At 70.4% G+C, this 55,600-nt stretch carries 58 protein-coding genes and 3 pseudogenes (2 of these 61 only partly in view); 16 read left to right on the forward strand and 45 right to left on the reverse strand.

Features of this window, described 5'->3' with window-relative positions:
• Both ACFHW1_RS16370 and ACFHW1_RS16375 read left to right on the forward strand, forming a co-directional pair.
• Positions 1-846, forward strand: partial view of a DEAD/DEAH box helicase gene (locus tag ACFHW1_RS16370; protein WP_416568551.1) — the end only. 1,605 nt of this gene lie to the left of the window's left edge; the window shows 846 of its 2,451 coding nt (coding positions 1,606-2,451); its start codon lies off the left edge, out of view; it ends in the stop codon at positions 844-846.
• Positions 847-946: 100 nt separating this feature from the next.
• Positions 947-1,159, forward strand: a complete 213-nt coding sequence (locus ACFHW1_RS16375) for a hypothetical protein (RefSeq protein WP_416568552.1) — start codon at positions 947-949, stop codon at positions 1,157-1,159.
• Between the two features lie 108 nt (positions 1,160-1,267).
• Here ACFHW1_RS16375 and ACFHW1_RS16380 read toward each other — a convergent pair.
• The 9 genes and pseudogenes from ACFHW1_RS16380 to ACFHW1_RS16420 form a co-directional block, all read right to left on the reverse strand.
• A pseudogene (locus ACFHW1_RS16380) lies at positions 1,268-1,606 on the reverse strand (Rv3654c family TadE-like protein); the annotation flags it as partial.
• Complete coding sequence (locus tag ACFHW1_RS16385; RefSeq protein ID WP_416556448.1) at positions 1,603-2,043, reverse strand: TadE family type IV pilus minor pilin; 441 nt, start codon at positions 2,041-2,043, stop codon at positions 1,603-1,605. The gene ACFHW1_RS16385 and the pseudogene ACFHW1_RS16380, both read right to left, overlap by 4 nt.
• Complete coding sequence (locus ACFHW1_RS16390) at positions 2,040-2,168, reverse strand: DUF4244 domain-containing protein (protein ID WP_233606454.1); 129 nt, start codon at positions 2,166-2,168, stop codon at positions 2,040-2,042. The genes ACFHW1_RS16385 and ACFHW1_RS16390 overlap by 4 nt, the downstream gene beginning before the upstream one ends.
• A gap of 131 nt (positions 2,169-2,299) precedes the next feature.
• A complete protein-coding gene (locus ACFHW1_RS16395) occupies positions 2,300-3,001 on the reverse strand; it encodes a type II secretion system F family protein (RefSeq protein WP_416556447.1) in 702 nt (233 codons plus the stop codon).
• A complete protein-coding gene (locus ACFHW1_RS16400) occupies positions 3,001-3,813 on the reverse strand; it encodes a type II secretion system F family protein (protein WP_416615688.1) in 813 nt (270 codons plus the stop codon). The genes ACFHW1_RS16395 and ACFHW1_RS16400 overlap by 1 nt, the downstream gene beginning before the upstream one ends.
• Positions 3,810-5,060 (reverse strand): TadA family conjugal transfer-associated ATPase, encoded by a 1,251-nt coding sequence (locus tag ACFHW1_RS16405; protein WP_416568554.1) that lies wholly within the window; start codon positions 5,058-5,060, stop codon positions 3,810-3,812. Before ACFHW1_RS16405 ends, ACFHW1_RS16400 begins: the two co-directional genes overlap by 4 nt.
• A gap of 280 nt (positions 5,061-5,340) precedes the next feature.
• Positions 5,341-5,523 (reverse strand): hypothetical protein, encoded by a 183-nt coding sequence (locus ACFHW1_RS16410; protein WP_281552073.1) that lies wholly within the window; start codon positions 5,521-5,523, stop codon positions 5,341-5,343.
• Between the two features lie 5 nt (positions 5,524-5,528).
• Positions 5,529-5,708, reverse strand: a complete 180-nt coding sequence (locus tag ACFHW1_RS16415) for a hypothetical protein (RefSeq protein WP_416568555.1) — start codon at positions 5,706-5,708, stop codon at positions 5,529-5,531.
• A gap of 25 nt (positions 5,709-5,733) precedes the next feature.
• Positions 5,734-5,919 (reverse strand): hypothetical protein, encoded by a 186-nt coding sequence (locus tag ACFHW1_RS16420; RefSeq protein ID WP_416568556.1) that lies wholly within the window; start codon positions 5,917-5,919, stop codon positions 5,734-5,736.
• 227 nt (positions 5,920-6,146) lie between these two features.
• Here ACFHW1_RS16420 and ACFHW1_RS16425 point away from each other — a divergent pair, with 227 nt between their 5' ends.
• Together ACFHW1_RS16425 and ACFHW1_RS16430 are read left to right on the forward strand one after the other, a co-directional pair.
• Complete coding sequence (locus ACFHW1_RS16425) at positions 6,147-7,001, forward strand: helix-turn-helix domain-containing protein (protein WP_416556442.1); 855 nt, start codon at positions 6,147-6,149, stop codon at positions 6,999-7,001.
• Positions 6,998-7,186 (forward strand): DUF397 domain-containing protein, encoded by a 189-nt coding sequence (locus ACFHW1_RS16430; RefSeq protein WP_416556441.1) that lies wholly within the window; start codon positions 6,998-7,000, stop codon positions 7,184-7,186. The genes ACFHW1_RS16425 and ACFHW1_RS16430 overlap by 4 nt, the downstream gene beginning before the upstream one ends.
• Before the next feature lie 69 nt (positions 7,187-7,255).
• Here the strand turns inward: ACFHW1_RS16430 and ACFHW1_RS16435 are convergent, their stop codons facing one another.
• Genes ACFHW1_RS16435 through ssd form a run of 3 tightly spaced genes read right to left on the reverse strand, consistent with a single transcriptional unit; the run spans position 7,256 to position 9,092 of the window.
• Positions 7,256-7,570 carry a helix-turn-helix domain-containing protein gene (locus tag ACFHW1_RS16435; protein ID WP_416556440.1) on the reverse strand — a complete coding sequence of 105 codons (315 nt, stop codon included), beginning with the start codon at positions 7,568-7,570 and terminating at the stop codon, positions 7,256-7,258.
• Positions 7,567-8,052 carry a type II toxin-antitoxin system RelE/ParE family toxin gene (locus ACFHW1_RS16440; protein WP_416615689.1) on the reverse strand — a complete coding sequence of 162 codons (486 nt, stop codon included), beginning with the start codon at positions 8,050-8,052 and terminating at the stop codon, positions 7,567-7,569. Before ACFHW1_RS16440 ends, ACFHW1_RS16435 begins: the two co-directional genes overlap by 4 nt.
• On the reverse strand, positions 8,001-9,092 hold the full coding sequence (ssd, locus tag ACFHW1_RS16445) for a septum site-determining protein Ssd (protein ID WP_416556438.1): 1,092 nt from the start codon (positions 9,090-9,092) through the stop codon (positions 8,001-8,003). The genes ACFHW1_RS16440 and ssd overlap by 52 nt, the downstream gene beginning before the upstream one ends.
• Positions 9,093-9,617: 525 nt before the next feature.
• Here ssd and ACFHW1_RS16450 point away from each other — a divergent pair.
• Positions 9,618-10,418, forward strand: a complete 801-nt coding sequence (locus ACFHW1_RS16450; protein ID WP_123604345.1) for an HAD family hydrolase — start codon at positions 9,618-9,620, stop codon at positions 10,416-10,418.
• A gap of 43 nt (positions 10,419-10,461) precedes the next feature.
• Here ACFHW1_RS16450 and ACFHW1_RS16455 read toward each other — a convergent pair whose 3' ends face one another.
• Positions 10,462-11,229, reverse strand: a complete 768-nt coding sequence (locus ACFHW1_RS16455) for an oxidoreductase (RefSeq protein WP_416568558.1) — start codon at positions 11,227-11,229, stop codon at positions 10,462-10,464.
• A 157-nt stretch (positions 11,230-11,386) separates the two neighbouring features.
• On the opposite strand from ACFHW1_RS16455, the gene acs reads away from it, so the two are divergent.
• The 3 genes from acs (at position 11,387) to ACFHW1_RS16470 (ending at position 16,585) form a co-directional block, all read left to right on the forward strand.
• A complete protein-coding gene (gene acs / locus ACFHW1_RS16460) occupies positions 11,387-13,351 on the forward strand; it encodes an acetate--CoA ligase (RefSeq protein ID WP_416556436.1) in 1,965 nt (654 codons plus the stop codon).
• 304 nt (positions 13,352-13,655) lie between these two features.
• Complete coding sequence (locus tag ACFHW1_RS16465; protein WP_416615702.1) at positions 13,656-16,034, forward strand: immune inhibitor A domain-containing protein; 2,379 nt, start codon at positions 13,656-13,658, stop codon at positions 16,032-16,034.
• A gap of 65 nt (positions 16,035-16,099) precedes the next feature.
• Entirely contained in the window at positions 16,100-16,585 is a 486-nt protein-coding gene (locus ACFHW1_RS16470; protein ID WP_416556435.1) for a hypothetical protein, read from the forward strand.
• Here the strand turns inward: ACFHW1_RS16470 and ACFHW1_RS16475 are convergent.
• The gene (locus ACFHW1_RS16475) at positions 16,575-17,813 is read right to left on the reverse strand and encodes a C45 family autoproteolytic acyltransferase/hydolase (RefSeq protein ID WP_416591532.1); all 1,239 of its coding nucleotides are present in this window, start codon (positions 17,811-17,813) and stop codon (positions 16,575-16,577) included. The genes ACFHW1_RS16470 and ACFHW1_RS16475 overlap by 11 nt on opposite strands.
• Before the next feature lie 160 nt (positions 17,814-17,973).
• Here ACFHW1_RS16475 and ACFHW1_RS16480 point away from each other — a divergent pair, with 160 nt between their 5' ends.
• Positions 17,974-18,912, forward strand: a complete 939-nt coding sequence (locus tag ACFHW1_RS16480) for an alpha/beta fold hydrolase (RefSeq protein WP_416556490.1) — start codon at positions 17,974-17,976, stop codon at positions 18,910-18,912.
• 13 nt (positions 18,913-18,925) lie between these two features.
• Here the strand turns inward: ACFHW1_RS16480 and ACFHW1_RS16485 are convergent, their stop codons facing one another.
• The 5 genes and pseudogenes from ACFHW1_RS16485 to ACFHW1_RS16505 all read right to left on the reverse strand — a co-directional run bounded on the left by ACFHW1_RS16485 (position 18,926) and on the right by ACFHW1_RS16505 (position 21,987).
• Positions 18,926-19,291, reverse strand: a complete 366-nt coding sequence (locus ACFHW1_RS16485) for a hypothetical protein (RefSeq protein ID WP_416556491.1) — start codon at positions 19,289-19,291, stop codon at positions 18,926-18,928.
• Positions 19,288-20,415: pseudogene (locus ACFHW1_RS16490) on the reverse strand (SseB family protein); the annotation flags it as partial. The gene ACFHW1_RS16485 and the pseudogene ACFHW1_RS16490, both read right to left, overlap by 4 nt.
• Before the next feature lie 414 nt (positions 20,416-20,829).
• A pseudogene (locus tag ACFHW1_RS16495) lies at positions 20,830-21,108 on the reverse strand (SseB family protein); the annotation flags it as partial.
• Positions 21,109-21,291: 183 nt separating this feature from the next.
• Entirely contained in the window at positions 21,292-21,585 is a 294-nt protein-coding gene (locus tag ACFHW1_RS16500; RefSeq protein WP_278174719.1) for a WXG100 family type VII secretion target, read from the reverse strand.
• Between the two features lie 84 nt (positions 21,586-21,669).
• The gene (locus tag ACFHW1_RS16505; protein WP_282233287.1) at positions 21,670-21,987 is read right to left on the reverse strand and encodes a WXG100 family type VII secretion target; all 318 of its coding nucleotides are present in this window, start codon (positions 21,985-21,987) and stop codon (positions 21,670-21,672) included.
• 381 nt (positions 21,988-22,368) lie between these two features.
• On the opposite strand from ACFHW1_RS16505, the gene ACFHW1_RS16510 reads away from it, so the two are divergent.
• On the forward strand, positions 22,369-22,755 hold the full coding sequence (locus ACFHW1_RS16510) for a phage holin family protein (protein WP_416556493.1): 387 nt from the start codon (positions 22,369-22,371) through the stop codon (positions 22,753-22,755).
• A 72-nt stretch (positions 22,756-22,827) separates the two neighbouring features.
• Here the strand turns inward: ACFHW1_RS16510 and ACFHW1_RS16515 are convergent, their stop codons facing one another.
• The 21 genes from ACFHW1_RS16515 to mqnC form a co-directional block, all read right to left on the reverse strand.
• Entirely contained in the window at positions 22,828-23,517 is a 690-nt protein-coding gene (locus tag ACFHW1_RS16515; RefSeq protein WP_416556494.1) for an anti-sigma factor family protein, read from the reverse strand.
• Positions 23,517-24,011, reverse strand: coding sequence for a sigma-70 family RNA polymerase sigma factor (locus ACFHW1_RS16520; RefSeq protein ID WP_233606748.1), 495 nt, complete (start codon positions 24,009-24,011; stop codon positions 23,517-23,519). Before ACFHW1_RS16520 ends, ACFHW1_RS16515 begins: the two co-directional genes overlap by 1 nt.
• A 92-nt stretch (positions 24,012-24,103) precedes the next feature.
• A complete protein-coding gene (locus ACFHW1_RS16525; protein ID WP_416556495.1) occupies positions 24,104-24,898 on the reverse strand; it encodes an IclR family transcriptional regulator in 795 nt (264 codons plus the stop codon).
• A 243-nt stretch (positions 24,899-25,141) separates the two neighbouring features.
• Complete coding sequence (locus ACFHW1_RS16530) at positions 25,142-26,200, reverse strand: polyprenyl synthetase family protein (protein WP_416556496.1); 1,059 nt, start codon at positions 26,198-26,200, stop codon at positions 25,142-25,144.
• 45 nt (positions 26,201-26,245) lie between these two features.
• On the reverse strand, positions 26,246-27,802 hold the full coding sequence (nuoN, locus tag ACFHW1_RS16535) for an NADH-quinone oxidoreductase subunit NuoN (RefSeq protein ID WP_416556497.1): 1,557 nt from the start codon (positions 27,800-27,802) through the stop codon (positions 26,246-26,248).
• Positions 27,799-29,334 carry an NADH-quinone oxidoreductase subunit M gene (locus tag ACFHW1_RS16540; protein WP_123607130.1) on the reverse strand — a complete coding sequence of 512 codons (1,536 nt, stop codon included), beginning with the start codon at positions 29,332-29,334 and terminating at the stop codon, positions 27,799-27,801. Before ACFHW1_RS16540 ends, nuoN begins: the two co-directional genes overlap by 4 nt.
• A complete protein-coding gene (gene nuoL / locus ACFHW1_RS16545) occupies positions 29,331-31,250 on the reverse strand; it encodes an NADH-quinone oxidoreductase subunit L (protein WP_416556499.1) in 1,920 nt (639 codons plus the stop codon). The genes ACFHW1_RS16540 and nuoL overlap by 4 nt, the downstream gene beginning before the upstream one ends.
• Positions 31,251-31,262: 12 nt before the next feature.
• Complete coding sequence (gene nuoK / locus ACFHW1_RS16550) at positions 31,263-31,562, reverse strand: NADH-quinone oxidoreductase subunit NuoK (RefSeq protein WP_123607128.1); 300 nt, start codon at positions 31,560-31,562, stop codon at positions 31,263-31,265.
• Positions 31,559-32,314, reverse strand: a complete 756-nt coding sequence (locus ACFHW1_RS16555) for an NADH-quinone oxidoreductase subunit J (protein ID WP_278173315.1) — start codon at positions 32,312-32,314, stop codon at positions 31,559-31,561. Before ACFHW1_RS16555 ends, nuoK begins: the two co-directional genes overlap by 4 nt.
• Positions 32,311-32,904, reverse strand: coding sequence for an NADH-quinone oxidoreductase subunit NuoI (gene nuoI / locus ACFHW1_RS16560; protein WP_123607126.1), 594 nt, complete (start codon positions 32,902-32,904; stop codon positions 32,311-32,313). Before nuoI ends, ACFHW1_RS16555 begins: the two co-directional genes overlap by 4 nt.
• Before the next feature lies 1 nt (position 32,905).
• A complete protein-coding gene (nuoH, locus tag ACFHW1_RS16565) occupies positions 32,906-34,255 on the reverse strand; it encodes an NADH-quinone oxidoreductase subunit NuoH (RefSeq protein ID WP_416556500.1) in 1,350 nt (449 codons plus the stop codon).
• The gene (locus ACFHW1_RS16570; protein WP_416615690.1) at positions 34,252-36,795 is read right to left on the reverse strand and encodes an NADH-quinone oxidoreductase subunit G; all 2,544 of its coding nucleotides are present in this window, start codon (positions 36,793-36,795) and stop codon (positions 34,252-34,254) included. The genes nuoH and ACFHW1_RS16570 overlap by 4 nt, the downstream gene beginning before the upstream one ends.
• Positions 36,795-38,147: an NADH-quinone oxidoreductase subunit NuoF gene (gene nuoF, locus ACFHW1_RS16575; RefSeq protein WP_278173310.1), complete on the reverse strand. Its 1,353-nt coding sequence runs from the start codon at positions 38,145-38,147 to the stop codon at positions 36,795-36,797. The genes ACFHW1_RS16570 and nuoF overlap by 1 nt, the downstream gene beginning before the upstream one ends.
• Positions 38,144-39,142: an NADH-quinone oxidoreductase subunit NuoE gene (gene nuoE / locus ACFHW1_RS16580; RefSeq protein WP_416615703.1), complete on the reverse strand. Its 999-nt coding sequence runs from the start codon at positions 39,140-39,142 to the stop codon at positions 38,144-38,146. The genes nuoF and nuoE overlap by 4 nt, the downstream gene beginning before the upstream one ends.
• Positions 39,139-40,461: an NADH-quinone oxidoreductase subunit D gene (locus ACFHW1_RS16585; RefSeq protein ID WP_282233277.1), complete on the reverse strand. Its 1,323-nt coding sequence runs from the start codon at positions 40,459-40,461 to the stop codon at positions 39,139-39,141. Before ACFHW1_RS16585 ends, nuoE begins: the two co-directional genes overlap by 4 nt.
• Entirely contained in the window at positions 40,458-41,204 is a 747-nt protein-coding gene (locus ACFHW1_RS16590) for an NADH-quinone oxidoreductase subunit C (protein WP_416556502.1), read from the reverse strand. The genes ACFHW1_RS16585 and ACFHW1_RS16590 overlap by 4 nt, the downstream gene beginning before the upstream one ends.
• Before the next feature lie 31 nt (positions 41,205-41,235).
• The gene (locus tag ACFHW1_RS16595) at positions 41,236-41,913 is read right to left on the reverse strand and encodes a NuoB/complex I 20 kDa subunit family protein (protein ID WP_123607119.1); all 678 of its coding nucleotides are present in this window, start codon (positions 41,911-41,913) and stop codon (positions 41,236-41,238) included.
• 10 nt (positions 41,914-41,923) lie between these two features.
• Positions 41,924-42,289 carry an NADH-quinone oxidoreductase subunit A gene (locus tag ACFHW1_RS16600; protein ID WP_123607118.1) on the reverse strand — a complete coding sequence of 122 codons (366 nt, stop codon included), beginning with the start codon at positions 42,287-42,289 and terminating at the stop codon, positions 41,924-41,926.
• Positions 42,290-42,425: 136 nt separating this feature from the next.
• Positions 42,426-43,697 (reverse strand): geranylgeranyl reductase family protein, encoded by a 1,272-nt coding sequence (locus ACFHW1_RS16605; RefSeq protein WP_416556503.1) that lies wholly within the window; start codon positions 43,695-43,697, stop codon positions 42,426-42,428.
• Between the two features lie 245 nt (positions 43,698-43,942).
• On the reverse strand, positions 43,943-44,656 hold the full coding sequence (locus ACFHW1_RS16610) for a demethylmenaquinone methyltransferase (protein WP_416556504.1): 714 nt from the start codon (positions 44,654-44,656) through the stop codon (positions 43,943-43,945).
• Positions 44,657-45,116: 460 nt separating this feature from the next.
• A complete protein-coding gene (gene mqnC, locus ACFHW1_RS16615; RefSeq protein WP_416556505.1) occupies positions 45,117-46,307 on the reverse strand; it encodes a cyclic dehypoxanthinyl futalosine synthase in 1,191 nt (396 codons plus the stop codon).
• A 17-nt stretch (positions 46,308-46,324) separates the two neighbouring features.
• Between mqnC and ACFHW1_RS16620 the strand changes: the two genes are divergently transcribed.
• The 4 genes from ACFHW1_RS16620 (at position 46,325) to ACFHW1_RS16635 (ending at position 49,920) form a co-directional block, all read left to right on the forward strand.
• Entirely contained in the window at positions 46,325-47,785 is a 1,461-nt protein-coding gene (locus tag ACFHW1_RS16620; RefSeq protein WP_416615692.1) for an ArnT family glycosyltransferase, read from the forward strand.
• 350 nt (positions 47,786-48,135) lie between these two features.
• The gene (locus ACFHW1_RS16625) at positions 48,136-48,324 is read left to right on the forward strand and encodes a hypothetical protein (protein WP_416556507.1); all 189 of its coding nucleotides are present in this window, start codon (positions 48,136-48,138) and stop codon (positions 48,322-48,324) included.
• 98 nt (positions 48,325-48,422) lie between these two features.
• On the forward strand, positions 48,423-49,742 hold the full coding sequence (locus ACFHW1_RS16630; protein WP_416556508.1) for a glycosyltransferase: 1,320 nt from the start codon (positions 48,423-48,425) through the stop codon (positions 49,740-49,742).
• A 16-nt stretch (positions 49,743-49,758) separates the two neighbouring features.
• Entirely contained in the window at positions 49,759-49,920 is a 162-nt protein-coding gene (locus ACFHW1_RS16635) for an AAA family ATPase (protein ID WP_416556509.1), read from the forward strand.
• Positions 49,921-49,946: 26 nt separating this feature from the next.
• Here the strand turns inward: ACFHW1_RS16635 and paaE are convergent, their stop codons facing one another.
• From paaE to paaA, 5 genes are read right to left on the reverse strand one after another with little or no spacing between them, the layout of a single operon-like run.
• On the reverse strand, positions 49,947-51,119 hold the full coding sequence (gene paaE, locus ACFHW1_RS16640; RefSeq protein ID WP_416615694.1) for a 1,2-phenylacetyl-CoA epoxidase subunit PaaE: 1,173 nt from the start codon (positions 51,117-51,119) through the stop codon (positions 49,947-49,949).
• The gene (gene paaD / locus ACFHW1_RS16645) at positions 51,119-51,625 is read right to left on the reverse strand and encodes a 1,2-phenylacetyl-CoA epoxidase subunit PaaD (protein ID WP_416556511.1); all 507 of its coding nucleotides are present in this window, start codon (positions 51,623-51,625) and stop codon (positions 51,119-51,121) included. Before paaD ends, paaE begins: the two co-directional genes overlap by 1 nt.
• A complete protein-coding gene (paaC, locus tag ACFHW1_RS16650; RefSeq protein WP_416556512.1) occupies positions 51,622-52,407 on the reverse strand; it encodes a 1,2-phenylacetyl-CoA epoxidase subunit PaaC in 786 nt (261 codons plus the stop codon). Before paaC ends, paaD begins: the two co-directional genes overlap by 4 nt.
• Positions 52,404-52,706 (reverse strand): 1,2-phenylacetyl-CoA epoxidase subunit PaaB, encoded by a 303-nt coding sequence (paaB, locus tag ACFHW1_RS16655; protein ID WP_416556513.1) that lies wholly within the window; start codon positions 52,704-52,706, stop codon positions 52,404-52,406. The genes paaC and paaB overlap by 4 nt, the downstream gene beginning before the upstream one ends.
• The gene (paaA, locus tag ACFHW1_RS16660; protein WP_416556514.1) at positions 52,703-53,836 is read right to left on the reverse strand and encodes a 1,2-phenylacetyl-CoA epoxidase subunit PaaA; all 1,134 of its coding nucleotides are present in this window, start codon (positions 53,834-53,836) and stop codon (positions 52,703-52,705) included. The genes paaB and paaA overlap by 4 nt, the downstream gene beginning before the upstream one ends.
• 368 nt (positions 53,837-54,204) lie before the next feature.
• On the opposite strand from paaA, the gene ACFHW1_RS16665 reads away from it, so the two are divergent.
• Together ACFHW1_RS16665 and ACFHW1_RS16670 are read left to right on the forward strand one after the other, a co-directional pair.
• On the forward strand, positions 54,205-55,191 hold the full coding sequence (locus ACFHW1_RS16665; protein WP_416556515.1) for a serine hydrolase: 987 nt from the start codon (positions 54,205-54,207) through the stop codon (positions 55,189-55,191).
• A 67-nt stretch (positions 55,192-55,258) separates the two neighbouring features.
• Positions 55,259-55,600: the 5' portion of a hypothetical protein gene (locus ACFHW1_RS16670; protein WP_416556516.1), read on the forward strand. Its footprint extends 594 nt past the window's final position; the window shows 342 of its 936 coding nt (coding positions 1-342); its start codon is at positions 55,259-55,261; its stop codon lies beyond the right edge, outside the window.

Consider the following 55,600-nt stretch of genomic DNA (forward strand, 5'->3'; position numbering starts at 1 on the left):
ACCGCCGCCGGCCGTCCCGAGGTCGACCTGCGCGGCGAGGGCGGCACCCCGGTCGACGTCGTGGAGACCTCGACCGGTCGGCTGCTCGGCACGGTCGACCCCGGCTCGTCACACTTCCTCATCCATCCGGGCGCGGTCTACCTGCACCAGGGCGGGTCGTACGTGGTGGACGACCTCGACCTGGACGGGGCGTGCGCGCTGGTGCACGCCGAGGAGCCGGACTGGTCCACCCACGCCCGGGAGGTCACCTCGCTGTCGGTGGCGGCGGTACGCGAGTACCGCGACGCCGGCCCGGTCGGCCTGTTCGTCGGCGACGTCGACGTGACCAGCCAGGTCGTCTCCTACCAGCGGCGCCGGATCGGGTCGGGCGAGGTGCTGGACACCCGACCACTGGACCTGCCGGCCCGACAGTTGCGCACCGTCGCCGTGTGGTTCACCGTCTCGCCGGCCGCGCTCGCCGCCGCCGGGGTCGAGCCGGCGGACGTGCCCGGCGCGCTGCACGCCGCCGAGCACGCGGCGATCGGCCTGCTGCCGCTGATCGCCACCTGCGACCGGTGGGACATCGGCGGACTCTCCACCGCCGGGCACGCTGACACCGAGGCGCCGACGGTGTTCGTCTACGACGGCCACCCCGGGGGCGCCGGGTTCGCCGAACGCGCCTACCAGGCGGCCCGGACCTGGTTGGGGGCCACCCGCGATCTGATCGCCGCGTGTGGCTGCGAGACCGGCTGCCCGTCCTGCGTGCAGTCGCCGAAGTGCGGCAACGGCAACAACCCGCTGGGCAAGGCCGACGCGGTCCGGGTGCTCGACGTGGTGCTGGCCAGCCTGCCGGAAAGCGCTGACTGATCCGGCACCAGACCATGTGCGATCTACTGGCATGAATTTCTCCTGATCTGGATAGATTAGACGTGGGAGCGCTTCCACCACGCCACCGGAGGAGAACGCCGTGGCCGACACCGTGGCCGACACCGTCGAACTGCTCTACTCGATCGACCCGCAGAACCTCACCGTCGACCAGCAGATCGCCCTGGCCCAGGGGTACGCGGCCCTGGCCCAGGCGGAACGCCTCGAACTGATTCAGCAGCGGCTCTACAACATCCACCAGGTGATTTCCCGCTGGGCCATGCACGCCACCACCGCCGACGGCCCGCCGCGCTGACCCGGGATCGGCCCGCGCGGCGGCACCCTCCCACGGGTCGGCCCGCAGCGGACCGGCTCGGGCGGTCACCCTCACCGGCCGGCCGACGCCGGTGGCCGGAAGTGGCGTCACCTCGACGGTGACCACCACCTCCAGCCCGTCGACGGTGCAGGCACGCAACCGTCCGCCGTTGCGTCCGGCAACCTCGGCCGCCCGGTCGCAGACCGCGCCGGGGCCGGCGAACACCCGGGCGGCACCGGCGAGCGCGGCCAGGTCGGCGGCCACCGAGGCCTGCTGGCGGGCGAGGCGGACCGCACCGATCAGTGCACCGGCGATGCCGGCGGCGACCAGCGTCAACCCGACAGCGAGCAGCCACAGGCTGGCGCTGCCGCGCTGCCCGGCGTCGACCCCGGGCCGGCGTGGGCGGCCTGGGTCACGCGGCCCACGCCGACATCGTCGGCCGGTCACCGGTGACGCTCCGGCAGCGATCCCGCGCCGTCACCACCGCCGACGGCACCGCTGCTTACTGCGCTCCCAGATACACCGGCTGCGGTCCCAGTGACGCCCGGCTCGACCGCAGCGGTCACGGACGCGGTGACCGACGCCGGCCCGAGCCGGGCACCCAACGCCCGCAGCGGTGCCCGGACCGTGACGGTGACCAGGTCACCGTCGACGGCCACGGAGACCTCGGCTCCCGGCGGTCCGGCCAGGGCCGCCGCATCGCGGTCGCCCCGGGCGGTGGCCAGCGCGACCGACCGTGCCATGTCGAGACACTCGGACTTGGTGACCACGGCGCTGACGGCGGACAGCCCCACCGCCAGCAGCAGCACCAGCGCCGGCAGGCCGGCGGCCAACTCGGCGGTGAACGAGCCCCGGTCACCGCCGGCCTGCCGGCGCGGCCTCATCCGAGCGCCCGATCGATGACCGAGGCGAGGGCAGCCTGCACGCCCTCGCTGGTCAACACCTTGAGCAGAATCCCGGCGAAGGCGACGGCGGCCAGGGTGCCGACGGCGTACTCGGCGGTGTTCATCCCGGCGTCGTCGCGCAACCGGCCGGCCAGCTGGCCGCGCCACCGACCGGGCACCGCCGTGGCCGCTGCCGCTGCCGGGTCCGCCGCCGCGTCGGGCGGAACCTTCGTCGACCGCATGATGACTCCTTTCCTCAGAGGACGTCGCCGAGGACGGCGACGATCACCGGCACCAGACCGGCGAGAATGAAGGCGGGCAGAAAACACAGCCCGAGGGGAAGCACGATCAGCACTCCGGCGCGGCGGGCCGCCGCCTCGGCCGCCGCCGAACGACCGGCCCGCAGATCGTCGGCGAGCCTGGTCGCCGCACCGGCGAGGGCGGCGCCGCTGGCCGCGGAGCGGATCGCGGCGGCGGCCAGGCGCTCGCCGCCCGGGACCGCGTCAAGATGCCGCCACGCCTCGGCCGGCTCGGCACCGAGCCGCAACGCCCGAGCCACCCGGCTCAGCCGGGCACCGAGCGGCCCGGCCAGCGCGTCGGCCACCGCGACCATTGCCCGATCCACCGGCGCTCCGGCGCGCAGCGCCGCCGCCAGCAGATCGGCGGCCAGCGGCAGGTCGGCTGCCGCGCGCAGCCGCCGACGGCGTACCGACGGCGGCTCGATCCGGCGCAGCGCCCGGTCGACACCGGCAGCGGCCGCGATGGCCAGCGGCACGGAGAGCCAACCGCCGCCGATCACCAGCACCGCCAGGCCGGACAGCACCGCGACCGGGCGGACGAGCCGCGACAGGTCGGGCTCCGGTGGCGGACTGTCACTGAGCCGGGCGAGCCGGCGACGGGTGGCGAGTGCCGTGACCGGGCGGACCGCCGGCGGCAGCATCACGCGGGTACCGGCCATCAGCTGGTCGCCTCCGGTGCCCGGTTCAGCCGCTCGGTCCAGGCCAGCCCGGCGACCTGCAGCGCCACGGCGGCGAGCGCGCAGGCCGCGCCGATCGGAGTCCGCAACAGCACCGCTACCGGATCCACCCCGATGCTGTAGCCGAGGGCCAGGCCGCCGGCGGGCAGGCCGGCCAGTAGCCAGGCGGTCATCTGCGCACCGGCGGCCTGCGCGGCGGCAGCGTCCCGCGACCGGTCCAGCGCACGGGCGTCGGCTTCGATCCGTTCGATCAGGTCGGCCAGTGGCGCGCCGGTGCGCTCCGCCAGCCGTACGGCGGCGGTCGACAGGCCGGCGAGCCGGGTGGCGGCGGTGCCCGTCGTTGGGCCCGAGTCCCGCAACGTCATCGGCCCCGCTGGCAGGCCCGCCCGCAGGTCGGCGGCGTGCGCGGCCAGTGCGTCCAACTGCCGTACCCGCCGGTCCCGCCGGGCCTTGGCGGCGGCCCGGTTCGCTGCCGTTCGCAGGCCGAGCCCCAGGTACGCGGCGGCGATCGTCGCCGCCACCGGCCCGCCCAGCCAGCCGGCGGCGAGCCCGCCGGTGCCGGCGACGGCCACGAGCGCCCGGCGCGGATGGCGGCACGCGGCGCTGCCGAGCCACAGCGCCCGGGACCGCAGCCGGACGCTGAACGGAACGGTGGTTGGTGGTGGCGAGTTCGGACCGCCACTGGACCGGACCGGGGTCGGACCGGTCACGGCCAGCAGCCGACGACGGTGTCCCCACGGGCGGCGCAGCCGAAGCGGCCAACGCCGGTGCGACGTGCCGGGTCGCAGGCTCATCGCGGCCCCCGGCTGTCGAGCACCGCCGGCACCGGTACGCCGCGTTCGGCGAGCAACCTGGCCAGGATCGGGCCGGCCGGTTGCGGCCCGGCCCCGCGCCGCCAGGCCGGGGTGACCGTGATGAGCCGCTCCGGCCCGTGCGGGGTGAGCAGACAGATCGCGTCAACGAATCGCCGCCCGGCGAACCGGCGCAACTGGACGACCACCTGGATGGCGGCCGCGATCTGCGCATGCAAGGCGGCGCGGGGCAGCCCACCGAGCAGCCCCAACGCCTCCAGCCGGGCCGGCACGTCGCTGGCCGCGTTCGCGTGCAGGGTTCCGGCGCCGCCGTCGTGGCCGGTGTTGAGCGCGGCCAGCAGGTCGACGACCTCGGCGCCCCGGCACTCACCGACGACCAGCCGGTCCGGCCGCATCCGCAACGCCTGCCGGACCAACGCACCGAGCCCGACCGACCCGACCCCCTCGACGTTGGCTGTCCGGGCCTGCAACGTCACCACGTGCGGATGCTCCGGCCGCAACTCGGCCGCGTCCTCCACCATCACGATCCGCTCGTCGGCCGGCACCAACCCGAGCAGCGTGTTCAACAGCGTCGTCTTGCCCGACCCCGTGCCGCCCGCGATCAGGTACGCCAGCCGCCCCGCCACCACCGCCTGCAGCAGCTCCGCCACCGGCGGATCGACCATGCCGTTGCCCACCAGCTCGGCCAGCTGGAACGGACGCTGCCGGAAGGTCCGCAACGACAGGTACGGCCCCGTCGCCGCCACCGGCGGCAACACCGCGTGCAACCGGGTACCGTCGGGCAACCGGGCATCGACGTACGGGCAACCGTCATCGAGCCGACGCCCACAGGCAGCCGCCAACCGCTGCGCCAACCGGCGTACCTCGTCCACCGAACCGACGCCCACCGCCGCCCGCTCCAACCCGGCACCCCGGTCCACCCACACCTGGGTGCCGTTCACCAGAACGTCGGTCACCCGCACATCGGCCAGCAACGGCGCCAACGGCCCCGCCCCGGCCAACTCACCGTGCACCCGGTCGGCCAGCCGCAACAACCCGACGTCACCTCGCAACGCCGCCCCCGGCTCGGCCCGGACCGCACCGACCACCGACGCCGGCGTCACCGACGTGCCGTCCGCGACGAACCGCTCCCGTACGCGGGCCGCCACCGCCGCCTCGTCGACATTCGCACCACCCGGCCACCCGGCCGGCGCGGCGAAACCGCCCGTACGGGCCGACCCGGCCGTCATGACGCCACCACCGCACGATCGACCAGGCCCGCGACGTTACGCCGAGGTCTTCCCTCGGCGGTGACGAGCGGCGTACAGGTGCGGCGAACCGTGATGGGGTACAGCGGCGGCATCTGAGCCCTCCTACGGCTCGGGAAGCGATGCCGAAACTGTGGACGCTGACGCGGCGTTCATGCCTGGACGATCAGGCAGGCTGTGGACAACCGACCTGCCTGTGGATAACTCCTCCCGGCCGGAGGTGATCTGCTACGGCGGCCGCGTAGGCAATGAACCGGCAGGGTCAGATCGAGCGGCGTGGCCAGCGCTTGCGGGGGCGCGGCTCCTCCTCACGGTGCTGACGCTTGTGCTCGTGCACCCGGTCCTCCCACGCCTGCTGGTCGTCGTCGGCGGGATCGAACGGGTACCAGCGGTGCGAACCGTCCTCGAAGTGCATGTCCTCGTCACCGGGCCGGATGACCGACATCAGCGTCACCACCCCATGAATCGCCAGTACAGGTATTCGCTGCGGTTGTCCGCCAGGTCGATCATCGCGTCAAGCAGACAGGTCGCCATATAGCCCGACAGCGACACCGTCGCCCCCGCGTACTCCGCGAGCAGCTCCTCACGACGGGTGAGGGCCACGGATCCGCGCATCCCGCGCAGGTCCACGCCGGCTGGATCGGGATGTGGAAGCTCACGCGCCCTCCCCTGGCCAGTGACCCCGGTTGATCGGTATCCGGTGCCCCGCCCGGCAGGGCAGCGCCGCCCCGCACCGACAGACCTGCTGCCACTTGCTCCAGGACCACACCGGCCGGTGTCGCCTGGCCAGAGTCCGTGCGACTGCGACGACGTACGCCTCGTAGCTGACACGCTGGGTCATCCGCCCCTCCTTCAGTGAGGGGATTTGACGGCCGGGCCTATCGGTCATCCGACCGCCACACCCAGCAACCATGGTTCCCACGAACCACCGTCAATGCAATATTACATTTTAGATGAAACGCTTGACGATACTTCACCTAGTGATGTTTCATTGCCGAGCGTGGTCGATGGGTGCTACACATCGAGTGCGAATGTCGCCCGGTGTGTAGTCACGGAGAGGAGAATCCAGTGACGACCGACACCGGCTCGACCGTCCCGAGACGACAGCTCGGCAGGCATCTACGGCAGCTCCGCGAGGAGGCCCGCATGACCGTGAAGGCTGCGGCCACCGCACTGGAATGGTCCACGCCCAAGATCTGGCGCATCGAAACCGGTGCCACGTCGATGCGGTCCCTCGACGTCGAAGCCATGTGCAAGGTCTACGGAGCGTCACCAGAAATCACCGAGGCGTTGATGGGGCTCGCCAAGGAGACCAGGGCCCGTGGCTGGTGGCACTCGTACGGCGACGCCATCCCCGAGTGGTTCGAGCTGTACGTCGGCCTTGAGTCAGGCGCGACCCGGCTGCGCAAGTACGAGGCGCACCTGGTCCCCGGCCTTCTGCAGACCAAGGCGTACGCGACCCGGGTATACGAGGCCGGACGCCCCGATATGAAGCGCGAGGACATCGACCGAGGGGTCGCCTTGCGGCTCGACCGTCAGGCACTGCTGACCCGAGCCACCCCACCCGCGCCGCAGGTCGACATCATCCTCGACGAGGCTGTGCTCCGGCGCGACATCGACGCCGAGCAGCTCAACCTGATCGTCACCGTCAGCCGCCAGCCCAACGTCTCCGTCCGGGTGGTGCCGTTCAGCGCAGGCCTGCACCGCGCCACGTTGGCGAACGGCGCGTTCACCATCCTGGATTTCGACGGCTCCGACGAACCGACGATCATCTACGCCGACGGACTGACCGGCGCCCTCTACCTCGACAAGCCCGCCGAGGCGGCGGCGTACGAGGAGGTCTGGTCAGCCGTCGAGTCCACGGCACTCAGCGAGGCGCAGTCTCGCAAACTCATCGCATCGATCGCGGAGGAACCGTCATGACCGAACTCGCGTGGAAGAAGAGCACCCGCAGCAACGCCGGCGGGGACTGTGTCGAGGTCGCCAACCCCAGCCGAGCCGTCCTGGTCCGCGACAGCAAGGACCAGGCCGGACCGGCGCTGTCGTTCACCGCCGACACCTGGACCGGCTTCGTCAAGGGGATCAAGATCGGCCAGTTCGACCAATGACCTAGACGACTGTCTGCCCCTGATCCCACAACCAGGACCAGGGCCAGACCCTGGCGTCAGGGCAGGTAGTCAGGCTGCGATGAACTCGACAGCACCGCCGCTGACCTTGATATTGAAATCCATGCCTGTGCCCTTCGACAGCTTGACCAGGGTCGCGATCGACGGAGGCTGATCGCCCGACTCAAGGCGCGCGATCACCGACTGAGTCATCCCGACCTCGCGGGCAAGCCCCGCCTGGGTGAGGCCATGTTCCTGGCGGTAGCGCAAGATTCGCAGCGCGACGTCGTTGGCGAACGCTGTGCGGTCCCACTCCGAGCGAAACTCTGGGTCGTGGCGCTGCTCGCCGTGGACTTGGGCCGAGGCCTTCAGATCGGACAGGTTCATAACTCGTCGCCCTTCACTTCGTCGATGCGCTTCTCTGCTGTGGCGATTGCCTTCCGGAGGGCTCGTGGGTTGACACTGGCCTCGGGGGCGATGGCTCCGAGGACGTAGGCGTTGCCGACCTGGCGATAAAGGGCTCGCCAGCGACTACGGCCGGCTCGTGGGCGTAGCTCCCGGAGGCTGGTAGCTGTCTTGATGTCGCTCGAGTGCGGGTACCCCAGGTTTGGCCCGATTGCTACCAATTTGTCTACTGCATGGCCGATCGCTACCCGCTCGACGGCGGGCAACTCGCGCAACTCAGCTTCCGCCCCGGGGTGGTAGTAGACCGGCCACGATACCTGAGAATTATAGCAGAACTGCGATAGCGGCGGGTGCTTGGAGGCCGTTTCACCAGAACGTCGGTCACCCGCGCCCGAACGGGCCGAACCCGCTGTCACGACGCTGCCGCCGTACGGTCGACCAGGCCGGCGACGACCCGCTGGCACAACTCCGCCAACGGACCCCGGCCCGACGAACCTGGAGCGTCACCGCGCTCCAGCCCTCGGCTGACTCGTGGCTCAGGTTGCAGCACCCCGGTCACCGGCAGCCCCAGGGTCCGCCCGATCTCCCGGGCCCGCAGCCGACCCGGGGCCGGCCCGCGCACGACCAGCGACAGGTCGGTGCAGTGCGGTTGGATGTCGGTGATCACCCGGGCGGTCGCCGCCGTGGCCCGCAACTCGGCCGGAACCAGCACCAGGACCCGGTCGGTGGCGTGCATCGCGGCGATCGCGGCGTCGTCGGGCCGGCGGGGCAGGTCGACGACGACCACGTCGCGCTCCCGCCGGGCCGCGTCCAGGGCGGCGGTCATCGTGGCGGCGGGCAGGGGCAACGGTTCGCCCCGGTCCCAGGAGAGCAGCCCGAGGTCGCCCCGGCAGGGCAGCGCGCCGGCCAGCGCCGACGGGTCGATCCGGCCGTCGCTGTCGGCAAGCGCCGGCCAGCGCAACCCGTCGATCTGCTCCCAGCCGAGGACCAGATCGAGGCCGCCACCGAGCGGGTCGGCGTCAACCAGCAAGCTACGCAGCCCGAGCCGGGCGGCGGTGACCGACAGGGCACCGGCCAGCACGCTGGCGCCGGCCCCGCCCCGGCCGCCGATCACCCCGATGACAGCTGCGGCTGGTTTGTCGGTGCCGCCGTTGTCGGTGAGGCGGTCGACCAGCCACGGCTCCGCCGCCGGCAGGATCGCGACGTGCTCGGCGCCGAGCAGTTCGGCGACCTGCCATGGCTGGTCCTGGTCGGCCCGGCCGACCAGGACCAGCCGGGGTCGGCGGGGCATTCTGGCCCGCAGGTAGGCGTCCGCCTGGTCGGCGCCGACCAGGACGAGCGGGGCGGCGGCCTGCCGGGACCGGGCGGCGGCTGGGTCGGCCGCCAGGTCGACGTCGGTGCCGGCGAGCGCAGCAAGGCGCAGCAGGTCGTCGAGCAGCCGTTCGTCTGCGGTGACGACCAGTGGCAGCCGACGGGGTACGGCGATGCTGGTGCGCGGCGGCATCCGGACCTCCTGCGGTCGGTGAGGGATGCCGCAACTGTGGGTGCCGACCCGGTGCCGGCGTGCCCTCGGCGGGGCTGCCTGTGGACAACGGGACCGCCTGTGGACAACGCCGACGCCGGTCAGCTGATCTGTTAGGCAGGACGACCGGACGCGCAGGACGCCGGGAGCCGGAACATGCCAGGAATAGCGACGACCCCCGCCGGGGGGAGACGGGGGTCGCCTGGGGTTCGGCTCCGGGGGGGGTCGAGCCGAACCCGCTCAGCGGTCACGGGGGGTGCAACCGCCGAGTGTCTTCCGGATGAAGCCTGGGACGGAAAGATAACTGTGTCATGACAAGCATGCCTGAGCAGACCGCCACCCGTCGAGTGGCGTTCTCACCGGCAGTCGCACCGCTGCCGGCACGGGACGCAGGTTGGGCCACTCAGCTTCCTGATCGTCGGATCAGATCCCGGGGGATCCCCGTCGCCGACCGGCGACGACGCACCGGCCGTCGCCGACGTCCCGCTCCGGCTAGACTGCACCGTCGTGGGCCGCAGCGCCGCTTTTTTTGATCTCGACAAGACTGTCATCGCCAAGTCCAGCGCCTTGGCGTTCGGCCGGCCGTTCTACCGCGACGGGCTGATCACCAGGCGGGACGTGGTCAAGTCGGCGTACGCCCAGCTGATGTTTCGGCTCGGCGGCTCCGACGAGCAGACGATGGCCCGCACCCGCGACTACCTGGCCGCGCTGTGCAAGGGCTGGCAGGTGGAGCAGGTCCGCCAGATCGTCGCGGAGACGTTGCATGAGCTGATCAACCCGTACGTCTACGCCGAGGCGGCGGCGCTGATCGAGGAGCACCAGAACGCCGGGCGGGACGTGGTGCTGGTCTCCGCGTCGGGCGAGGAGATGGTACGCCCGATCGGCGAACTGCTCGGCGTCACCGACGTGATCGCCACCCGGATGGCTGTGGAGAACGGCCGGTACAGCGGAGAAATCGAGTTCTACGCGGCTGGGGCAGCCAAGGTCACCGGCGTCACCGAGCTCGCTGAGCAGCGCGGATACGACCTCGCCGAGTGCTACGCCTACTCCGACTCGGTCACCGACGTACCGATGCTCGAATGCGTCGGGCACCCGACGGTGGTCAACCCGGACCGCCAGCTCCGCAAGCTCGCCACCGAGCAGGGCTGGCCGGTCCTCGCCTTCCGCCACCCGATCCCGCTCGGCCGCAGGTTGCGGGAGCGGCCGGCGGTCCCGGTGGCAGCCGCCGCGTTGAGCGTCGGGGTCGGGGTCGCGATCGGCATCGCCTGGTACGGCCGGCACCGCCGGACAAAGACAGCCTCGGCCTGACCCCGCACCTGAACCGGTCGTCCAGCCGACCCGGTCGCGCGGCTCAGGCGTTGGCCAGCACCTCGTCGGCGACCCGGGTCAGCTCCTGCGCGCCCAGCTCGACCGCGGTCAGATAGTGCCGCAGCCAGGAGCGGACACCGTCCGGCGTACCCGTCGCGAAGGCGCCCGCTGAACCCACGTACTCGGGTTGCCGTTCGTGGTGGCCGACCTCGACGGCGAGCAGGCCACGCGGGTCCGTGCCGGCCGCGACCAGGGTGAGCCGCGCGGCGGACCGGGCCACCACCCCGCCCGGCCCGGCGAACGGCCGCAACGCGAGCAGCTCGGCGTGCACCACGGCGGCCAGCAGCAGCGCCGGCACCGAGGTGCCGCCGCCGACCAGCGCGCAGACCCCGTCCAGCCGCGGCGCCGCATCCGGCCCCACCGTCACGCCCGGCCCGGCGGCTGGACGCCCCAGCTGGTCGGCCGGCACCAGTCCGCGCGCGGCGAGCACGTGCAACCGGGCCAGCACCTGACGGGGGGTACGGGGCCAGCGGTCGGCCAGCGTGGGAACCGCCTCGGCCACCCGCAGGGCCCCCTGCACCACCGGATCGGTCACCGTCCCGGCGCGTACGTCGGCGACCGGATGATCGTGCCCGTCCAACGCGGCACTGGCCACCGCCGAGCGGAGGCTGATCTCGGCCGCCACCGCCCCGCCGTGCCGACGCAGCGCCCGGTGCCGCAACGCGCCGTCGACCTGCTCGCGGGCGCGGTCCAGCGCGGGTGCCACGTCGGCGAGGTCGAGCAGCGGGGCCAGCGGGTCGGTCTCGGTCACCAACGACATGGTACAAGCTTGGCCAGCCGAACCGCCCGCCGCGCCGGTGTGGCCGCTCGGCGCGCGATGGGTACCCGGGTATCCGCCAAGTCTCGTGCCGGCGGGACGGCGACACTAACCTCGGAGCAAGTCAAGCGACGTGTGAGGAGCCCCACGCATGAGCGAAACGCTGGAGAATCTGCTTCAGGAGAATCGCCGGTTCGAGCCGCCCGCCGAGCTGGCCGGGGCGGCCAACGTCACCGCGGCCGGGTACGACCAGGCAGCCGCCGACCGACTTGGCTTCTGGGCGGGCCAGGCCCGCCGGCTGCACTGGGCCAAGGAGTGGGACCAGGTGCTGGACTGGTCCAACCCGCCGTTCGCCAAGTGGTTCGTCGGCGGTCAGCTCAACGTCGCGTACAACTGTCTGGACCGGCACGTCGCCGCCGGGGCCGGCGACCGGGTCGCCATCCACTGGGAGGGCGAGCCGGGCGACACCCGCACCATCACCTACGCCGACCTGCACCGGATGACCTGCCAGGCGGCGAACGCGCTGACCGACCTCGGTGTGACGGCGGGTGACCGGGTGGCGATCTACCTGCCGATGATCCCGGAGGCCGCGGTCGCCATGCTGGCCTGCGCCCGGATCGGCGCGACGCACAACGTCGTGTTCGGCGGCTTCTCGGTCGACGCGCTCTCCGGCCGGGTACAGGACGCCAGCGCCAAGGTGATCATCACCGCCGACGGCGGCTACCGGCGCGGCAAGCCCTCGGCCCTGAAGCCGACCGTCGACGAGGCGGTGGCCCGGTGCCCGTCGGTGGAGCACGTTCTGGTGGTCCGGCGGACCGGCGAGGAGGTCACCTGGACCGACAAGGACCACTGGTGGCACGAGACAGTGGAGAAGACGAACACCGAGCACGAGGCGCAGCCGTTCGACGCCGAGCAGCCGCTGTTCATCCTCTACACCAGCGGCACCACGGCCAAGCCGAAGGGCATCCTGCACACCAGCGGCGGCTACCTGACCCAGGCGTCCTACACCCAGCACGCGGTCTTCGACCTCAAGCCGGAGACCGACGTCTACTGGTGCACCGCCGACATCGGCTGGGTCACCGGGCATTCGTACATCGTGTACGGTCCGCTGTCCAACGGTGCCACCCAGCTGATGTACGAGGGCACCCCGGACACCCCGCACCAGGGCCGGTTCTGGGAGCTGGTGCAGAAGTACAAGGTGAGCATCCTCTACACCGCGCCGACGCTGATCCGCACCATGATGAAGTGGGGCGAGGACATCCCGGCCGGGTACGACCTCAGTTCGCTGCGGCTGCTCGGCAGCGTCGGTGAGCCGATCAACCCGGAGGCCTGGATGTGGTACCGGCAACACATCGGCGGGGGCCGGTGCCCGGTCGTGGACACCTGGTGGCAGACCGAGACGGGCTCGATCATGATCTCGCCGTTGCCCGGGGTGACCGCCACCAAGCCGGGCAGCGCGATGACCCCGCTGCCCGGGATCAGCGCCGACGTGGTCGACGACCAGGCCGAGTCGGTGCCCGACGGTGGTGGCGGCTACCTGGTGCTGCGCGAGCCGTGGCCGTCGATGCTGCGCACCATCTGGGGCGACGACCAGCGGTTCATTGACACCTACTGGTCCCGGTTCGACAAGATGTACTTCGCCGGTGACGGGGCCAAGAAGGACGCCGACGGGCACATCTGGCTGCTTGGCCGGGTGGACGACGTGATGCTGGTCTCCGGGCACAACATTTCCACCACCGAGGTGGAGTCGGCGCTGGTGTCGCACCCGTCGGTGGCGGAGGCCGCCGTGGTGGGCGCCACCGACCCGACCACCGGTCAGGCCATCGTCGCGTTCACCATCCCGCGCGGCAGCGCGGACATCGCGGGTGAGGCCGGCGAGGCGCTGATCCAGGAGCTGCGCAACCATGTCGCGCGTACACTCGGGCCGATCGCCAAGCCCCGCCAGATCATGCTGGTGCCGGAGCTGCCGAAGACCCGCTCCGGCAAGATCATGCGCCGGTTGCTGCGGGACGTCGCCGAGAACCGGTCGCTCGGCGACGTGACCACGCTGCAGGACTCCACCGTGATGGAGCTGATCTCCTCCGGCATGCAGGGCGGCAAGTCCGACGGCGACTGACGTCCGCCGCCGGTGGTGGCGCGGTCCCGGCGGGCCGGCGACGTGGACGACTCGAGGCCGGCCCGGTCGCTTCGGCGGCCGGGCCGGCCACTTTTCACCCCGTGATCGTTGTGACATATCAGGGCGATCCAGCCGGGAGCGTGAAACAAATCGACGCATTGACCTTCACAGGGGTTCCCTCGGGTGACTAGGTTCACGGTGGCCCCAACAACGGTGGCCACATCATCCGGACATCGTGCCGCCCTCACCCAAGTGGCGGCGTTGATTCCCCCGAACCGGAGGTATCCAGGTGCGCAAAGTCATGGTGGGGATGCTCACCGTGTCGCTCGCCTCGGGCATGGGCTTTGCTCTACCCGCGACGGCGATGGCCGCACCATCGGTGGACACACCGGTGGCGGCTCCTTCCCGGGCCGAAACCCCGAGCCTCGACGACCTGCCCAACCCGCTCGGCGAAAAGCGACGTGAGCTGCGCGAACGCGCAGTGAGCGAAGTGGTCAGTGGCCGGCTCACCCCGGAACGGCGCGGCGCGAGCACCGTCGCGAAGGTCGGTGAGACGTCGGGCACCGGCATCGCCGGCCGGGCCGCCCGTGGCGGCGCCGGGTCCGGCAAGGACCAGTACGTCGAGCTGGAGCGGGAGACCACCGACCGGATCTTCGTGATCCTGGCCGAGTTCGGCAACGAGCGGCACCCCAGCTACCCGGACGTGGACAGCAACCCGGACTGGGACGGCCCGGCCCGGTTCGACGGACCGCTGCACAACGAGATCCCCGAGCCGGACCGGACGGTCGACAACACCACCATCTGGCAGGCCGACTACTCCGCCGACCACTACCGGGAGCTGTACTTCGGCGCCGGTGAAGGCGTCGAGTCGGTCAAGACCTACTACGAGACCCAGTCCTCCGGGCGGTACAGCGTCGAGGGCACCGTCACCGACTGGGTGAAGGTCCGCTACAACGAGGCCCGGTACGGTCGCGACCTGTGCGGCGGCAACGTCTGCAGCAACGTCTGGCAGCTGCTGCGCGATGCCGCCAACCAGTGGGTCGCCGACCAGCAGGCGCTCGGCCGCACCGACGAGGAGATCGCCGCCGAGCTGCGTGAGTTCGACAAGTGGGACCGGTACGATTACGACGGCGACGGCGACTTCAACGAGGCCGACGGCTACATCGACCACTTCCAGATCGTGCACGCCGGTGGCGACCAGGCCGACCGTGACCCGTGGCAGGGTGAGGACGCGATCTGGAGCCACCGCTGGTACGCCTTCGCCACCGACATCGGGCTGACCGGCCCGGCGCAGAACCCGGCCGGTGGCACCCAGATCGGCGACAGCGGGCTGTGGATCGGCGACTACACCATCCAGCCGGAGAACGGTGGACTGAGCGTCTTCGTCCACGAGTACGGCCACGACCTGGGCCTGCCGGACGACTACGACACCTCCGGCGGCGGTGACAACAACAACGAGCACTGGACGCTGATGGCGCAGAGCCGCCTCGGTGCCGCCACCGACGGCGGGATCGGCGAGCGCCCCGGTGACCTCGGCGCATGGAACAAGCTCCAGCTGGGCTGGCTGGACTACGAAGTGGTGGTGGCCGGGCAGAAACGCACCCTGCACCTGGGTCCGCAGGAGTACAACACCAAGCGGGCCCAGGCGGTCGTCGTCGTGCTGCCGAAGAAGGAGGTCACCACCGAGCTCGGCGAGCCGTACGCCGGTGAGCTGCAGTACTTCTCCGGCAACGGAGACGACATGAGCAACACGATGACCCGTGAGTTCGACCTCGCCGGTGCCTCGACCGCCGCACTGTCGATGAAGGCGCGTTACGACATCGAGGACGACTACGACTACCTGTACTTCCAGGCATCGGCCGACGGTGGGGCGAGCTGGACCTCGCTCGAAGGCACCGTCAACGGTGTCCCGTACGGCACCGACGGCAGCGGCACCCCGGCGATCGACAGCTCGACCGGTGGCCAGTGGGTCGACATCAACGTGCCGCTGGACGCGTACGCCGGGGATGCCGCACTGGTCCGGCTGCTCTACCGCACCGACGGCGCGGTGGCGTACGGCGGCTTCTTCGGTGACGAGATGACCGTGACCGCCGACGGCTCGCCGATCTTCACCGACGGTGCCGAGGGCGACGGCGGTTGGGCGCTCGACGGTTGGACCACGGTCGGGGCCAGCGTGACCGCTGACTACGACAACTACTACATCGCCGGGCACCGCTCGTACGTATCGTACGACCGTTACCTGGAGACCGGCCCGTACTACTTCGGGTACGCCGACACCAAGCCCGACATGGTGGACCACTACGCGTACCAGGAGGGTCTGCTGATTTCGTACTGGGACACCTCCCAGGTCGACAACAACACCAACGTGCACCCGGGTGAGGGGCGCAACCTGTACATCGACTCGCGGCCGCGGCCGATGTACAACCTGACCGGCGCGCCATGGCGGGCCCGGGTCCAGGTGTACGACGCGCCGTTCAGCCTCAAGAAGGCCGACGGGTTCACTCTGCACATCAATGGCGAACCGCACTGGGTACGCGGCCAGGCGGCCCAGCCGCTGTTCGACGACACCCGGAAGTACTTCTACGAGGAACTGCCCAACCACGGGGTGAAGCTGCCCGCGGTCGGCGTAAAGATCCGGGTGGTGTCGGTGGACGGCACCACGATGAAGATCCGGATCTCCTGACCCGGCGGTGACGCGGTCCCGGCCGGCCGGTGGAACTCCGGCCGGCCGGGCGGCGTCCAACCGGCATGGCAGTGCCGAAACTGATCCGACAGTCAGCCTCCCGGGCCGTCGCCGCCATGCTGACCGGCGTGGTGCTGATCGCCGTCGCTGGTTGCGGCGGCGGCCCCACCTCAGGAGCACCGATGCCGGCGACCCCGGACGCCTCGCAGAGCGGTTCCGACGGAGCGGCGAAACCGACCCCGACGCCGACCGAAACGCCGGGCCTGTCCCGGACCGAACCGCCGACGCTGCCCCGACCCGGGACGCCCCCGAAGACCCCGTCCGACCTGATCACCGGCGACTGGCTGGTCGGCACGGTGACCCGGGGTGGCACCGGACCCTGCTACGGGCTGGTCACCGACGACGGGACCGAACACGCGCTGTACGGCGACGACGGCACCACGCTTACCCAGCACACCCGGATCCGGGTGAAGGTGGCTCCGCTGCGGATCCGGATCCACTGCGGGCCGGGCCAGCACTGGCAGCTGATCCGGACGGAGGTCATCCGGTGACGGCGTCGGCCAGCTCCAGCCAGTGGTATTCGTGCCGGCACGGCGGGCCGGCGGCCAGCCCCAGCCGGCGGGCGTCCAGGTCGATCAGCACCGAGTAGACCGTTTCCGCCTGGTCCGCCGGCGCGTCCCGCTCGTCGAGATGCCGACAGATCGCCAACGGCCGACCCAGATGATCATGGAACACGTCGGCCAGGTCGGCCAGGGTCAACGGCGCACCGGCCGCCCGTTCGGCCAGTAGCCGACGGGCCCGGGCCGCCCGGAACATCGACGAGCCGCCGAGGTTCTTCGTCGTGTCCCGCACCGGCAGGGCCGTCTCCAGGTGGTTTGCATGGGTGAGCACCCCGTCCACCGGGTGGGTCCACCCGACGTCGCCGGGGACCACCTCCAGGTCGAGCAGTTCCCCACCGGCCGGGCCGGCCTGGCCGAGCAGCAGGTTGATCGACGCGTTCCGGGGGGTACGGCAGGCCACCCGGGTCGCCTGGCCGAGGCTGCCGGCTTCCAGCACGGCGCGCAGCAGCACGTGGTACGGCACCCCGGGCGATCGGCCCGGCGCCAGCCCGTCCCGGTCGCTGCCGAGCATGTTGATGCAGACCCCCAGCCCTGCCGAGTTCAGCCCGGCCTTGGCGAGCATGCCCGCCTCGGTGAGGGTGAGCACGGTCAGCCCTCGCTCGTCCGTGGTCCGCAGCAGCACCATGGTGTCCCGCTGGCCGGGATGCCAGTCCCAGTTCTGCCCGAGCAGCAGGTGGCCGTCGGCGGTCCGCGAGCCGAGCACCCCGGCCGCCGTACAGCCGCCGGCCGACCCGTCCGGGCCGGCGTCGCGGCCGGGGCCGGGATCGGCGGGTTCCGGCTCCGTGGGGTCGCTGGGCGGCGGGTCGGCCGCCGTCCGCCCGGTGCCGTACAGCAGCTCGGTACGGGCGTTCAGCGCGTAGACCTCGTCGACGTGCACCCCGGCTCCGCCGGCCACCGCGTCGAGCGCCTCGACGATCCTCGGGTGGGCGGCCCGGCTGGCGTTGCGGAAGGTCCCGCCGGCGATCCGTACCGCCGACCTGCTCAACCCGGCCTCGTCGCGAAACCGCCGCAGGTAGTGCTCGATGTTGCGGGCGATCACCGATGCTGCCGCCGCACCGTAGCCGGCGCCGTACTCGGCCGGCGGCCCGGCGACGCTGATCAACGGGACGGGTGGCGGTTGGGGGTTGCCCGGCGCGGGTCCGGCAGCATCGTCGGCCATCCGGCAACCGTAGCGCCGCCCGACCGGGTCCCGCCGCCAGCGGCGGAAGTCCGCCCCCCCGGTGGACCACCCTGAGCCCACGCCGGTGATCGCCCTGAACCAACCTCTATTGTTTGCCCAGGCCGGATACGGTGGTGCGGGGCCGGCCTACGCTGTCGCCATGGGAGAACGTGGCAGTACAGCGGGCCCGGTCGACGAGTCCTGTGTACTCATCAAGGGCCCCTGGGAGCACCGGTACGTCGGTGCCAACGGCAGCCGGTTCCATGTGGTCGAGGCCGGCACCGGCCCGCTGGTCCTTTTCCTGCACGGATTTCCCGAGTTCTGGTGGGCCTGGCACGAGATGCTGCCGGCGGTGGCCGACGCCGGTTACCGTGCCGTCGCGGTCGACATGCGCGGTTTCGGCGCGAGCGACAAGCCGCCGCGCGGGTACGACGGATACACGCTGGCCGCCGACGTCACCGGCATGATCAGGGCGCTCGGCGAGCGCTCGGCGACCATCGTCGGCGCCGGTTTCGGCGGCATGATCGGGTGGACCGCCGCCGCGTTCCACCCGAGGATGGTGCGCCGGCTGATTGTCATCGGGGCCGCCCACCCGCTGCGGCTACGCTCGGCGATCTTCACCGACCCGCGTGGGCAGGCCGCCGCCTCCACCCCGTCGCTGCGCTTCCAGCTACCCCGCTACGAACACGTGCTGACCCGCGACGACGCGGCGATGGTCGGTGGGTTCCTCCGCCAGTGGGGTGGGTCGGCGTGGACGGGCGGAGCCCGGTTCACCGAGTACGAACAGCTGTGCCGGACCGCGATGCGGATTCCTCAGGCGTCGTTCTGCGCGCTGGAGGGATACCGCTGGGCGTTCCGGTCGCTGCTGCGGCTGCACGGCTACCGCTTCGTCAAGCTGTTGCAGGAGCCGCTGGTGACACCGACGTTGCAGCTGCACGGAGCGTTGGACCCGGCGGTGCTGCCCCGGACGGCGCAAGGCTCCGGGCGGTACGTGATCGCCCCGTACGAGTGGCGGCTACTGGACGAGGTGGGTCACTTCCCGCACGTCGAGTCGCCGGAGGTGGTGCTCGGCGAGGTACTGCGCTGGGCCAAGAGCTGATCCGCGACCCGGGTCAGACCCGGTGCTCGCGCAGCTCGGTCACCTCGTTGGCCGCCGCCCAGCCCTGGTAGACGCCGAAGTCGAACTCCTCCAGCCCGAGCGACTGCGCGACCGGTGCCCGACCGCCGGTGTACTCGACCCGCAGCCAGCCGTCGTGCTTGGCGAGCACGACGAACGGCTGGCCGTGCCAGGTGCAGGTGGTACGGACGTACGCCAAGTCGTCGACCTCGGACATCGGCACCACCCGGACGTACCGGCCGGAGCGGATCGCGGAGAAGCCGTCGCCCTCCGCCGGCTGGTAGATCCGCACCTCGTCACCGGCCGGGCTGGCGTCGTACTCCTGCCCCTGCCAGCGGGCGACGTAGCCGTCGCGCATCATTCCTCCTTGACCCGCTGCCAGGCGGTCTCGTCGGCGTCCAGCCGGGCGACGAGCGTCCCGGTGCCGTCCGCGCCGAGCCGCCACAGCTGCGAGCCGTGCGGCAGCCGGATCCCGTCGACCTTGAATTCGGCCACGACGTCGCTGCTCTCCCCGGGGGCGAAGCCGTTGCCACGGAACGGCGGGCGCTCGATCACCCAGCCTTCCATCGCCCGCATGGCGTTCTCGTTCTGACCGCCGTAGGGAATCCGGTAGAGGCTCGGCCGGTAGGCCGGCCACCGCAACACGAAGATCTCGTCGGCATCCGGGGCGAAGGGTGACCCGGCGTAGCCGAGCCCGAGTGCCGCGTACAGCTTGGCTGGGGTGTCCAGGTGGGCGACCTCGGCGGCGCGGTGCACGAACCCCGACACCCGGTCGTAGCCACGGTCCAGGTAGTAGCCGACCTGGCTGGCGGCGACGGTCTTCTGCATCGTGGTCGGCTGCCCCGGGACGTCCGGCCCGCTGGACACGGCCGGCTTCGGCGCGGCCGACGCGCCGGGTTGGGGTTCAGCCGGCTGTTCGACGTCGACTTCCTCGACTCCCAGCCCGACTTCGGCCGCCCAGCTGGCCAGGCCGACGATCTCCGTACCGGGCAGCTTCGCGCCGACCGGGGTGCCGGGGTTGATGACGAACGACCACTGCGGGTCCGGCCAGCGGCGGATCAGCTGGACGAACTTCACTTCGACGGTCTCGACCGGGGTGTCGAAGTGCTCGGCGATCCGCTCCGGCGAGGTGAACACCACGACGAACGTGCCGTCGGCGGCGGTCTCAGTCCGCCAGGTGAAGCCCTCGTCGCCGGGTCTGGACCCGGCCACGGACGATTCGGAGACGGGCAGCAGCACCTTGGCGAGCAGGAGGGTGGACAGGAACGAGTTGCTGCCACCGCCGCCCGCCGCCGCGACCAGGTCCCGCTCCACGTCGTTGGCCGGCTCGAAGGCCGGACCGGACGGTGGCTCCTCGACCACCGGACCGGACGGTGGCTCGACGTCTGGCTCGAGCACCGGACCGGACGGTGGCTCGACGTCTGGCTCGAGCGCCGGACCGGACGGCGCCTCGGGGACCGGCCCGACGACCGTGCCGCCGGCCGCACCGCGCTGTTCCGCCGCTGGTGCCGGGTCTTCAGTGGGCGGCACCGGACTGACGGTCGGCGGCGCCGGGTCGGCGGCCGCGTTGTCGGGGTGCGGCCACTGACCTTCCGGAGCCGGAGCGGCCGGTGCCGGCGGTGGGCTGGCAGCGGCGGAAGCTTCGGCGGCGTACCGGGTGGGATGCCGGCCGTGGTCCGGCAGTAGATCGGGCCCGCCGTCAACGGGCCCACCGTCGACCGGCCAGGCACCGCCGGGATGGCCGGCCGGTCCGGGGACGGTGGCGGTGGCGGTGGCGCGGGCTCGGGCGGCGGCATCGGCGCGGCCCTCGGAGTGGCCGCCACGGTTCGGCAGTCGCGCGTCTCCGCGGGCCAGCTGAGCGACGAACCAGGCCGGCAGCCAGCCTTCGATCGGCAGACCCGGGTTGACCGCCAGCCACCACTCCAGGTTCGGCCAGGTGGCGGCCAGCTCGGCGAACGTCACCCGACGGGCGGAACTGCCGCTGTCACCTAGGCAGGCGTGCAGGGTGACCGGCGACGTGAACGCAAGGACGTGGGTCCGCCCGTTCGTCGTCCAGGTGCCCCAGCCCATCGGGGCCTGACCGGCCAGGGCCTGAGCCGAAACCGGGAGCAGCAGCTCGGTGCCGGCAAGCAGTTGGAAGTAGAGCTCCTGGTCCTGACGGAGCAGGGCGTCACGCATCGCGGCCTCGATCTCGGTGGCCGGTTGCCAATCGGTCACGGCCGACCCCCCTTTCCACCGGACAGGCCACACGCGTCCGGTACAACCTACAAGGTGGTGCCACGATCACAACGGCCGGCGGACGCCTTGCAGATCAACTGATGCGAGAAAACACTTCGCGTAGTCGAAGGAACACCGTTCGACTCATCGGAACAGGTCCGCGTTGCGCCGTTCGGTGCTCAGATAGTCGGCGGCCGACTCGTCGACCGCGACCTTGATCTCCCGCAGCAGGGCCTGGAGATTCTGCGCCGCGCCGCGCCACCGGGCCTGCCGTTGCTCGTACGCCTGACGGGCCGCACCCTCCCAGGTCGCTACCAGTGGCGCAGCCTCCCGTTCCACCTGGTGCAACTGCGACCCGAGAGTACGCAGCGCCTGCCCGATGTCGGCGCTGGCCTGTTGCAGTGCGCGGAAATCCACCACCAGCTCGCCATCGGCCACCTGGTTACCTCCTCCGCGTCGTGCCATCGTGCCGCCCGCCAGGCAGCGCCCCGGAGCAGCCGGCCGGCAAGCTGCCAGTGCGTCTCAGAGCGGCAGCTCGATCCGTCGCCCCGCCCGGGTCACCCGGTCCGCCGCCGCAGCGTCAGTTGCCTGGTACTGCGTCCCGGCGGTACGAATCGCTCCGGCCGTCTCGCGCAACGCCCGGTGCAACACCGCCTGCTCCCTGGCCCACCCGGCTGTGACCTGTTCGAAGGATCGACCACCGGCACCACGCCAGGCGTGCTGAAGCACCTCCAAACGCTGCAGCAGACCGCGCAGCATCGCGTCGAGCTCCTCGTCGACCTGGTCGAAACGGCTGGCCGCCCGCTGCATGATCGCCAACTCGGCTTGCGTCTGCGACACGCTGTGCCCCTCTCGGTCCCGGTCAAGCCGGGTGCCCACCACCCCGGCGCCTACCGGCCGACGCCTCCCGCGCCGGACCGTGGCCAGTCACCCCCGCCGCGACGGCGGTGAACGTCACCTCGCCGACCGTAGTAGGGTCGACCCGCCGCCGCAGCCCCACCTCGTCCGCTGTGGATAACGGCTCGGTTGCGGTGGCACCGGCGACGAATCAGCCAGCGAGCGGTCAAACCGGGGAGACAGTCAGCAGGGTCGACCAACCGTCGCGCCGTGTACCGGTAGGACTGCAACTGGTGGGACTGCAACTGGTGCTGCCGGGACGTCGACGGTGCAGCTGCGAGACCGATGGGGCGCAACCGGCGGTCGGCATGGCAAGATTCCCGGATGGGTTTCCTCAAAAGCCTCCTCATCCGCCTGGGTAGTACGGCGTTGGCGTTCTGGCTGGCCACCCTGATCATTCCGGGCATCGCGTTGCAGACCGACGCGATCGGCGAGGCGGTCGTCACGCTGCTGCTCGTGTCGGTCATCTTCGGCGTGGTGAACGCGGTGCTGCAGCCGATCGTCAAGACCGTCGGGTGTGGCCTGTACCTGCTGACCCTCGGGCTGATCGCGGTGGTCGTCAACGGACTGCTGTTCCTGTTGACCGGATTTATCGCCGGACAGCTCGACCTGCCGTTCGAGGTGGATGGTTTCTGGCCGGCCGCCGTGCTCGGGGCGCTGCTGGTCGGCGTGGTCACCTGGCTGCTGGGTCTGATCCTGGACCGGGACTGACCGGCCAACCAGGCTGAACCGGGACTGACCGGCCGACCAGGCCGGGCCGGAACCGACCGGCGACCGACCAGGTCAGCCGACCTGGTATGCCAGGACCGCCGCGCCGTCGGAACGGACCAGTTCGACCCGTTCCAACTGGTCGTGCTCGAACCGGGTCGCCCCGGTGAAGACAATTTCGGCTCCGGGACTGACCGCCCACGAGCCGACCTGCTGCTTGGCCCCGTTCCGGTCGTAGGCGACCAACTCGAAATCCATCGGTCGGCCGTCCGGGTTGGTCGGCTCCCACCAGCAGCGCATGGTGACCTCGGTGCCGTTGGCCGCCGCCTGCAGACCCACCTCGGCGTGAATTGGCAACTGCGAGGCCACCGGCTGCATCGCGACGAGCTGGGAGCCGGGCGTGGGCTCCGGCGTACCGCCGGTCCCCACCCAGCCGACCCCGAAGCCGACCACGATCGCGAGACCGGCGGCGGCCAGCGCCGCCCCAGCGGTCTGCCAGCGGCGCATCCGCCGGCCCCGGCGCCGGGCCCGGCCCGCAGCGTCGGCCAGGGTGGCCAACCGGGGCTCGGTCGACGGCGGGTCGCTGATCTGCTCGAAGCCGGCCGGATCCAGCCGGCCGAGGAGACCGGGCAGCACCGCGATGTCGGCGACGGCCTGCCGGCAGTTGGGGCAGCCGGCGAGATGGTGCTCGTACGCCGCTCGCTCGGTGGGTGACAGGGCACCCAGGACGTACGCGCCGTCGTCGTGCGCGTAGTCACATTTCACTACTGGGTCACCCCCATCTCCTCCAGCACCAGCCGCAGCGAGCGCAATGCGTAGTGTGTCCGTGACTTCACGGTACCCGGCGGAACACCGAGCCTGGCCGCCGCTTCGGAGACCGAACGCCCCCGGTAAAAGCACTCGATCAGCACTTCCCGGTGTGGCTGGGAGAGCCGGCCGAGGGCTTCGGCCACGGTCCACGCCTCCACGGCGCGGTCCGCCTCGTCCACCGCTGGAGGTGGTTCCGGCAGTTCGTCGGTGACCACCTCGCCGACCCGGACACTGCGTCGGCGCCAGGCGTCGATCGCGAGATTCCGGGCCGTGGTGAACAGCCAGGCGCGTACGGATCCCCGCTCCGGGTCCAGCGACTCGGGATGTCGCCAGGCCCGCAGCAGCGTCTCCTGGACCAGGTCCTCGGCTCGCTGCCGGTCGCCACCGGCCAGCCGCAGCGCATGGGCGAAGAGCGCGTCACCATGCTCTTCGTGCAACGCGCGCATCAATTGTGAATCCTGGTCGGTCAAGAGGCGCCCTTCCCTTCCGCCTCATGACACGTAGCTGCCGGCCGGGCGGTTCAAGGTCCTGGAGAAACTGTTCAGCTGCCCGGATACTCCGGGCCGGTCATCGCCTCGGCGACCGCCCGGGCGGCGGTGAGCAGCTTCGCGCGGACCACCCGGGCCGAAGTCATCATCTCGGCCGCCGGCAACGCGCAGGCGATCGCCACCCGCCGCTCGACGTCCTTGTCCGCGTTGACCATTACCGCGGCGCAGGCGAGTCCCTGCCGGTACTGGCCGATCTCCAGGTGCATGCCGCGCCGGTCGCCTACCGCGAGATCGGCTTCGAAGCCCTCGATGGTGGTGATCGTGGCCGAGGTGAACGGCCGCATGCCGAACTCTTTGAGGTAGCGGAACCGCTGGTCGGGGGTGAGGGTGGCGAGCAGCGCCTTGCCCAGTGCGGTGGCGTGTGCCCCCTCGTCGAACCCGGGCACCAGGTCCTCCAGGTACGGCGAGCGCAGCCCGTCGGCCGACGCGGTCACCGCCACCTGGGACCCGACGAAGCGGCCGAGGTAGTGGCTGTAGCCGGTCTCCGCCGCTGCGCGGCGCAGCGCCTCACCGACCGCTGGCGGGCCGCGGAACGCGGCGACCAGCTCGCGGTAGCGGTCCGCCACCTCGAGGCCGACGATGTAGGTGCCGTCCTCGCGACGGATCACGTAGCCCTCGTACGCCAGGGTGCGCACCAGGTGGTACGTGGTCGCCACGGTCAGCTCGCAGCGCCGGGCAATCTGTTTGACGGTCAGTCCGCGCGGGGCACGTCCGACCGCTTCGAGCACACGCAGTGCCCGTGAAACGCTCCGGATGAGGTCCGAAGGTTCCGCCAAGGGGTCGCGCACAACCACCTCCGCCGCCGGGGACTTACACCATATGAAGAGACAGCCGCCTGTGGAACGCCCTTTCGAATCAGGGGCACCAGGTGGCGACTATCGGTGTGGCGCCCGACACGTACGGTTCATGCTATTGGCTAACGCGACATCATCGCAAATGGCGGTGCCGCTCGTCGCCCCCGTACCGTCGCCGGCCGGCGGAGATCCGCCCGGGCAACCGGACCGGACCAGGACCGGACCCCGGCCACCCGGCTAGTTCGTCCGGTCGGCGATGAAGTCGCACAGCGACTGCATCGCCTGCCGCGCCGGGCCGGGTGGCAGCGGCGCGAGCCGGGACCGGGCCTCCTCAGCGTAGCCGCGTACCGTCTCCCGGGCCCGCTTCAGCGCCGGTGACTCGCGCAGCAGGCCCAGCGCCTCGGCGTGCAGGTCGTCGTCGGTGACCGGACCGGCGGCCAGGATCTCCCGCAACCGTCGGGAGGCGGCGTCACCGTCGTCCGAGCCGAGCGCGTAGAGCACCGGAAGCGTATGCACCCCTTCGCGCAGGTCGGTGCCGGGTGTCTTGCCCGACTGGGCGGAGTCCGACGCGATGTCGAGCAGATCGTCGGATAGCTGGAACGCCACCCCGATGGTCTCGCCGTACCCGGCCAGGGCCTCGACGTGCTCCGCTGCCGCGCCACCGAACATCCCGCCGAACCGTGCGGACGTCGCGATCAACGACCCGGTCTTGTCCCCGATCACCTGCAGGTAGTGGTCGACCGAAGGCTCGCCGCCATGCGGGCCGACCGTCTCGGCGATCTGACCGTGCACCAGCCGGGCGAACGTGCGGGCCTGCAGCCGTACCGCCTCGATACCGAGGTCCGCTGCGAGGTCGGCGGCCCGGGCAAACAGGTAGTCCCCGACCAGGATCGCCACCGAGTTGGTCCACCGCGAGTTGGCGCTCGGTGCGCCGCGACGCACCAACGCCTCATCCATCACGTCGTCGTGGTAGAGCGTCGCCAGGTGGGTCAGCTCCATCACCACCGCCGCCGGCACCACCAGTGGTGCCGCCGGGTCGCCGAAGTGCGCACCGAGCGCCACCAGCAACGGGCGGAACCGTTTGCCGCCGGCCTCGACCAGATGTCGGGCCGCCTCGGTGACGAACGGGTCGGCGCTGAACACGCTGTCGCGCAGCTCGACCTCGACTCCGGCCAGGATCCCGGCGACGGACGCCTGCAGCTGCGGGTCGACGATGTCGATCCCGATCGAGGTCACCGCTCCCGCGCCGGACGCGAAGGAGCTGCCGTCAGCCGTCCTCACCACACCCCCAACCATGCCACAGCGGCGGTGGCAGCCCAGGTTGGGGGCGGGTGAGGTGGTTCATCGGACAAACTCGGCGGCGTTGCTGGTCAGATCCAGCAGCGCTCCCGGTGCGACCCCGAGCAGCAGGGTGGCCAGAACCCCGATCATCAGCGCCGCCGAGGTCAGCGCACCGGGGATCACCACCGTCGGGGTGGCGTCGCTCGGCTCGCTCAGCCACATCATCACCACCACCCGCAGGTACGGGAAGGCGAGGATCATGCTGGTCACCACACCGGCGATCACCAGCCAGATCTGGCCGTCCCCGACCGCCGCCCCGAAGACGGCGAACTTGCTGGTGAAGCCGCTGGTCAACGGGATGCCGGCGAACGCCAGCAGGATGAAGGTGAAGATGCCGGCGAACACCGGAGACCGTCGGCCCAGCCCCGCCCAGCGGGACAGGTGGGTGGCCTCGCCGTCGGCGTCGCGGACCAGGGTGACCACCGCGAACGCGGCGAGCACGATGAAGCCGTACGCCACCAGGTAGAACATCGTGCTGGCCAGGCCCTCGGCGGACAGCGACAGCACACCGACCAGCAGGTATCCGGCGTTGGCCACCGAGGAGTACGCCAGCAGCCGCTTGATGTCGGTCTGGGTGACCGCCAGGATCGCCCCGACCAGCATGGTCAGGATGGCCACCGTGCCCAGCACCGGGGTGAAGTCCCAGGCGGCCCCGTAGAAGGCCACGTGCAGCACCCGCAGCAGCGCGCCGAACGCGGCGACCTTGGTGCAGGCAGCCATGAAGCCGGTCACCGGCGTCGGTGCCCCCTGGTAGACGTCCGGGGCCCAGACGTGGAACGGGGCGGCGGTCGCCTTGAACAGCAGGCCGACCGAGATCAGCGCGATGCCGGCGAACAACAGCACCGGGCTGGACTGCGAGGTCTCCACCGCCGCCCGGATGGTGGCGAAGTCGACCCCGGGCCCGGTCGGGCTGTCCACCCCGGAGGTGAAGCCGTAGGTCAGCGCCAGCCCGAACAGGAAGAACGCCGACGAGTAGGCGCCCAGCATGAAGTACTTGAGCGCGGCCTCCTGGCTGAGCAGCCGCCGCCGCCGGGCCAGCGCGCAGAGCAGGTACAGCGGCAGCGAGAACGCCTCCAGGGCGATGAACATGGTCAGCAGGTCGTTGGCCGCGACGAACAGCAACATGCCGGCGAGGGCGAACAGCGCCAACGGGTAGACCTCGGTCGCACCGGACCGGCCGGTCGCCTGCTTGCGGTCCTCGGCCGAGTTGACCACGACCGCAGCCTGGGCGACGAAGGCGCCGCCGGTCTCCAGCGACCGCTCGCCGATCAGTAGCATCGCCATCACGCCGAGCACCAGGATCGCGCCCTGCAGGAACAGCGTGGGGCCGTCGACCGCGATCGCCTCACCGGCCGTCACCGTCCGGGTACTGCCCTGCAGGACCACCGCCACCAGCGCGCCGACCATGCTGGCCAGGGCCAGCACCAGCTGTACCGGGTTGCGCAGTGAGCGGGGCACGAACGCCTCGACGAGGACGCCGATCATCGCCGCGCCGAACAGGATCAGCATCGGCGAGATAGCCGCGTAGTCGATCGCGGGGGATGAGAACTCGCTCACCGGGCCGCCTCCTGGATTACGCCCTCGGTCGGGGCGGGGTCGGACGTGCCGACGTCGTCGAACAACGTCGCCTCGATGGCCGGGTTGATGACGTCGGTCAACGGCTTCGGGTAGAAGCCGAACAGCAGGATCAGGGCGATCAGCGGAGCCACCACGACCTTCTCCCGCAGGGTGATGTCCCGCTTCATGCCGTCGACCGTGGTCAGCGCCGGGTTCAACGTGCCCTGGGTGGTGCGCTGCACCATCCACAGCACGTACGCCGCAGCCAGAATGATGCCGAGGGTGGCGATCACCGCGACCGGTTTGTTCACCGAGAAGGTGCCGATCAGCACCAGGAACTCGGAGATGAACGGAGCGGTGCCGGGCAGCGCCAGCGACGCCAGACCGGCGAAGAAGAACACCCCGGCGAGCACCGGGACCATTTTGCCGGCCCCGCCGAAGTCGCTGATCAGTGCGGAGCCGCGCCGGGCCACGAACATCCCGACGACCAGGAAGAGCAGGCCGGTGGCGAGCCCGTGGTTGACCATGTAGAGCACCGCGCCGGTGCCGGCCTGGGTGGTGAACGCGAAGATGCCGACCCCGATGAAACCGAAGTGTGAGATCGAGGTGTACGACACCAGCCGCTTCAGGTCGTTCTGACCGACCGCCAGCAGGGCCGCGTAGATGATGCCGATCACGGCCAGAGCCAGCGCCCACGGGGCGAACCACTGCGACGCCTCCGGGAACAGCCCCAGGCAGTAGCGCAGGATGCCGAACGTACCGACCTTGTCCATCACGCCGACCAGCAGCGCGGCCGATCCGGCCGGCGCGGCACCACCGGCGTCCGGCAGCCAGGTATGGAACGGGAAGAACGGCGCCTTGATCGCGAACGCCACGAAGAAGCCGAGGAACAGCCAGCGTTCCACGCCGGTGGACATGTCGATCTCGCTGAGCGCCTGCCAGTCGAAGGTCTGCCCGCCGACCACCCACAGCCCGATCACCGCGGCCAGCATGAACAGACCGCCGACCAGCGAGTAGAGGAAGAACTTCACCGCCGCGTACTGCCGCTGGTGGCCGCCGTAGCTGCCGATCAGGAAGTACATCGGCACCAGCATGACCTCGAAGAACACGTAGAACAGGAAGATGTCGGCGGCGGCGAAGACGCCGATCATCGTGCCTTCGAGCAGCAGCAGCAGGCCGAAGTAGACCGGCACCGACCGCTTCGACGCCTCCGCGTCGTGCCAGGAGGCGAGGATCACCAGCGGCACCAGCACCGCGATCAGCATCAGCATGACCAGCGCGATGCCGTCGGCCGCGAAGGTGAAGTTCACCCCCCAGTTGGGGATCCACGGGTAGGACTCACGGAACTGGAACCGGTCGCCGCCGACGGTGAAGGCGAACCACATCACCAGTGACAGCACCAGTACCGCCACCGACCAGCCGAGCGCCAGCCACTTGGCCAGCTCCCCCTGGCGGCGCGGGACGAGCGCCACCACGAGCGCGCCGACCAGCGGCGCCACGGTCAGCACCGAGAGGAACGGAAAGTCGTTCACGCCAGCCATCCCATCTGCAGGGCGAGGAACGCCGCGACCACCACGAAGGCACCGGCGAGCACGGACATCGCGTACGAGCGCACGAAGCCGGTCTGCAGCCGCCGTAGCCGCCCGGAGCTGCCACCGATCACGGCGGCGAGGCCGTTGACCAGGCCGTCGACTCCCCGGTTGTCGAGGAAGACCAGCGCCCGGGTGAGGAAGATGCCCGGCTTTTCGAACACCACCCGGTTGACCGCGTCGGTGTAGAGGTTGTGCCGGGCGGCGGTGACCAGCACCCCGGCCGGCTGCTCCTGCTCGGCGGTGCCGGTGCGGAACAGCAGCCAGCCGAGCAGCGCGCCGAGCACCGTGATCACCAGCGCCAGGATGGTGACCACGCCGTGCGACAGCACCGCCTCGTGGTGGCCCTCCTCGGCGCCCAGCACCGGGGTCAGCCACTCGGGCACCGAGGTGGACATCAGCCAGCCGGCGGCCACCGACCCGACCGCCAGCAGGACCAGCGGCACCCACATCAGCGCCGGCGACTCGTGCGGGTGGTCGATGTCTTCGGTCCACCGCTTCGGGCCGTGGAAGGTGAGAATGAACAGCCGGGTCATGTAGAAGGCGGTCAGCCCGGCACCGAGCAGGGCGGCCCCGCCGAACAGCCAGGCGGTCCAGTCCTCCCGCTCGAAGGCGGCCGCGATGATCGGTTCCTTGGAGAAGTAGCCGGACAACGGCCAGATGCCGATGATCGCCAGCCAGGCCAACCCGAAGGTCGCCCAGGTGATCTTCATGTGCCGCCACAGGCCGCCGAACCGCCGGATGTCGGTCTGGTCCTTCATCCCGTGCATCACCGAGCCGGCACCGAGGAACAGCCCGGCCTTGAAGAAGCCGTGCGCCAGCAGGTGCACGATCGCCAGCGCGTACGCGCCGCCGCCCAGCCCGACCCCGAGGAACATGTAGCCGATCTGGGAGACCGTCGACCAGGCCAGCACCCGCTTGATGTCGTCCTTGGCGCAGCCGATGACCGCGCCGATCAGCAGGGTGAGCGCGCCCACGCTGACCACCACGGTCTGCAGCGTCGGGTTGGCCGAGAAGATCGGGTTGGACCGGGCGATCAGGTAGACGCCGGCGGTGACCATCGTGGCGGCGTGGATCAGCGCCGACACCGGGGTCGGGCCCTCCATCGCGTCCGGCAACCACGCCTGCAGCGGGAACTGGCCGGACTTCCCGGTGGCGCCGAGCAGCAGCAACAGGCCCATCGCCAGGATGGTGCCGGAGGCCAACGCGCCGGCACCGGTGAACACCGCCTCGAACTGGGTGGTCCCGAGCGTGGCGAACATCAGGAAGATCGCCAGCACCAGGCCGGCGTCGCCGACCCGGTTCATCAGGAATGCCTTCTTACCGGCGGTCGCCGCGGCCGGCAGGTGGTACCAGAACGAGATCAGCAGGTACGACGCCAGACCGACGCCCTCCCAGCCGAGGAACAGCATCACGTAGTTGTTGCCCAGCACCAGCACCAGCATCGCGGCGACGAACAGGTTGAAGTACGCGAAGAAGCGCCGTCGTCCCGGGTCGTGCGACATGTACTCGACCGCGTACACGTGGATCAGGAAACCCACGCCGGTGATCAGCAGCACGAAGACCGCCGACAGCGGGTCGAACAGCAGCCCGAAGTCCACCGACAGGCCACCGACCTCGATGAACTCCCACAGGCTTAGCTCGACCGCCCGGTTGTCCAGGCCGCGTAGCTGGAAGAAGTAGGTCAGGCCGAGGGCGAAGATCGCCCCGACGCTGACCACCCCGAGCCAGTGTCCCCACTTGTCGGCGCGCTTGCCGAGCAGCAGCAGGATCGCCGCGCTGGCCAGCGGGATGGCCACCAGCAGCCACACGCTACTCAGCAGCCCCGTGGCCTGGGCGTACTCCACAGTCGATTCCACGTGTGGGCCCCTTTAGTACTTCAGCAGGTTGGCGTCGTCGACGCTCGCCGAGCGCCGAGTCCGGAAGATGGTCATGATGATGGCGAGCCCCACGACCACCTCGGCTGCCGCCACGACCATCACGAAGAAGGCGATGATCTGACCGTTGAGGTCACCGTTGATCCGGCTGAACGTGACCAGCGCCAGGTTCGCGGAGTTGAGCATCAATTCGATGCACATGAACAGCACGATCGCGTTGCGGCGGACCAGCACGCCGACCGCGCCGATGGTGAACAGCACCGCCGACAGGATCAGGTAGTTGTCCGGAGTCATTTGTCAGTCCCCTTCGGGGCGGCCTCGCTGGGCGAGAGTTCGCGCGTCGGCAGGATCGCCGGGATGCTCCGGTCGGTGAGCGTGCCGTCCGGCAGCCGGCCGGGCGTGGCCACCGAGGTGGAGGTGGCGTAGACACCCGGACCTGGCTTCGGGCCGGGATAGTTGCCGGGGGCGAACCGGGCCCGCATCATCTCCGGTTGGCCGCGCCGCTGTTCCTTGCGCTTCTCGATGTGCGCCAGGATCAGCGCGCCGATCGCGGCGGTGGTCAGCAGGGCTGCGGTCACCTCGAACGCGACCAGGTACCGGCCGAACAGCAGGGCGGCGATGCCCTGCACGTTGCCGTCCGCGTTGGCCTGCTCCAGGCCGACCGCCTGTACCCCGCCGAGGCCCCGGTACAGCCCGGTGCCGACCAGCGCGGCGAAGCCGACGCCGAGGGCGACCGCAGCGATCCGCTGCCCGCGCAGCGTCTCGATCAGCGAGTCGGAGGCGTCCCGGCCGACCAGCATCAGCACGAACAGGAAGAGCATCATGATCGCGCCGGTGTAGACGATGATCTGCACCAGGCCGATGAACGGCCCACCCTGCACGACGTAGAACACGCCGAGGCAGAGCATGGTCAGCACCAGCCAGAGCGCGGAGTGCACCGCGTTGCGGGCCCACACCATGCCGATCGCGCCGAGCAGCGCGAGCGGAGCCAGAATCCAGAAGGTCACCGCCTCCCCGGTGGAGACCTCCGCTGCGAGCTCGGTCATGGCTTGCCCTCTCCCGTCGTCCCCGAGCCGTCCTGGGTGCCCTGCTCCGACCAGGGCGCCCGTTCGGCACCCGCCGAGGTGCCCGGGTTGGTCAGCGCGCCGACGTAGTAGTCCTTCTCGCTGTCGCCCAACCGCATCGGGTGCGGCGGCTGCTCCATCCCCGGCAGCAGCGGCGCCAGCAGCTGCTCCTTGGTGAAGATCAGGTCCTGCCGGGAGTCGCGGGCCAACTCGTACTCGTTGCTCATGGTCAACGAACGGGTCGGGCAGGCCTCGATGCACAGCCCGCAGAAGATGCACCGGGCGTAGTTGATCTGGTACGTGCTGGCGTACCGCTCACCCGGGGAGAACCGCTGCTCCTCAGTGTTGTCGCCGCCCTCGACGTAGATCGCGTCGGCCGGGCAGGCCCAGGCGCACAGCTCACAGCCGATGCACTTCTCCAGCCCGTCCGGGTGCCGGTTGAGGATGTGCCGGCCGTGGTAGCGCGGCGCGGACACCGGCGGCTTGAACGGGTAGTCGGTGGTGACCACCTTGCGGAACATGTGGGAGAAGGTGACCCCGAAGCCCTTGAACGTTCCCGTGATCGCGCCCACGTCACACCTCCTTGTCGTCGGTGGCGGGACCGACCTGGGCCGGCTCCCGTTCGGCTACCGCCCGCTTGGCCCGCGGGCTGGGCGGGACCTGCAGGTCCATCGGGGGCAGCGGGAAGCTGCCCGGCGGCCGGGAGTCGACCTGCTCCTGCAGGGTCGGCGCCGGCCGCTCCTTGCGCGTCGGCCAGAAGATCACCACGGCGAGCAGGATGGCGACCGGGATACCGATCGCGATCAGCCGGTCGTTGCGCTCCCAGCCGCTGGTCACCCGGATCCCGCCGAGGGCCAGGATCCAGGCCAGGTTGATCGGCAGCAGCACCTTCCAGCCGAACCGCATGAACTGGTCGTAGCGCAGCCGGGGCAGGGTGCCACGGAGCCAGACGAAGACAAAGATCAGCGCGATCACCTTGCCCATGAACCAGAGCATCGGCCACCAGCCGCTGTTCGCCCCGTCCCAGATGCTGATCGGCCAGGGGGCCCGCCAGCCGCCGAGGAACAGCGTCACCGTCACCGCCGACATGGTCACCATGGCGACGTACTCGGAGAGCATGAACAGCGCGAACTTCAGCGAGCTGTACTCGGTCATGTAGCCGGCGACCAGCTCGGACTCCGCCTCGGGCAGGTCGAACGGTGCCCGGTTGGTCTCCGCCACCGCGGCGATGAAGAAGATGATGAAACTGGGCAGCAGCAGGATCGCGTACCAGCCCGGGGCGTACAGGTCGAACCCGGCGATCGAGGTGAACAGGTCACCGCCGGACTGGGCGGCGACGATCCCGCTGGTCGACATGGTGCCGGCGGTCATGAAGACGCCGACCACCGACAACCCGAGCGCGATCTCGTACGAGATCACCTGCGCCGTCGAGCGCAGGCCACCGAGCAGCGGGTACGTCGACCCGGACGCCCAGCCGCCGAGCACCAGCCCGTACACACCCATCGACGAGCAGGCCAGCAGCACCAGCACCGCCACCGGCACGTCGGTGACCTGAAGTGGGGTCCGGGTGCCGAAGATGCTCACCATCGGCCCGAACGGGATCACCGACAGCGCGGTGACCGCACAGATCACCGAGATCGTCGGGGCGAAGAAGTAGACCACCTTGTCCGACGCCTTGGGGAGGATGTCCTCCTTGAAGGCCATCTTCAGCCCGTCGGCCAGGGTCTGCAGCAGGCCGAACGGGCCGGCCTGGTTGGGGCCGGGACGGACCTGCATCCGGCCGACCACCCGCCGCTCGAACCAGACCCCGAGCAGGGTGCCCAGCAGCCCGAAGACGAAGGCGAAGACCACCTTGATCAGGATCAGCCACCAGGGGTCCAGCCCGAAGTCGGACAGCGTCGGTTCCTGTGCCAGTGGGTTCACCGCAGACCCCCTAGGTTCGGGTTCGTCGCGCCGTTGTGGCTGATCCGCCCGTTGCCGTCCGATCCGGCGACCGTGCCGTCCGAGCCGGTGGCGGCGCTGACCTTGACCAGTGCGCCGGAGACCGCGCCGAGGCTGCGGCGCACCGTCGAGCCGGGTGAGTTCGTCGGTAGCCAGACCACCCCGTCGGGCAGCAGATCGGTGACCGCCGCCGGCAGGGTGACCGCGCCCCGGTCGGTGCCGACGGTGACCGGGTCCCCGTCGGCCACCCCGAGCGCCCCGGCCAGCGACTTGGCCAGCCGGACCACCGGCGGCCGTGCGGTGCCATCCAGGTAGGGGTCACCGTCGGTGAGGGTGCCGAGGTCGATCAGGTGGTGCCAGGTCGCCAGCACCGCCTCGCCGGCACCCGGGCTGGCCGGTGCCGTCGGGTCGACCAGCGGCAGCCCGGGACGCTGCGCCTTGGTGGCCGGCAGCGCTCCGAGCTCCCGGCGGATCAGGTTGACCTCGCCGGTGCCGAGTGCGACACCGAGCTGGGCGGCGATCGCGTCGAGCACCCGGGAGTCGGCCATCGCGGTGGTGGTCAGCACTGCCTCGAAGGTGCGCAGCCGGCCCTCCCAGTCGAGGTAGCTGCCGGCCTTCTCCACCGCCGGTGCCACCGGCAGGACGACGTCCGCGCGGCGGGTCACCGCGCTGTGTCGGATCTCCAGACTGACCAGGAACGGCACCGCGTCGAGCGCCTGCTCGGCCAGCCGCGGGTCGGCCAGGTCGGCCGGATCGACCCCGCCGACGACCAGTGCGCCGATCTGGCCGGCGGCGGTCGCCGCGACGATCGCGTCGACGTCGCGGCCCGGCTCGGACGGGATGGTCCCGGCGCCGATGTCCCAGGCCCCGGTCAGCTCCGCCCGCGCGGCCGCGTCGGCGACCGGACGGCCGCCGGGCAGCAGGTTCGGCAGGCAGCCGGCGTCGACCGCGCCCCGGTCGCCGGCCCGGCGTGGCACCCAGGCCAGCTTTGCGCCGGCCCGCTCGGCGACCGCGCCAGCGGTCGACAACCCACCGGGTACGGTGGCCAGCCGCTCGCCGACGAACAGGATCGCGCCGGACCGGCCGAGCGCCTCGGTGACCGCGCGGTCGTCGGTGAGCAGCCGCGCCTCGTCGCCGGGCACGGTCGGCACCAACGTGGCGCCCAGCTTCTCCAGGCCCCGGCTCAGGTACGGGGCCAGGGCGATCACCCGCAGCCCCTTCTTGGTGTACGCCTTGCGCAGCCGCAGGAAGAGGATCGGGCACTCCTCCTCCGGCTCCAGCCCGGCGATCACCACCACCGGGGCCCGCTCGATGTCGGCGTAGGTGACGTCGGACCCGCCGGCCACCCGGGCGGCCAGGAAGTCGGCCTCCTCGGTGGAGCCGGCGGTACCGGTGACCGGTCGGGCCCGGAAGTCGATGTCGTTGGTGCGCAGCGCCACCCGGGCGAACTTGGCGTACGCGTAGGCGTCCTCGACGGTGAGCCGACCACCGGTGAGCACCCCGACGCCGTACGCCCCGTCGCGGGCGTTGCGCAGCCCGTCGGCGGCGACCGCCAGGGCCTCGCTCCAGGACGCCTCCCTCAGCTCACCGGTGTCGGCGTCGCGGACCAGCGGGGTGGTGAGCCGGTCGGTGGCGGTGGCGTAGCGGAACCCCCACCGGCCCTTGTCGCAGTTCCACTCCTCGTTGACCGCCGGGTCGTCGCCGGCCAGCCGGCGCATCACCTTGCCGCGCCGGTGGTCGGTGCGCTGCGCGCAGCCGGCCGAACAGTGCTCGCAGACGCTCGGCGAGGAGACCAGGTCGAACGGGCGGGCCCGGAACCGGTACTGGGCACCGGTGAGCGCCCCGACCGGGCAGATCTGCACCGTGTTGCCGGAGAAGTAGGAGTTGAACGGCACGTCGCCGTCGCCCTCACCGTCCGGTGTCGGTTCCGCGCCGAACGCCTCGTCCCGGTAGACGTTGATCTGCTCGCCGGAGGAACGGTCCATCAGGTCGATGAAGGCGTCACCGGCGATCTCCTCGGAGAACCGGGTGCAACGCTGGCAGAGCACGCAGCGCTCGCGATCCAGCAGCACCTGGCTGGAGATCTCGACGGGCTTCGGGTACTCCCGCTTGTGTTCGTGGAAGCGGGAGTCCGGCCGGCCGGTCGACATCGCCTGGTTCTGCAGCGGGCACTCGCCGCCCTTGTCGCACATCGGGCAGTCGAGCGGGTGGTTGACCAGCAGCAGCTCCATGATCCCCTGCTGGGCCTTCTTGGCCACCTCGGAGGTGAGCTGGGTGCGGACCACCATGCCGTCGGCGACGGTCTGGGTGCAGGAGGCAACCGGCTTACGCTGCCCCTCCACGTCGACCAGGCACTGCCGGCAGGCGCCGGCCGGGGCGAGCAGCGGATGGTCGCAGAACCGGGGGATTTCGATGCCCAGCTTCTCGGCGACCCGGATCAGCAGTGCACCCTTGGGCGCGGTGACCTCGACGCCGTCGATGGTCAACGTCACCGTCTCGGTGGTCTTGGCTACCTCTGCCATTAGTGCGCACCTACCAATGCTTTCTCCGACAGCTTCGGTGCCGTGCGGCCCTCGATGTAGTCGAGGTAGTCCTGCTTGAAGTACTTCAGCGAGGACGTCACCGAGCTGGTCGCGCCGTCGCCGAGGCCGCAGAACGAGCGGCCGAGGATGTTGTCGCAGGTGTCGAGCAGGGTGTCCAGGTCCTCGTGGGTGCCCTGACCGGCGAGGATCCGCCGAAAGACCCGCACCATCCAGTAGTTGCCCTCCCGGCACGGGGTGCACTTGCCGCACGACTCGTGGTGGTAGAACTCCAGCCACCGGTAGGTGGCGTACACCGGGCAGTCCTGGTCGGAGAAGATCTGGGTGGCGGTGGTGCCGAGGATCGAGCCGGCGCCGGCCACCCCTTCGAAGTCCAGCGGTACGTCCAGGTGCTCGGCGGTGAGCAGCGGGGTCGACGACCCGCCCGGCGTCCAGAACCGCAGCTCGTGACCGGGCTGCATCCCGCCGGCCAGCTCGATCAGCTCGCGCAGGGTGATGCCCATCGAGCACTCGTACTGCCCCGGGTTGGCGATCCGGCCGGACAGCGAATAGATCATCGGGCCGGACGACTTCTCCGTACCCATGCTCTTCCACCAGGCGGCGCCACCGAGCACGATGTACGGCACGCTGGAGATGGTGCCGACGTTGTTGACCACCGTCGGGCAGGCGTACAGGCCGTGGGTGGCCGGGAACGGCGGACGCAGCCGGGGCTGGCCACGGAACCCTTCGAGGGAGTCCAGCAGTGCCGTCTCCTCGCCGCAGATGTAGGCACCCGCCCCGCTGTGCACCACCAGGTCCAGGTCGAACCCGGAGCCGAGGATGTCCTTGCCGAGATAGCCGGCCCGGTACGCCTCGTCGACCGCGTTGCGCAGCCGGCGGGCGGCGTGCACCGCCTCACCCCGGATGTAGATGTAGGCGCGGCTGGCCCGGATCGCGTACGAGGCGATGATGACGCCTTCGACCAGCGAGTGCGGGTCATACATCATCAGCGGCAGGTCCTTGCAGGTGCCCGGCTCGCCCTCGTCGGCGTTGACCACCAGGTAGTGCGGCTTGCCGTCACCCTGTGGGATGAACCCCCACTTGAGGCCGGTGGGGAAGCCGGCCCCGCCCCGGCCGCGCAGCCCGGAGTCCTTGATCAGCTTGATCAGGTCGTCCGGGTGCACCGGGTCGGCGTCGCGGCCTCGGCCGTCCGGCGTACCGGTCAGCACCTTGCGCAGCGCGGCGTAGCCGTCGAGCTGCTGGTAAACATCGATCTTCCAGGCATCCGGTGACAGCCAACGCTTAGTCAGCACCGGGGTCAGCTTCTGCAGGGTTTCCGGTCGCGGCTGGGTCATCGGGTGCCCTCCTCGCTGCGCGCGTCCCGCAGCGACCCGCGCTGTGGCTGCGAGTTGTCGCCGGCCGGTTTGGCGTCACCGGCGGGCGGGTTGGCGGCGGCGCCGGCCGACTCGGCGGCCTCGGCGTCGCTGTCCGGCTCGGCCCGGTCGGTCGGCACCGTGGTGCCGGGGGCGTCCGGGGCCGGGGTCTTCGCGTCCGGGGCGCGGGTCTCGGCGGCCCGAATCTCCGGCGACTTGGCCTGTGGTGCCTTGACGTCCGGTGCGGTGCTGCCGGTCGCTGCCGGCGCCGGCCGGCTGGGTGCCGGGGCAGGGGCGTCGCCGCTGATCGGCGTGTTCGGGTCGAAGCCGGCGACCGAGACGCCGTGCTGCTGGGCCAGCCGCAGGCCGCGCAGCGTTGGGTCGCCGGCCGGTCCGTCGGCGACCGCGCCCTCACGGGTGTCGGAGAAGCCGGCCAGCTGCAGCGACATCTCCTTCAGCGGGCACAGCCGGGCACCTCGGGTGGGTGCCGGGCGGCCGCCGGCGCGCAACTCCTCGACGACGCCGAGCGCGACGTCCGGGTCGACCTTGTCGAAGAAGTCGTAGTTGACCGTCATCACCGGGCCGTAGTCGCAGGCGGCCAGGCACTCGGCGTGCTCCAGGGTGATGGTGCCGTCGGCGGTGGTCTCCTCGTGCCCGACCCCGAGGTGCTCGCTGAGCGCGTCGTACACCCGCTGGCCACCGAGCACGTCGCACATGGTGTTGGTGCAGACGCTGACCAGCCAGTCGCCGGTGGGCCGGCGCTTGTACATGGTGTAGAAGGTGGCGACCGCGCTGACCTGGGCCTTGTTGATGCCCAGCGCTTCAGCGCAGAACTCGACGCCGGCCGGCGAGACGTAGCCCTCCTCGGACTGCACCAGGTGCAGCAGGGGCAGCAGTGCCGACCGGGAGCGATCCGCCGGGTAGCGGGCGATGATCTTTCGGGCCCGGTCGTGCGTTTCCTGACTGAAGCCCATCAGCGGTCACACCCACCCATCACGGGGTCCAACGAGGCGCCTCCGGCGATCACGTCGGCGAGCAGCCCGCCCTCGGCCATGGCCGGGATCGCCTGGAGATTGACGAAGCTCGGTTCTCGGTAGTGCACCCGGTACGGCCTGGTGCCGCCGTCGGAGACGGCGTGCACGCCCAACTCGCCGCGGGGCGACTCGATGCCGACGTACACCTGGCCGGGCGGCACCCGGAAGCCCTCGGTCACCAGCTTGAAGTGGTGGATCAGCGACTCCATCGACTGACCCATGATCTTGGCGACGTGCTCCAGCGAGTTACCCATGCCGTCCACGCCGATGGCCAGCTGCGCCGGCCAGGCGATCTTCTTGTCGGCGACCATGATCGGACCGGGCTTCAGCCGGTCCAACGCCTGCTCGATGATTTTCAGCGACTCGCGCATCTCCGCCATCCGGACCAGGTAACGGCCCCAGACGTCGGCGGTCGGCGTGGTCGGCACGTCGAACTCGTAGTCCTCGTAGCCGCAGTACGGCATGGTCTTGCGCAGGTCCCAGGCCAGGCCGGCGGAGCGCAGCACCGGCCCGGTGACGCCCAGCGCGAGGCAACCGGTGACGTCGAGCACCGCGACGTTCTGCGTCCGCTCCAACCAGATCGGCTGCCCGGAGAGCAGGTCCTCGTACTCCTTGAGCCGCTTCGGCATCACCTTGAGGAACTCGCGGATCTTGGCGATCGCCTCGTCCGGCACGTCCTGGGCGACCCCGCCGGGCCGCACGTAGGCCATGTTCATCCGCAGCCCGGAGACCAGCTCGAAAATCTCCAGGATGTACTCGCGCTCCCGGAAGCAGTACAGCATGATCGAGATCGCGCCGAGCTCCAGGCCGGTGGTGCCCAGCCAGATCAGGTGCGAGGAGATCCGGTTGAGCTCCATCATCAGCACCCGGATGGTGTTCGCCCGCTCGGTGACGTCGTCGGTGATCCCGAGCAGCTTCTCCACCGCCAGGCTGTACGCCGTCTCGTTGAAGATCGGCGCCAGGTAGTCCATCCGGGTGACGAACGTGGTGCCCTGCACCCAGTTGCGGTACTCGAGGTTCTTCTCGATCCCGGTGTGCAGGTAGCCGACGACCGTCCGGGCCTCCCGGACAGTCTCCCCCTCCAGCTCCAGCACCAGGCGCAGCACCCCGTGCGTGGACGGGTGCTGCGGCCCCATGTTGACGATGATCCGCTCGTCGGTGAGCGGGTCCGTACCGCCGACCACGGTGTCCCAGTCGCCACCGGTGACGGTGAAGACCTTGCCCTCGTCGGTCTCGCGTTCGGTTGCGTATCCGGCCGTCATTGGTAGCTCCTCCGCTTGTCCGGCGGTGGGATCTCGGCGCCCTTGTACTCCACCGGGACGCCGCCCAGCGGGTAGTCCTTGCGCTGCGGGTGACCCTCCCAGTCGTCCGGCATCAGGATCCGGGTCAGCGCCGGGTGGCCGTCGAAGACGACGCCGAACATGTCGTACGTCTCCCGCTCCTGCCAGTCGGCGGTCGGGTAGACGGCGGTGACGCTCGGCAGGTGCGGATCCTCGGCGGTGACCGCCGCCTCCAGCCGGACCCGGCGCCGGTAGGTCATCGAGGTCAGCTGGTAGACGACGTGCAGCCGACGCTCGTCGGCACCCAGGTAGTCCGCCCCGGACACCGAGGAGCAGAGCTCGAAACGCAGCGCCTCGTCGTCACGCATCACCCGGCAGACCTCGGCGATCCGCTCCGGCTTGATGTGCAGGGTCAGCTCACCCCGGTCGACCACGACCTTCTCGATCGCATCGGCGAAGGCCGGGTACGCCTCCTCGAGGGCGTCGCACACCTCGTCGAAGTAGCCGCCGTACGGCCGCTCGGTGCCGGCCACGCTGGACCGGCGGCGGACCAGGCCGCCGAAGCCGGACGTGTCGCCGGAGCCCTGGATGCCGAACATTCCCCGGCCGGCCCCGCTGGCCGGTGGGAACTCGGCCGGCGCGCCGCTGGTCGCCCCGACCGGCGGGGCGGCGGCAGGTACGCCACCGCCCGGCTGCTCACTGGGCGCGTTGGTCGGCCCGGTCACTGGATCGTCCTTTCGCTGGTCGAGGCGGGAATCACTTCAGCCGCTCCCGGGCGTGCAGGTGGTTCTGGGCCTTCATCCAGTTCTCGATCCGCAACTGCTCCTCGCGGCCTTCCCGGACGGCCTGCTCCCACTCGGCCCGGCGGGCCTTGTCGGAGCGGTACGACGACGGCATCGCCCCGGGCGCGACCACCGGCACGTCACCGCGGGCCCGGCGGGCCTCCAGCATCTTGCGGCCGTTCGGGCCGAGCGGCTCGTGGCCGATCTTCTCGCGCAGCTTGAGAACCGCGTCGATGAGCATCTCCGGACGGGGCGGGCAGCCGGGCAGGTACATGTCGACCGGCACCACGTGGTCCACGCCCTGCACGATGGCGTAGTTGTTGAACATGCCGCCGCTGGAGGCGCAGACCCCCATCGACAGCACCCAGCGGGGCTCGGCCATCTGGTCGTAGATCTGCCGCAGCACCGGGGCCATCTTCTGGCTGACCCGGCCGGCGACGATCATCAGGTCGGCCTGCCGGGGCGAGGCCCGGAACACCTCCATGCCCCAGCGACCCATGTCGTAGTGCGGGGCACCGGCCGCCATCATCTCGATCGCGCAGCAGGCCAGGCCGAAGGTCGCCCCCCAGACGGAGGTCTTGCGGGACCAGTTGACCAGCTTCTCCACCGAGGTGAGCAGTACGCCGGCGGGGAGTTTCTCCTCGATTCCCATGGTTCCTCCGTCAGTCCCAGTCGAGCCCGCCGCGCCGCCACTCGTACACATAGGCGACCGAGACGGCGACGATGAACAGCGAGACCGCGACGTAGCCGAACGCGCCGAGCGGGTCCAGCGAGACCGCCCACGGGATCAGAAAGATGATCTCGATGTCGAAGATGATGAACATCATCGCGGTCAGATAGAACTTGATCGGGATCCGACCGCCGCCGACCGGCTCCGGGCTGGGCTCGATCCCACACTCGTACGCTTCGAGCTTGGCCCGGTTGTAGCGCAGCGGCCCGGCCAGCCGGGCGGCCGCCACCGAGAACAACGCGAAGGCCGAGGCGAGGGCGAACACCCCGACGATGGGTATGTAAGGCGAGAGCGACATGGGTTTCTCCTGCTCGTCCTTCCCTGCCCGCGGTCAGTTTCAGCGATCTGTGATGTCTCCCGCCGGGACCGGGCGTCGTTGCCCCATCCTGGCGACTACTGCGGTGGGCCGACGGCCCGGGGTGCTGCCGGCGGCCTCACACGGCCGGAGCCACCTTGGTCATCGCGTTGATCATCCGGTCCATCGCGTCCCCGCCACGCGGATCGGTCAGGTTCGCCAGCAGCTTCAGCACGAACCGCATCAGTGTCGGGTGCGGCATGCCGTGCTTGGTAGCGATTCGCATGATTTGTGGGTTGCCGATCAACTTCACGAAGATGTTCCCGAGCCGGTAGTAGCCGCCGTAGCGAGCCTTCAGCTCGTTCGGGTAGTGCGCCAGCGCCCGCTCCCGGTCGACGCCGGCCGGCCGGGCCAACGCCTGCACCGCCACCTCGGCGGCCAGCTCACCGGACTCCATCGCGTACGCGATGCCTTCACCGTTGAACGGGTTGACCATACCGCCGGAGTCACCGACCAGCAGGACTCCCCGGGCGTAGTGCGGAACCCGGTTGAAGCCCATCGGCAGGGCCGCGCCGAGAATCGGGCCGTCGGCGTTGGTCTCGTCGGCCAGCCCCCAGTCCGGTGGCGTGCTGCCCAGCCAGTCGGTCAGCATCCGCCGGTAGTTCGTCTTACCGAAGGCGCTGGACGAGTTGAGCACGCCCAGACCGACGTTGACCCGACCGTCGCCCATGCCGAAGATCCAGCCGTAGCCGGGCAGCAGCTTCTCGCCGCCCTCCCGGCTGCGCAGCTCAAGCCAGGACTCCAGATACTCGTCCCGATGCCGCACCGGCGACCGGTAGTACCGCCGGACCGCGACCCCGATCGGCCGGTCCTCGCGCTTGGCCAGCCCCATGGCGAGCGGGAACCGGCCGGACACCCCGTCCGCGGCGACGATCAACGGGGCATGGAAGGTGACCGGCTGCTTGTCCGGGCCGACCTCGGCGGTCACGCCGACCGCCCGCCCGGTGGCGTCCAGCACCGGAGCCACCACGTTGGTGCCGGTGTGCAGCACCGCGCCCGCCTCGACCGCCTGTCTGGCCAGCAGGTCATCGAAGTCCAGTCGGGTCCGGACCAGGCCGTAGTTGGGGAAGCTGGCCAGGTCCGGCCAGTCGAGCTCGAGCCGGATGCCGCCGCCGATCACCCGCAGGCCACGGTTGCGCAGCCAGCCGGCCTCGGGCGAGGTGTCGACACCCAACTTGATCAACTGTTTGACGGCACGCGGCGTGAGCCCGTCACCACAGACCTTCTCCCGTGGGAAGGTGGTCTTCTCCAGCAGGAGCACCCGTACGCCGTGCCGGGCAAGGTGGAAGGCGGTCGCGGAACCGCCAGGGCCCGCCCCGACGACGATCACATCGGCTTCGGTCTCGCTCACAGCCACCTCCCGTTCGCCTCCCAGTCGCTCGTGAAATGCTTCACAAGCCGTCTCGCAGGTGAGTCTAGAACCGTTAACAGGGCGGCAATCGGTTAGGCGACCCTAACCCTGCGAGGTAGCGACCTCGGCGGGTGACCGACGACCCGGAATCACCCATCGACGGACACCGAGGAGTAACCGACCCGTCGCCCGAACACCCGGATCCGGCGTACGGCAGCACGGCGCTACTTCCAGGTGGCACGGCGCTACCGCCGGGTGGCGCGGTGCAGCGCCACGATTCCACCGGTGAGATTGCGCCACTGCGCCGACCGCCACCCCGCCGCCGTGATCCGCCCGGCGAGCGCTGCCTGGTCCGGCCACTGCCGGATGGACTCGGCCAGATAGACGTACGCGTCCGGGTTGCTCGCCACCGCACGGGTCACCGCCGGCAGCGACCGCATCAGATAGGACAGGTAGAGCGTCCGGAAGGCGGGACTGGTCGGCTGACTGAACTCGCACACCACCAGCCGTCCGCCGGGCCGGGTCACCCGGGCCAGCTCGGCCAACGCGGCGTCGGTGTCGACCACGTTGCGCAGCGCGAACGAGATGGTCACCGCGTCGAAGGTGGCGTCCCGGAACGGCAACGCCAGGGCGTCCCCGGCGAGCAGTGGCACCTGCGGACGGGCCCGCCGGCCGGCCCGCAGCATACCGAGCGAGATGTCCGAGCCGACCGCCCACACGCCACCCCGGCCGAGTTCGGCGGTGGAGACGCCGGTGCCGGCGCCGACGTCGAGCACCCGGTCGCCGGGAAGCAGGTCGAGCGCCGCCCGGGTGGCCCGGCGCCACCGGCGGTCCTGGCCGAAGGAGATCACCGTGTTGGTCAGGTCGTACCGGCCGGCCACGCCGTCGAACATCGCGGCGACCTCGGCCGGCTGCTTGTCCAGGCCGGCGCGCAAGACCGGCGGCGGGTTGTCAGTCACGCCCGACCACTTTGCCAGCCGCGCGTCCCGACCTGCGGCGCGGGGCCGGCGACGAGGGTGACCGAGGTTACACACACTACGGGCGAGGTGGGTTGAACCACCTCGCCCGTAGTGCCGTGCGTTATGTAGACGGCCCCCTCGGACCGCTGGAGTACGGCTCCGGCGACCACCGCCCTGGGGGACGTGACCTGCGACGACCAAGGGACGGCGTCGCGGCGCGGGCGGCTGCCGGAACGTTGTTGACAAGGACGTTAGCGGCCGGCGGAAAGCTTCGCGCCCCTCGTGATCAACACGTTATGGCCCCTTGGCCTAAGGTTCGCGCCACCTCGCCGCATCGACAGCGCTACCCGCCACGACCGGCCGACCACCGGCCCACCCGCCAGCCGAGAAGGGCTGACTGATCGGCCTCACCAGCCACCCGATCGGACGAATCCGGACCGGTCAGTGCGCGTCCGGTCGGTCAGCGCGCGTCGACCAGCGGCAGATCGCGACGGGCCCCGCCATTGGGCAACGCGATCGACGAGAAGTGCGACACCACCCGCTCGTCGGTCGGGTCGTCCGCCGGATCACGGTGCACAGCGAGGTGGTGGTACTCGGTGTCCCGCTGGGCGGGGATCCGGCCCGCCGAACGGATCATCCAGATCAGCTCGTGCAGGTTCGACCGGTGCCGGGCACCGGCCGAGGAGATCACGTTCTCCTCCAACATGATCGAACCGAGATCGTCGACCCCCATGTGCAGCGCCAACTGCCCGACGTCCTTGCCGGTGGTCAGCCAGGACGCCTGCAGATGCGCCACCTGGTCGAAGAAGAGCCGGGAGACCGCGATCATCCGTAGGTACTCCAGGGTCGTTGCCTGGGTGCGGCCCTTGAGATGGTTGTTCTCCGGCTGGTAGGTCCAGGGGATGAACGCCCGGAAACCACCGGTGGAGTCCTGGACGTCCCGGATCATCCGCAGATGCTCGATCCGCTCCGCGTTGGTCTCCCCGGTGCCCATCATCATCGTGGCGGTCGACTCGATGCCGTGCCGGTGCGCCAGCTCCATGACCTCCAGCCAGCGCGCCCCGGACTCCTTGAGCGGGGCGATCGCCCGGCGGGGCCGGTCCGGCAGCATCTCGGCGCCGGCGCCGGCGATCGAATCCAGCCCGGCGGCCTTGATCCGGGCGATTGCCTCGTCCAGTGATACACCGGACACCTTCGCCATGTGCAGGATCTCGCTCGGCCCGATCGAGTGGATCACCAACCGGGGGTACGCCGCCTTGACCGCGCCGAACAAGTGCTCGTAGTACTCCACCCCGAAATCGGGGTGGTGGCCACCCTGCAGCATCACCTGGGTAGCGCCCAGCTCGACCGCCTCGCCGCAGCGACGCAGAATCTCCTCGATCGGGTGGGCCCAGCCCTCGGTGTGCTTGGGCGCCCGGTAGAAAGCGCAGAAACGACACGCGGTGACGCAGACGTTGGTGTAATTGATGTTGCGATCGATCAGATACGTCACGACGTTGTCCGGGTACCGGCGACGGCGGACCGCGTCCGCGGCCTCACCGAGGGCGTGGAACGGCGCTTCGGTGTAGATCAGCAGCGCCTCCTCGGCGGAGATCCGCCCACCGTCGGCGCCACGCTGCAGGATGCTGTCGATCTCCCGGCTGGTAGTCACGCATGAAGCGTACTGCCATGTCGAGGGAGGGGCAGAGCAACCGGATGACGCCACTGCGCCGCCACCTGCCCCTGGTGATCCTGCTCGCCGCCGGTCTCGGACTGCGGATCGCCTACCTGGTCGCGTATCAGCCGGCGTTCTGGTTCCACGGCGACAGCGGCGAGTACCTGCTGATGCTGCAGCAGCCGCTGGAGCCGCACCCGAACCGGCCGATCGGCTACGTGCTGCTGCTGTCCGCGCTACAGCAGACCCGGACGCTCGCCGCCGTCGCGGCCGTCCAGCACCTGCTCAGCCTGCTGGTCGCCGTCGGCCTGTACGCCCTGCTGCTGCGCCGGGGCGTGGTCCGCTGGCTGGCCACCCTGGCCGCCGTACCGCTGATCTTCGATTCCCTGGTCCTCACCATGGGGCACTACCTGCTGCCCGACCTGATGTTCATGGTGCTGTTCGCCGCCGCCGTCGGGGCGCTGCTCTGGCCGCCCCGCCCCGGTCCGGTGGCGGCCGTCGTCTCCGGCGGGCTGATCGCCGTCGCCTGGGTGACCAAACCCACCGCGCTGCCGGTCGCCCTGCTACTCGCCGGCTACCTGGTGGTACGCCGGGTCGGCTGGCGGCCGGTGCTGGGCTACCTGCTCGCCTTCGGTGTGCCGTACGTCATGGTGATGGTCTGGATCGGCGACCGGCAGAGCGTCTACAGCGCGCAGAGCGGCACCGCCCTGTACGGCCGAGCCGCGATGATCGCCGACTGCGACCGCATCGAACTGACCGCCGAGGAGCGGATCGCCTGCCCGGACCAGCCGCTGGACCAGCGGTGGGACCGGGCCGACGCGTTCTTCTGGCGGCGGCCGGCCCGACTCGGCGACTGGGTGTACACCCCGGAGGGTGCCCAGGTGCTGACCAGCTTCTCCCGGTCGGTGATCAGCCAGCAGCCCGGTGACTACCTCGCGGCGGTCGGCCGGGAGAGCGCCGCACACTTCGTCCCCGGCCTGTACCTCGGGCCGATGAACGAGTGTCTGCGGCAGCGCCTGGTGCCGCCGGTCCGGTTCCGCTCCGCCGACCTACGGGTCGAGCAGAACTGTCCGCCGGCCCAGGCGTCCAGCGGGTTCCAGGCGGCGGTCGCCGAGCCGGTCGTCGCGGACCCGGCCACCCCGCTGACCCGGGCGCTGCACCAGTACGGCACCTGGACCCGGGGCATCCCGGTGGTGATGTCGTTGGCGGTGCTGCTGACCGTCGCGGCGCTGGCCGCTGGGCGGCGGGTCACCGGCTGGATCCGGCTCGACACCGTACTGCTGGTGGTCGCTGGGCCCGGGTTGGCCGTGTTCACCGTGGCGATCGGCATGTACGAGCCCCGGTACGCGTTGCCGGCCCTGCCACTGGCGGCTGCGGCAGCGGCCCTGGCGGCTCAGGGTCTGATACATCGTCGACCGCTGGCCGGTGCTCCCGCTGTCGGCGGGTCGGCCGAGCAGAGCGGAACGATCGATTGAGCGGCTGACTCGCATCTCGTCTGGGCCAGGCCGCATAACTCGAACAAACCCGAGAATGAGTCACGAAAAGCATTCAAGAATGCGATCGCGGCGCAGATGAACTCACGTTTGTCTTGTGATTTCCAAGCGATGCTACATCTAGCGCTTTGTCGTCTACGCAACTACTCTTGGCTGCGGCCGAACGGGGCGCCGCCCGGTCACCACCTTCGGCCGGCACCACAACAGTCAGTCGGCCTCCGTACTCCCCATACACCAACCGGACCCCCGTCCGGACGTGCCGCCAATACCGATCTCGGCTGACCATTGTGCTCGAAATCCCCCTATCCGCCCGCAGTCAAGGAGACAACGTCATGTCTGGTGATTCCCTGCCGCGGACCGGCGCGAACGCTGCGGTCACCATCGGTGGTGTGGCCGGTCTCGGACAGCTCAGCCTGCCGCTGCCCCTGGTGATGGCAGCCACCGCAGTAGTAATGATCATCTTCGGAGCGGTTCTCGTCCGGTTGTCGTTCCGTCGAGGTCGCTCCGCCGCCCATCGATGACCGCGACCCTCGTCAGGGGTCGGATCCTCACCGCCGCAGCATTCCTTCTGGCGGCAGTAGCGGCATGGGCGGCCCACCATGCGTTTGCAGCAATCGGCTTGCTTAGCGCAGGCAGCGGGCATCAGTTCGCCGCGATCTACGTCCTGATGTACGGACTGCTGGTGTGGCAGTTGGGATTTGCCTACCTCAACCAGCCCTACCAGGTTGGCCCGGCCAGGCAGCGGCTCCTCGACACGCTAAAGGTGGCCGCGTTGGTCCCCGCGTACAACGAGGACCCGGCCGCGCTGCGCGCATGCCTCGAGTCCATGATCGGTCAACGACGACGGCCGCAGACGATCGTCGTGGTGGATGACGGTTCCACCACCGGCGACGTCGGGTACGCCGAGATCCGCACCTGGTTCAAGCGGGCAGCCAGCGACAGCGGCATCCGTCCGGTATGGCTGCGCCAGGACAATGCCGGCAAGAGACACGCGCAGGCGGCCGGGGTCGGCCAGGCGCCGGACGCAGATGTGTACTGGACGGTCGACTCGGACACGATCAGCGACCCGGAAACTCTCAACGAGCTACTCAAACCCCTCGCTGACCAGACGGTGCAGTCCGTCGCCGGGATCGTGATGGCAGCCAATGTTCACGCATCGTTCCTGACCCGGTTCACCGACCTGTGGTTCGTCACCGGCCAGCTGACCGATCGGTCCAGCCTGTCAGTTTTTGGGGCGGTCTGGGTCAACTCGGGGCCTATCGCCGTCTACCGGGGCCAAGTGATCCGCGACAATCTGGACAGCTATCTGCATGAAAGGTTCGCGGGACGTCGCGTGCCGTTCAGCGACGACTCGATGCTGACCCTGTTCGCCATGCTGCGCGGCCGAACCGTGCAACAGCCCAGCGCGTTCGCCTTCGCGCTGATGCCGGAGCAGACCGGCCACTTCCTGCGGATGTTCATCCGCTGGATGCGCGGATCGTTCATCCGGTCACTGTGGCGAATGCGATACCTGCCCTTGCGGTCGTGGGCGTACTGGCTACACCTGATCCGATGGGCGACGACACTACTGTCCACCGCACTGTTCCTGACCATCGCGGTGGTACTACCGATCCGGGAACCCTCGCTGACCGCGCTACCCTGGCTCATCTGTGTGCCGATGGCAATCGGCTACGCACAGTGCCTCCGCTACCTGGCGATCCGCCGGTCCGACCAGTCGACGGCGTACCAGTTGGGGACTTGGATGCTCGCCCCGGTCGCAGTGCTCTGGGCAATGCTGGTACTGCGCGTCGCTCGGTGGTACGGCGTGGTCACCTGCTGGAAGACCGGGTGGGGCACCCGAAAGACGGTCGAGGTCACGTTGACCGCCCCGTCAATTCCCGAGCAGCGGACCGCCCACGTCGAGCAGCCCTCCAAAGCCGGTGCCGAGGTGGTCTCCTGACGCTAGCCTGCATCCCATGCGACGGGTGTCGGTCATGGGGGCACCAGGCTCAGGCAAGTCCACCCTGGCCACCGAATTGGCCGTACGGCTCGGTGTGCCGCACATCGAGTTGGACGCCCTGTTCCACCAGCAGGCCCGCCAACTGCTCGACCAGCTCGGTCGACGATCATCCCGGTGACTCACGCCAGGCGTCGTAGTCGGCAGTCAGGCGTCGTAGTCGACGGTGAGCGTCGGCGTGGTGGGCGTTGACTGGCAAGTCAGCACGTAACCGGCGGCCACCTCGTCCGGCTCGAGGGCGTAGTTGCGGGCCATCGTCACCGCGCCATCGACGATCTTCGCCCGGCAGGTCGAGCAGACACCACCCTTGCAGGCGTACGGCAGCTCGGACCGGACCCGCAGGGCCGCATCGAGCACCCGCTCCCCCGGCCGCGTCCGCACCGTCGACGCCCGCCCGTCGAGCAGTACGGTCACCTCGGTGCCGCCCACCGCGTCGGCTCCGGTCACCGCGTCGGCTCCGGTCACCGCATCGGCTTCGGTCACCGCATCGGCTTCGGCCACGGCGTCGGCACCGGCCGGCGGCCCGTCGCTGGCGTGGAAGAGTTCGCTGTGTACGGCACCATCCGGCACGCCCCACTCGGCGAGCACCTGCCGGACCGCCATGACCAGCCCGTATGGTCCGCAGAGAAACCATTCGTCTACTTGATCGCCCGGCACCACGGTGTCCAGCAGCCGACCGAACCGGGCGGCGTCGATCCGCCCGGTGAGCAGCTCCGCGTCCTGCGTCTCGCGGGACAGTACGTGCACGACCTGCAGCCGGTCCGGGTACCGGTCCTTCAGGTCGGCGATCTCGTCGGCGAACATCACGGTGTGCGCGGACCGGTTGCCGAAGACGAGGGTGAACCGGCTGCCCGGCTCGGTGGCCAACCCGGTGGCGAGCAGGGACAGCACCGGCGTGATGCCGGAACCGGCGGCCAGCGCCCCGTAGTACCGGCTCCGGCCCGGCTCGAACCCGGTGGTGAAATGCCCGAGCGGCGGCATCACCTCCACGGTGGTCCCGGCGGCGAGTTGGCGCACCGCGTACCCGGAGAAGGCGCCACCGGCGACGTGCCGCACGCCGATCCGCAGCCGGCCGTGGTCGGCGAGCTCCGCCGGGGTCGAGCAGATGGAGTACGAGCGGCGAATCTCCGGGCCGCCGGCCGGGTCGACCAGCCGTACCGTCAGATGCTGTCCGGCCTGGAACCGGTACGCGTCGCGCAGCTCGGGCGGTACGGCGAAGGTGACCGCGACGGCGTCGGCGGTGAGCTGGTCGACGCCGGCGACCGGGAGCGGATGAAACACCGGGCGCCGGCGCGCCGGTCGGCTGATCGTCACTGCCATCAGAACGCCTTCATCTGCTCGAACGGCTCGGCGCACTCCTGGCAGCGCCACAGCGCCTTGCAGGCAGTGGCACCGAATCGGCTCAGCTGCTCGGTGCGCGGCGAGCCGCAGGCCGGGCAGCGTACGGCCAGTGGGATTGGCACTGGCCCGACAGTGGCCGGCGACGGTGGGGCGATCCCGGCGGCGGCGAGCTTGTGCCGGCCCGCCTCGGTGATCCAGTCGGTGCTCCACGCGGGCGCCAGCTCGGTGACGACCGCGACGTCGGTGAAGCCGGACCGGTGCAGCGCCGCCCGGATCTCGGCCCGGATCAGCTCCATCGCCGGGCATCCACTGTAGGTGGGGGTGACCGTCACCCGGACCGCGCCGGTGGCCTCGGTGACCTCGACGGTACGGAGGATGCCGAGCTCGGCGATGGTAAGTACGCGGAGCTCCGGATCGACGACGGCTTCGACCGCCGCCTGGGCGACCGCGCTGGCCCCGCCGACGGCTGCTGGGCGTCCGGTCACCATCGCGCACCCGGGTGGGCCCGGTGCACCACCTGCATCTCGGCCAGCAGGTAGGACAGGTGCTCGGTGTGCCGACCCAGCCGACCGCCACCGGGCCGCCAGCCCTTACCGTCGCCGCCAGCGGCGGTGGACCCAGTGTCGGCGGGCACGGTCAGGGTGGCTTCGGCAAGGATCGGACCGACGACGGCGAGCCAGCCGGCCCACAGGTCGGCGATTCCGCTACCGGGCACCGGGGCGACCAGCTCGTGGGTGTACGGCCAGAGTTCGTCGACCGCGTGCTGCATGCGGCGGTGCGACTCCTCGGTGCCGTCGCCGAGCCGCAGGGTCCACAGCCGCGCGTGGTCGAGGTGGTAGGCGGACTCCTTGGCCGCCTTGCCGGCGATCGCGGCGAGCCGCTGGTCGGCGCCGGCGCTCAGCACGGCGTAGAGCCGGACCTGGTACGCGGCGAGGAACAGCAGCTTGCCGATGGTCACCGCGTAGTCGTCGTCCGGCAGCTCCACCAGCAGGCAGTTGCGAAACTCCTGGTCGGAGCGGAGGAAGGCCAGGGTGTCCTCGGTGACCGGCTGGTCGGCCGGCGCGGCCGGCACCGCATCGGGGGTGAGCTGCTCGGCGGCGTACGACAGCAGCAGCCGGGCCACGCCGAGCTGGTCGAGCGCGATGTTGGTGAGGGCGACGTCCTCCTCCAGCTCGGGGGCGCGGGCGCACCACGCGGCCAGCCGCTGGGCGGTGATCAACGCGTCGTCGGCCCAGCAGAGCAACTGGTCGGGGGGTGTCGTGGTCACAGGTGCCGCGCCCCGTCCGGCACCTGGTAGAACGTCGGGTGCCGGTAGACCTTGTCGGCCGCCGGGTCGAAGAATGCGTCCTTCTCGTCGGGGCTGGACGCGGTGATCGACTCCGCCGGTACCACCCAGATCGAGACGCCTTCCTGCCGGCGGGTGTACAGGTCGCGGGCGTGCCGCAGGGCGAGCGTCGCGTCCGGCGCGTGCAGGCTGCCGACGTGGGTGTGGGCAAGCCCCCGCCGGGACCGGATGAAGACCTCCCACAGCGGGGTGGGCGGAGTCCGGGCCGGTTCGCCGCTCATCCGGCACCCGCTCCGACCGGCGCAGCGCCCACTCCGGCCGTCGCGGCGCCGGCTTTCCGCCGGCCGGCCTGCTTCTCCGCGTACGCCCGGGACGCCTCGCGGACCCAGCCGCCGGCGGCGTGCGCGGCCCGCCGGTGGGCAAGTCGCTGCCGGTTGCACGGCCCGTCGCCACGGATCACCCGGAGCAGTTCGTCGTAGTCCGGCGGGGTGAAGTCGTGCGCCTGACGCTGCTCGTCCCACCGTAGGCCGGGATCGGGCAGGGCGAGCCCGAGCGGGCCGACCTGCTGGACACACATGTCCACGAAGCGTTGGCGCAACTCGTCGTTGGAGAACCGCTTGATCTTCCAGCGCATCGATTTTCCCGAATGGGTTGAGTCGGCGTCCGGCGGCCCGAACATCGCCAGCGACGGGTACCACCAGCGGTCCACCGCGTCCTGGGCCATCTGATGCTGAGCCGGGGTGCCGTGCGCGAGGGTGTGCAGGATCTCGTAGCCCTGCCGCTGGTGGAACGACTCCTCCTTGCAGATGCGGATCATGGCGCGGGCGTACGGGCCGTACGAGCAGCGGCACAGCGGGACCTGGTTGATGATCGCCGCGCCGTCCACCAACCAACCGATCGCGCCGACGTCTGCCCAGGTCAGCGTGGGGTAGTTGAAGATGGAGCTGTACTTCTGCCGGCCGGCGAGCAGCAGGTCGACCAACTCTTCCCGACTGACGCCGAGGGTCTCAGCCGCCGCGTACAGATACAGCCCGTGGCCGGCCTCGTCCTGGACCTTTGCCAGCAGGATCGCCTTGCGGTGCAGGCTGGGTGCCCGGGTCAGCCAGTTGCCCTCAGGCTGCATCCCAATGACCTCGGAGTGCGCGTGTTGCGCGATCTGCCGGATCAGTGTGCGCCGGTAGCCGTCCGGCATCCAGTCGCGCGGCTCGACCTTCTGGTCGGCGTCGATCATCTCGATGAAGTCCCGGTCGGGATCAACCGGTTTGTCGGGACAGGTTGGATTGTCGGCGGCGCGTGGGCCGGGGATCCGGCCGCGCAGCGCCGCGTCGCGCAGGGCAACTTCGGCGGCCTCGACCTCGTCGAGAATCCCGCCGCGGGCGCCACTCACCGCCTGAGGGTCGTCACCGTCCACCGACACAGTGTTACAAGAAACCCCAGTCACAGCCAAGCCCTGTAACAGCACTCGCGAAATCTTCACTGTCAGAGATAGGAGCAACACAGTGAGTGACTAGATGTGCGGCAATGAACGCGACTTTTATCCACTTATTATCAAGAAAATACTCAGCTATTCGGACAAATCATCTGTATTCGTCACTCAGTTCCGAAGATCTCCGGCGCGCGAGGGCTGGCACTCCGAGATTCGCCCCGTAAACTGCCCAATGGCGCGGCGGCGTCGAGGCGCGCACCGGCCCCACCTGACGCACGATTGCCGGAAGAACCCGTAACCCGCCAGAGCACCGACGAGCTGACATCACCGATCACTCCCCGGAGCCGCCTTCCATGAGTTCACGCGTGACACTCACTGTCGTGTTGGCAGCCCTGGTGGTCGGTGCCGTTCTGGTGATCCCCACCGCCTCGGCCCGGTTCTTCGGCGGGACCGGTTCGGACGCCAACCGGTCCGCCGTCGAGCTGATCGATCCGACCCTCGCCATGGCCGAGTCCCCCGAGCCGCCTGCCGTTCCGACGTTGCGGGCCGTACCGGTCTCGGTCCCGGTCGACGGTTTCATGACCTGGGCGCTGCTGGACCGCGACAGCGGCGAGATCGGCGGCTCGGCCAACATGACCGAGACCAGTTCCACCGAATCGATGATCAAAATCTGGATCGTCGCGGACTACCTACGGCAGCTCGATGACGCCGAGCCTGATTCGGAGATTCTGCAGCAGGCCAGCCTGGCCATCCGCGACAGCGACGACCGGGCCACGGACCTGCTGTTCTACCAGGCCGGCGGCGAAGACGTGCTCGCCCGGATGATCGAGATGTGCGGCCTGCAGCAGACCCGGATGGTCGTGCCGCCGGAGAAGGACAACGTCTGGTGGAGCTACACCCAGATGTCCGCCCGCGATGCCGTGCTGATGGGCGAGTGCGTCAAGAACGGCACCGCCGCCGGCCCGTTGTGGACCGACTGGGTGCTCGACGAGATGTCCAAGGTGCGGGGCGGGATCGCCGCGTCCGAGCAGGAACCCACCTCCGGCGGTGGCCGCTGGGGCATCATCGATGGACTACCGGAGAGCCTGTTGCGGGAGTCGCCGGTCGGCATCAAGAACGGCTGGACGCTGATCTGGGCGGACGGCATGTGGCATCTCAACTGCCTGGCCGTGCACGACGACTGGGTCCTCGCGGTGATGACCCGTTACCCGGGCTCTTACGGCCTCGAGTACGGGGCGGGCATCTGCCGTGAGGTGGCCCGGCAACTGGTCACCCCACACGCTGGTGCCGCCATCCAGCCAGCCGCCGTACTGCCGACCTCGGCGACACCGACCAGCTGAGATGCCACCCACCTCCTGGTTTCCGAGCGGCCGCCCACTCCGGCTCCTGGCCCGCCGACCGAGCGGCGTGGCCCGCCACGCCCGAGCCGGGTGGCGTACGCCGTTGATCGTGCTCGGCGTAGTCGCACTGGCAGCCGCTGGTATCGCCGGGTTGCGGCTGGTTCCCGACGCGCCGTTGGCCGCCGCCGACGAACAGCGGGCCGACCAGCGGTCCCGCTGGCGTCAGCCGACGGCCGGCCCGAGCGAGAGCCCAACCCCGGAGCCCGACCCCACGCTGTCACCGCTGGCCGTCGCGCCGACCACGGTACGGCTGGACGGCATCGACGGCTGGTGGTCGTGGGCGATGCTCGACCAGCGCACCGGCGAGATCCACGGATCGGCCAACCTGGCCGAGACCAGTACCACGGCG

This window comes from Micromonospora sp. LOL_014, assembly GCF_048060245.1.
Lineage (GTDB): Bacteria > Actinomycetota > Actinomycetes > Mycobacteriales > Micromonosporaceae > Micromonospora_E.

What these genes read in the sequence shown, in the direction of transcription:
- ACFHW1_RS16530 (WP_416556496.1), bottom strand. Translation starts at nt 26,200, where the DNA reads ATGGTTGGGGGTGTGGTGAGGACGGCTGACGGCAGCTCCTTCGCGTCC.
- ACFHW1_RS16600 (WP_123607118.1), bottom strand. Translation starts at nt 42,289, where the DNA reads ATGTCGCTCTCGCCTTACATACCCATCGTCGGGGTGTTCGCCCTCGCC.
- ACFHW1_RS16410 (WP_281552073.1), bottom strand. Translation starts at nt 5,523, where the DNA reads ATGTCGGTCATCCGGCCCGGTGACGAGGACATGCACTTCGAGGACGGT.
- ACFHW1_RS16665 (WP_416556515.1), top strand. Translation starts at nt 54,205, where the DNA reads ATGAGTTCACGCGTGACACTCACTGTCGTGTTGGCAGCCCTGGTGGTC.
- ACFHW1_RS16625 (WP_416556507.1), top strand. Translation starts at nt 48,136, where the DNA reads ATGTCTGGTGATTCCCTGCCGCGGACCGGCGCGAACGCTGCGGTCACC.
- ACFHW1_RS16555 (WP_278173315.1), bottom strand. Translation starts at nt 32,314, where the DNA reads ATGACCGAGCTCGCAGCGGAGGTCTCCACCGGGGAGGCGGTGACCTTC.
- ACFHW1_RS16485 (WP_416556491.1), bottom strand. Translation starts at nt 19,291, where the DNA reads ATGATGCGCGACGGCTACGTCGCCCGCTGGCAGGGGCAGGAGTACGAC.
- ACFHW1_RS16480 (WP_416556490.1), top strand. Translation starts at nt 17,974, where the DNA reads ATGGGAGAACGTGGCAGTACAGCGGGCCCGGTCGACGAGTCCTGTGTA.
- paaB (WP_416556513.1), bottom strand. Translation starts at nt 52,706, where the DNA reads ATGAGCGGCGAACCGGCCCGGACTCCGCCCACCCCGCTGTGGGAGGTC.
- ssd (WP_416556438.1), bottom strand. Translation starts at nt 9,092, where the DNA reads ATGCCGCCGCGCACCAGCATCGCCGTACCCCGTCGGCTGCCACTGGTC.
- ACFHW1_RS16570 (WP_416615690.1), bottom strand. Translation starts at nt 36,795, where the DNA reads ATGGCAGAGGTAGCCAAGACCACCGAGACGGTGACGTTGACCATCGAC.
- paaE (WP_416615694.1), bottom strand. Translation starts at nt 51,119, where the DNA reads ATGGCAGTGACGATCAGCCGACCGGCGCGCCGGCGCCCGGTGTTTCAT.
- ACFHW1_RS16395 (WP_416556447.1), bottom strand. Translation starts at nt 3,001, where the DNA reads ATGGCCGGTACCCGCGTGATGCTGCCGCCGGCGGTCCGCCCGGTCACG.
- ACFHW1_RS16420 (WP_416568556.1), bottom strand. Translation starts at nt 5,919, where the DNA reads ATGACCCAGCGTGTCAGCTACGAGGCGTACGTCGTCGCAGTCGCACGG.
- ACFHW1_RS16400 (WP_416615688.1), bottom strand. Translation starts at nt 3,813, where the DNA reads ATGAGCCTGCGACCCGGCACGTCGCACCGGCGTTGGCCGCTTCGGCTG.
- ACFHW1_RS16435 (WP_416556440.1), bottom strand. Translation starts at nt 7,570, where the DNA reads ATGAACCTGTCCGATCTGAAGGCCTCGGCCCAAGTCCACGGCGAGCAG.
- ACFHW1_RS16430 (WP_416556441.1), top strand. Translation starts at nt 6,998, where the DNA reads ATGACCGAACTCGCGTGGAAGAAGAGCACCCGCAGCAACGCCGGCGGG.
- ACFHW1_RS16635 (WP_416556509.1), top strand. Translation starts at nt 49,759, where the DNA reads ATGCGACGGGTGTCGGTCATGGGGGCACCAGGCTCAGGCAAGTCCACC.
- ACFHW1_RS16405 (WP_416568554.1), bottom strand. Translation starts at nt 5,060, where the DNA reads ATGACGGCCGGGTCGGCCCGTACGGGCGGTTTCGCCGCGCCGGCCGGG.
- ACFHW1_RS16475 (WP_416591532.1), bottom strand. Translation starts at nt 17,813, where the DNA reads ATGGCCGACGATGCTGCCGGACCCGCGCCGGGCAACCCCCAACCGCCA.
- nuoF (WP_278173310.1), bottom strand. Translation starts at nt 38,147, where the DNA reads ATGACCCAGCCGCGACCGGAAACCCTGCAGAAGCTGACCCCGGTGCTG.
- acs (WP_416556436.1), top strand. Translation starts at nt 11,387, where the DNA reads ATGAGCGAAACGCTGGAGAATCTGCTTCAGGAGAATCGCCGGTTCGAG.
- ACFHW1_RS16595 (WP_123607119.1), bottom strand. Translation starts at nt 41,913, where the DNA reads ATGGGAATCGAGGAGAAACTCCCCGCCGGCGTACTGCTCACCTCGGTG.
- ACFHW1_RS16510 (WP_416556493.1), top strand. Translation starts at nt 22,369, where the DNA reads ATGGGTTTCCTCAAAAGCCTCCTCATCCGCCTGGGTAGTACGGCGTTG.
- ACFHW1_RS16390 (WP_233606454.1), bottom strand. Translation starts at nt 2,168, where the DNA reads ATGAACACCGCCGAGTACGCCGTCGGCACCCTGGCCGCCGTCGCCTTC.
- ACFHW1_RS16385 (WP_416556448.1), bottom strand. Translation starts at nt 2,043, where the DNA reads ATGAGGCCGCGCCGGCAGGCCGGCGGTGACCGGGGCTCGTTCACCGCC.
- nuoK (WP_123607128.1), bottom strand. Translation starts at nt 31,562, where the DNA reads ATGACTCCGGACAACTACCTGATCCTGTCGGCGGTGCTGTTCACCATC.
- ACFHW1_RS16620 (WP_416615692.1), top strand. Translation starts at nt 46,325, where the DNA reads ATGTCGAGGGAGGGGCAGAGCAACCGGATGACGCCACTGCGCCGCCAC.
- ACFHW1_RS16470 (WP_416556435.1), top strand. Translation starts at nt 16,100, where the DNA reads ATGGCAGTGCCGAAACTGATCCGACAGTCAGCCTCCCGGGCCGTCGCC.
- ACFHW1_RS16585 (WP_282233277.1), bottom strand. Translation starts at nt 40,461, where the DNA reads ATGACGGCCGGATACGCAACCGAACGCGAGACCGACGAGGGCAAGGTC.